Annotated in this window: 59 protein-coding genes (1 of these 59 running past the window's edge); 25 read left to right on the plus strand and 34 right to left on the minus strand. The window is 69.0% G+C overall.

Going from position 1 to position 55,070, the window contains the following annotated elements:
* Positions 1-39: 39 nt before the first annotated feature.
* Complete coding sequence (locus tag ACWGCN_RS29745) at positions 40-375, minus strand: RNA polymerase-binding protein RbpA (protein WP_067453486.1); 336 nt, start codon at positions 373-375, stop codon at positions 40-42.
* Positions 376-581: 206 nt separating this feature from the next.
* Here ACWGCN_RS29745 and ACWGCN_RS29750 point away from each other — a divergent pair, with 206 nt between their 5' ends.
* The gene (locus ACWGCN_RS29750; RefSeq protein ID WP_378627566.1) at positions 582-908 is read left to right on the plus strand and encodes a hypothetical protein; all 327 of its coding nucleotides are present in this window, start codon (positions 582-584) and stop codon (positions 906-908) included.
* Between the two features lie 73 nt (positions 909-981).
* On the opposite strand, the gene ACWGCN_RS29755 is transcribed toward ACWGCN_RS29750, so the two are convergent.
* On the minus strand, positions 982-1,992 hold the full coding sequence (locus ACWGCN_RS29755; RefSeq protein ID WP_452459113.1) for a hypothetical protein: 1,011 nt from the start codon (positions 1,990-1,992) through the stop codon (positions 982-984).
* Positions 1,993-2,096: 104 nt separating this feature from the next.
* Positions 2,097-2,948: an SDR family oxidoreductase gene (locus ACWGCN_RS29760; protein ID WP_452459114.1), complete on the minus strand. Its 852-nt coding sequence runs from the start codon at positions 2,946-2,948 to the stop codon at positions 2,097-2,099.
* Positions 2,949-3,062: 114 nt separating this feature from the next.
* Here ACWGCN_RS29760 and ACWGCN_RS29765 point away from each other — a divergent pair, with 114 nt between their 5' ends.
* A complete protein-coding gene (locus tag ACWGCN_RS29765) occupies positions 3,063-3,665 on the plus strand; it encodes a TetR/AcrR family transcriptional regulator (protein WP_452459115.1) in 603 nt (200 codons plus the stop codon).
* Between the two features lie 51 nt (positions 3,666-3,716).
* On the opposite strand, the gene mqo is transcribed toward ACWGCN_RS29765, so the two are convergent.
* Positions 3,717-5,159 (minus strand): malate dehydrogenase (quinone), encoded by a 1,443-nt coding sequence (mqo, locus tag ACWGCN_RS29770; protein ID WP_452459116.1) that lies wholly within the window; start codon positions 5,157-5,159, stop codon positions 3,717-3,719.
* 90 nt (positions 5,160-5,249) lie between these two features.
* Between mqo and ACWGCN_RS29775 the strand changes: the two genes are divergently transcribed.
* A complete protein-coding gene (locus tag ACWGCN_RS29775) occupies positions 5,250-6,152 on the plus strand; it encodes a LysR family transcriptional regulator (protein ID WP_379314752.1) in 903 nt (300 codons plus the stop codon).
* Between the two features lie 6 nt (positions 6,153-6,158).
* On the opposite strand, the gene ACWGCN_RS29780 is transcribed toward ACWGCN_RS29775, so the two are convergent.
* A complete protein-coding gene (locus tag ACWGCN_RS29780) occupies positions 6,159-6,920 on the minus strand; it encodes a M23 family metallopeptidase (RefSeq protein WP_387443402.1) in 762 nt (253 codons plus the stop codon).
* A gap of 184 nt (positions 6,921-7,104) precedes the next feature.
* Between ACWGCN_RS29780 and ACWGCN_RS29785 the strand changes: the two genes are divergently transcribed.
* Positions 7,105-7,443 (plus strand): ArsR/SmtB family transcription factor, encoded by a 339-nt coding sequence (locus tag ACWGCN_RS29785; RefSeq protein WP_378987898.1) that lies wholly within the window; start codon positions 7,105-7,107, stop codon positions 7,441-7,443.
* Here ACWGCN_RS29785 and ACWGCN_RS29790 read toward each other — a convergent pair.
* Positions 7,425-8,399: a glycosyltransferase family 9 protein gene (locus ACWGCN_RS29790; RefSeq protein WP_378988464.1), complete on the minus strand. Its 975-nt coding sequence runs from the start codon at positions 8,397-8,399 to the stop codon at positions 7,425-7,427. The two genes, ACWGCN_RS29785 and ACWGCN_RS29790, sit on opposite strands and share 19 nt — an antisense overlap.
* 161 nt (positions 8,400-8,560) lie before the next feature.
* Between ACWGCN_RS29790 and ACWGCN_RS29795 the strand changes: the two genes are divergently transcribed.
* The 3 genes from ACWGCN_RS29795 (at position 8,561) to gloA2 (ending at position 10,061) form a co-directional block, all read left to right on the plus strand.
* A complete protein-coding gene (locus ACWGCN_RS29795; protein WP_378987895.1) occupies positions 8,561-9,145 on the plus strand; it encodes an HdeD family acid-resistance protein in 585 nt (194 codons plus the stop codon).
* Between the two features lie 98 nt (positions 9,146-9,243).
* Positions 9,244-9,594, plus strand: a complete 351-nt coding sequence (locus ACWGCN_RS29800; RefSeq protein ID WP_378987892.1) for a hypothetical protein — start codon at positions 9,244-9,246, stop codon at positions 9,592-9,594.
* A gap of 80 nt (positions 9,595-9,674) precedes the next feature.
* Positions 9,675-10,061 (plus strand): SMU1112c/YaeR family gloxylase I-like metalloprotein, encoded by a 387-nt coding sequence (gene gloA2, locus ACWGCN_RS29805; RefSeq protein ID WP_452459909.1) that lies wholly within the window; start codon positions 9,675-9,677, stop codon positions 10,059-10,061.
* Here the strand turns inward: gloA2 and ACWGCN_RS29810 are convergent, their stop codons facing one another.
* The 3 genes from ACWGCN_RS29810 to ACWGCN_RS29820 all read right to left on the minus strand — a co-directional run bounded on the left by ACWGCN_RS29810 (position 10,062) and on the right by ACWGCN_RS29820 (position 13,047).
* A complete protein-coding gene (locus ACWGCN_RS29810) occupies positions 10,062-10,862 on the minus strand; it encodes a HugZ family pyridoxamine 5'-phosphate oxidase (RefSeq protein ID WP_379315108.1) in 801 nt (266 codons plus the stop codon). It lies immediately after the preceding gene.
* Entirely contained in the window at positions 10,859-12,115 is a 1,257-nt protein-coding gene (locus tag ACWGCN_RS29815) for a lipase family alpha/beta hydrolase (RefSeq protein ID WP_379315107.1), read from the minus strand. Before ACWGCN_RS29815 ends, ACWGCN_RS29810 begins: the two co-directional genes overlap by 4 nt.
* Before the next feature lie 215 nt (positions 12,116-12,330).
* Positions 12,331-13,047 carry a metal-dependent hydrolase gene (locus tag ACWGCN_RS29820; protein WP_378987879.1) on the minus strand — a complete coding sequence of 239 codons (717 nt, stop codon included), beginning with the start codon at positions 13,045-13,047 and terminating at the stop codon, positions 12,331-12,333.
* A gap of 113 nt (positions 13,048-13,160) precedes the next feature.
* Here ACWGCN_RS29820 and ACWGCN_RS29825 point away from each other — a divergent pair, with 113 nt between their 5' ends.
* Both ACWGCN_RS29825 and ACWGCN_RS29830 read left to right on the plus strand, forming a co-directional pair.
* Complete coding sequence (locus ACWGCN_RS29825; protein ID WP_378627590.1) at positions 13,161-13,571, plus strand: nitroreductase family deazaflavin-dependent oxidoreductase; 411 nt, start codon at positions 13,161-13,163, stop codon at positions 13,569-13,571.
* Between the two features lie 57 nt (positions 13,572-13,628).
* Entirely contained in the window at positions 13,629-14,084 is a 456-nt protein-coding gene (locus tag ACWGCN_RS29830; RefSeq protein WP_387443410.1) for an SRPBCC family protein, read from the plus strand.
* A 57-nt stretch (positions 14,085-14,141) separates the two neighbouring features.
* On the opposite strand, the gene katG is transcribed toward ACWGCN_RS29830, so the two are convergent.
* A complete protein-coding gene (gene katG / locus ACWGCN_RS29835; RefSeq protein ID WP_452459910.1) occupies positions 14,142-16,370 on the minus strand; it encodes a catalase/peroxidase HPI in 2,229 nt (742 codons plus the stop codon).
* 11 nt (positions 16,371-16,381) lie between these two features.
* Positions 16,382-16,816 (minus strand): Fur family transcriptional regulator, encoded by a 435-nt coding sequence (locus ACWGCN_RS29840; protein ID WP_056809750.1) that lies wholly within the window; start codon positions 16,814-16,816, stop codon positions 16,382-16,384.
* Between the two features lie 139 nt (positions 16,817-16,955).
* On the opposite strand from ACWGCN_RS29840, the gene ACWGCN_RS29845 reads away from it, so the two are divergent.
* A complete protein-coding gene (locus ACWGCN_RS29845) occupies positions 16,956-17,474 on the plus strand; it encodes a hypothetical protein (protein WP_378987873.1) in 519 nt (172 codons plus the stop codon).
* 107 nt (positions 17,475-17,581) lie between these two features.
* A complete protein-coding gene (locus ACWGCN_RS29850) occupies positions 17,582-18,628 on the plus strand; it encodes a fused (3R)-hydroxyacyl-ACP dehydratase subunits HadA/HadB (protein ID WP_379314354.1) in 1,047 nt (348 codons plus the stop codon).
* Between the two features lie 34 nt (positions 18,629-18,662).
* Here the strand turns inward: ACWGCN_RS29850 and ACWGCN_RS29855 are convergent, their stop codons facing one another.
* Positions 18,663-20,858, minus strand: a complete 2,196-nt coding sequence (locus ACWGCN_RS29855; protein ID WP_452459908.1) for a molybdopterin oxidoreductase family protein — start codon at positions 20,856-20,858, stop codon at positions 18,663-18,665.
* Between the two features lie 161 nt (positions 20,859-21,019).
* Between ACWGCN_RS29855 and ACWGCN_RS29860 the strand changes: the two genes are divergently transcribed.
* Positions 21,020-21,364: a hypothetical protein gene (locus ACWGCN_RS29860; protein ID WP_387443415.1), complete on the plus strand. Its 345-nt coding sequence runs from the start codon at positions 21,020-21,022 to the stop codon at positions 21,362-21,364.
* Positions 21,365-21,414: 50 nt separating this feature from the next.
* On the opposite strand, the gene ACWGCN_RS29865 is transcribed toward ACWGCN_RS29860, so the two are convergent.
* Positions 21,415-22,866 (minus strand): MFS transporter, encoded by a 1,452-nt coding sequence (locus ACWGCN_RS29865; RefSeq protein WP_452459907.1) that lies wholly within the window; start codon positions 22,864-22,866, stop codon positions 21,415-21,417.
* A gap of 14 nt (positions 22,867-22,880) precedes the next feature.
* Positions 22,881-23,684 (minus strand): thioesterase family protein, encoded by an 804-nt coding sequence (locus tag ACWGCN_RS29870; RefSeq protein ID WP_378987857.1) that lies wholly within the window; start codon positions 23,682-23,684, stop codon positions 22,881-22,883.
* A gap of 53 nt (positions 23,685-23,737) precedes the next feature.
* Here ACWGCN_RS29870 and ACWGCN_RS29875 point away from each other — a divergent pair, with 53 nt between their 5' ends.
* On the plus strand, positions 23,738-24,220 hold the full coding sequence (locus tag ACWGCN_RS29875) for a winged helix-turn-helix transcriptional regulator (RefSeq protein WP_449965324.1): 483 nt from the start codon (positions 23,738-23,740) through the stop codon (positions 24,218-24,220).
* 103 nt (positions 24,221-24,323) lie between these two features.
* Here the strand turns inward: ACWGCN_RS29875 and ACWGCN_RS29880 are convergent, their stop codons facing one another.
* Positions 24,324-24,932, minus strand: a complete 609-nt coding sequence (locus ACWGCN_RS29880; RefSeq protein WP_452459906.1) for a TetR/AcrR family transcriptional regulator — start codon at positions 24,930-24,932, stop codon at positions 24,324-24,326.
* A 117-nt stretch (positions 24,933-25,049) separates the two neighbouring features.
* Between ACWGCN_RS29880 and ACWGCN_RS29885 the strand changes: the two genes are divergently transcribed.
* Positions 25,050-25,910: an SDR family NAD(P)-dependent oxidoreductase gene (locus ACWGCN_RS29885; protein ID WP_387443424.1), complete on the plus strand. Its 861-nt coding sequence runs from the start codon at positions 25,050-25,052 to the stop codon at positions 25,908-25,910.
* Positions 25,911-25,912: 2 nt separating this feature from the next.
* Here the strand turns inward: ACWGCN_RS29885 and ACWGCN_RS29890 are convergent, their stop codons facing one another.
* The 11 genes from ACWGCN_RS29890 to ACWGCN_RS29940 form a co-directional block, all read right to left on the minus strand.
* Positions 25,913-26,518, minus strand: coding sequence for a GTP-binding protein (locus ACWGCN_RS29890; protein WP_101467406.1), 606 nt, complete (start codon positions 26,516-26,518; stop codon positions 25,913-25,915).
* Complete coding sequence (locus ACWGCN_RS29895) at positions 26,499-26,873, minus strand: DUF742 domain-containing protein (protein WP_387443427.1); 375 nt, start codon at positions 26,871-26,873, stop codon at positions 26,499-26,501. Before ACWGCN_RS29895 ends, ACWGCN_RS29890 begins: the two co-directional genes overlap by 20 nt.
* Before the next feature lie 12 nt (positions 26,874-26,885).
* Positions 26,886-27,290 (minus strand): roadblock/LC7 domain-containing protein, encoded by a 405-nt coding sequence (locus ACWGCN_RS29900; protein ID WP_067453425.1) that lies wholly within the window; start codon positions 27,288-27,290, stop codon positions 26,886-26,888.
* Position 27,291: 1 nt separating this feature from the next.
* The gene (locus tag ACWGCN_RS29905) at positions 27,292-29,637 is read right to left on the minus strand and encodes a sensor histidine kinase (protein ID WP_452459905.1); all 2,346 of its coding nucleotides are present in this window, start codon (positions 29,635-29,637) and stop codon (positions 27,292-27,294) included.
* Between the two features lie 221 nt (positions 29,638-29,858).
* Positions 29,859-30,266 carry a DUF779 domain-containing protein gene (locus ACWGCN_RS29910; RefSeq protein WP_378987837.1) on the minus strand — a complete coding sequence of 136 codons (408 nt, stop codon included), beginning with the start codon at positions 30,264-30,266 and terminating at the stop codon, positions 29,859-29,861.
* On the minus strand, positions 30,266-31,783 hold the full coding sequence (exaC, locus tag ACWGCN_RS29915) for an acetaldehyde dehydrogenase ExaC (protein ID WP_387443432.1): 1,518 nt from the start codon (positions 31,781-31,783) through the stop codon (positions 30,266-30,268). Before exaC ends, ACWGCN_RS29910 begins: the two co-directional genes overlap by 1 nt.
* A gap of 87 nt (positions 31,784-31,870) precedes the next feature.
* A complete protein-coding gene (locus ACWGCN_RS29920) occupies positions 31,871-33,142 on the minus strand; it encodes a transcriptional regulator (protein WP_378987832.1) in 1,272 nt (423 codons plus the stop codon).
* A 154-nt stretch (positions 33,143-33,296) separates the two neighbouring features.
* Positions 33,297-33,617, minus strand: a complete 321-nt coding sequence (locus ACWGCN_RS29925) for a hypothetical protein (protein WP_378627619.1) — start codon at positions 33,615-33,617, stop codon at positions 33,297-33,299.
* A 63-nt stretch (positions 33,618-33,680) separates the two neighbouring features.
* The gene (locus ACWGCN_RS29930; protein WP_452459315.1) at positions 33,681-34,829 is read right to left on the minus strand and encodes an alkaline phosphatase family protein; all 1,149 of its coding nucleotides are present in this window, start codon (positions 34,827-34,829) and stop codon (positions 33,681-33,683) included.
* Entirely contained in the window at positions 34,826-35,146 is a 321-nt protein-coding gene (locus ACWGCN_RS29935) for a nuclear transport factor 2 family protein (RefSeq protein WP_301900910.1), read from the minus strand. Before ACWGCN_RS29935 ends, ACWGCN_RS29930 begins: the two co-directional genes overlap by 4 nt.
* Before the next feature lie 96 nt (positions 35,147-35,242).
* Positions 35,243-35,866 carry a TetR/AcrR family transcriptional regulator gene (locus ACWGCN_RS29940; protein WP_378987823.1) on the minus strand — a complete coding sequence of 208 codons (624 nt, stop codon included), beginning with the start codon at positions 35,864-35,866 and terminating at the stop codon, positions 35,243-35,245.
* Between the two features lie 114 nt (positions 35,867-35,980).
* On the opposite strand from ACWGCN_RS29940, the gene ACWGCN_RS29945 reads away from it, so the two are divergent.
* Positions 35,981-37,057, plus strand: a complete 1,077-nt coding sequence (locus tag ACWGCN_RS29945) for an NAD-dependent epimerase/dehydratase family protein (protein ID WP_452459314.1) — start codon at positions 35,981-35,983, stop codon at positions 37,055-37,057.
* A 16-nt stretch (positions 37,058-37,073) separates the two neighbouring features.
* Positions 37,074-37,316, plus strand: a complete 243-nt coding sequence (locus tag ACWGCN_RS29950) for a hypothetical protein (protein WP_452459313.1) — start codon at positions 37,074-37,076, stop codon at positions 37,314-37,316.
* Between the two features lie 2 nt (positions 37,317-37,318).
* Here ACWGCN_RS29950 and ACWGCN_RS29955 read toward each other — a convergent pair whose 3' ends face one another.
* The 4 genes from ACWGCN_RS29955 to ACWGCN_RS29970 all read right to left on the minus strand — a co-directional run bounded on the left by ACWGCN_RS29955 (position 37,319) and on the right by ACWGCN_RS29970 (position 40,848).
* The gene (locus ACWGCN_RS29955) at positions 37,319-38,848 is read right to left on the minus strand and encodes a polyamine aminopropyltransferase (protein ID WP_452459312.1); all 1,530 of its coding nucleotides are present in this window, start codon (positions 38,846-38,848) and stop codon (positions 37,319-37,321) included.
* Positions 38,848-39,273 carry a DUF350 domain-containing protein gene (locus ACWGCN_RS29960; protein WP_378914280.1) on the minus strand — a complete coding sequence of 142 codons (426 nt, stop codon included), beginning with the start codon at positions 39,271-39,273 and terminating at the stop codon, positions 38,848-38,850. The genes ACWGCN_RS29955 and ACWGCN_RS29960 overlap by 1 nt, the downstream gene beginning before the upstream one ends.
* 41 nt (positions 39,274-39,314) lie before the next feature.
* Positions 39,315-39,752: a DUF4247 domain-containing protein gene (locus ACWGCN_RS29965; RefSeq protein ID WP_378987811.1), complete on the minus strand. Its 438-nt coding sequence runs from the start codon at positions 39,750-39,752 to the stop codon at positions 39,315-39,317.
* Between the two features lie 160 nt (positions 39,753-39,912).
* Positions 39,913-40,848: a LysR family transcriptional regulator gene (locus ACWGCN_RS29970; protein ID WP_449965292.1), complete on the minus strand. Its 936-nt coding sequence runs from the start codon at positions 40,846-40,848 to the stop codon at positions 39,913-39,915.
* A 171-nt stretch (positions 40,849-41,019) separates the two neighbouring features.
* On the opposite strand from ACWGCN_RS29970, the gene ACWGCN_RS29975 reads away from it, so the two are divergent.
* Genes ACWGCN_RS29975 through ACWGCN_RS29985 form a run of 3 tightly spaced genes read left to right on the plus strand, consistent with a single transcriptional unit; the run spans position 41,020 to position 43,735 of the window.
* Positions 41,020-41,943, plus strand: coding sequence for a zinc-binding dehydrogenase (locus ACWGCN_RS29975; protein WP_452459311.1), 924 nt, complete (start codon positions 41,020-41,022; stop codon positions 41,941-41,943).
* A complete protein-coding gene (locus tag ACWGCN_RS29980) occupies positions 41,940-42,995 on the plus strand; it encodes an alpha/beta hydrolase family protein (RefSeq protein ID WP_452459310.1) in 1,056 nt (351 codons plus the stop codon). The genes ACWGCN_RS29975 and ACWGCN_RS29980 overlap by 4 nt, the downstream gene beginning before the upstream one ends.
* Entirely contained in the window at positions 42,992-43,735 is a 744-nt protein-coding gene (locus tag ACWGCN_RS29985) for an SDR family NAD(P)-dependent oxidoreductase (protein ID WP_378987800.1), read from the plus strand. Before ACWGCN_RS29980 ends, ACWGCN_RS29985 begins: the two co-directional genes overlap by 4 nt.
* A 4-nt stretch (positions 43,736-43,739) precedes the next feature.
* Here the strand turns inward: ACWGCN_RS29985 and ACWGCN_RS29990 are convergent, their stop codons facing one another.
* The 3 genes from ACWGCN_RS29990 to ACWGCN_RS30000 all read right to left on the minus strand — a co-directional run bounded on the left by ACWGCN_RS29990 (position 43,740) and on the right by ACWGCN_RS30000 (position 46,480).
* The gene (locus tag ACWGCN_RS29990) at positions 43,740-44,321 is read right to left on the minus strand and encodes a class I SAM-dependent methyltransferase (protein WP_452459309.1); all 582 of its coding nucleotides are present in this window, start codon (positions 44,319-44,321) and stop codon (positions 43,740-43,742) included.
* 67 nt (positions 44,322-44,388) lie between these two features.
* The gene (locus ACWGCN_RS29995; RefSeq protein ID WP_452459308.1) at positions 44,389-45,000 is read right to left on the minus strand and encodes an HAD family hydrolase; all 612 of its coding nucleotides are present in this window, start codon (positions 44,998-45,000) and stop codon (positions 44,389-44,391) included.
* Positions 45,001-45,325: 325 nt separating this feature from the next.
* Positions 45,326-46,480, minus strand: coding sequence for an LLM class flavin-dependent oxidoreductase (locus ACWGCN_RS30000; protein WP_378987791.1), 1,155 nt, complete (start codon positions 46,478-46,480; stop codon positions 45,326-45,328).
* Positions 46,481-46,659: 179 nt separating this feature from the next.
* Here ACWGCN_RS30000 and ACWGCN_RS30005 point away from each other — a divergent pair, with 179 nt between their 5' ends.
* Positions 46,660-48,159, plus strand: a complete 1,500-nt coding sequence (locus ACWGCN_RS30005) for a flavin-containing monooxygenase (RefSeq protein ID WP_378987788.1) — start codon at positions 46,660-46,662, stop codon at positions 48,157-48,159.
* Positions 48,160-48,205: 46 nt separating this feature from the next.
* Here the strand turns inward: ACWGCN_RS30005 and ACWGCN_RS30010 are convergent, their stop codons facing one another.
* On the minus strand, positions 48,206-48,706 hold the full coding sequence (locus ACWGCN_RS30010) for a hypothetical protein (RefSeq protein WP_379314038.1): 501 nt from the start codon (positions 48,704-48,706) through the stop codon (positions 48,206-48,208).
* Positions 48,707-48,981: 275 nt separating this feature from the next.
* Here ACWGCN_RS30010 and ACWGCN_RS30015 point away from each other — a divergent pair, with 275 nt between their 5' ends.
* The 5 genes in view from ACWGCN_RS30015 to ACWGCN_RS30035 are tightly spaced (each overlapping or abutting the next) and all read left to right on the plus strand, a layout consistent with a single transcriptional unit that may run on beyond the window.
* On the plus strand, positions 48,982-50,253 hold the full coding sequence (locus ACWGCN_RS30015; RefSeq protein ID WP_452459307.1) for a hypothetical protein: 1,272 nt from the start codon (positions 48,982-48,984) through the stop codon (positions 50,251-50,253).
* Positions 50,250-51,215: a glutamate ABC transporter substrate-binding protein gene (locus tag ACWGCN_RS30020; RefSeq protein WP_378987779.1), complete on the plus strand. Its 966-nt coding sequence runs from the start codon at positions 50,250-50,252 to the stop codon at positions 51,213-51,215. The genes ACWGCN_RS30015 and ACWGCN_RS30020 overlap by 4 nt, the downstream gene beginning before the upstream one ends.
* Entirely contained in the window at positions 51,212-52,384 is a 1,173-nt protein-coding gene (locus ACWGCN_RS30025; protein ID WP_452459306.1) for a hypothetical protein, read from the plus strand. Before ACWGCN_RS30020 ends, ACWGCN_RS30025 begins: the two co-directional genes overlap by 4 nt.
* Complete coding sequence (locus ACWGCN_RS30030) at positions 52,381-54,816, plus strand: tetratricopeptide repeat protein (RefSeq protein WP_452459305.1); 2,436 nt, start codon at positions 52,381-52,383, stop codon at positions 54,814-54,816. Before ACWGCN_RS30025 ends, ACWGCN_RS30030 begins: the two co-directional genes overlap by 4 nt.
* Positions 54,813-55,070 carry the beginning of a PP2C family protein-serine/threonine phosphatase gene (locus tag ACWGCN_RS30035; RefSeq protein WP_379314033.1) on the plus strand. 753 nt of this gene lie beyond the right edge of the window, so the window shows 258 of its 1,011 coding nt (coding positions 1-258); its start codon is at positions 54,813-54,815; its stop codon lies off the right edge, out of view. The genes ACWGCN_RS30030 and ACWGCN_RS30035 overlap by 4 nt, the downstream gene beginning before the upstream one ends.

Genomic DNA, 55,070 nt, shown 5'->3' on the forward strand with positions numbered 1-55,070 from the left:
CCGAGGGGGAGGCGGCCTTCGGCGTTCACATCTTCTGTGTTATCCGCGGCGACGGGTCTTCAGGAGGTCGAGGCGCTCCTTGAGCAGCTCCTCGAGCTCCTCCTTGCTGCGACGTTCCAGCAGCATGTCCCAGTGGGTGCGCGGCGGCTTGACCTTCTTGGTCTCCACGGAGGTGCCCTCCATGAGCTGACCCTCCTGGCCGTTGCGGCACAGCCAGGTGGGCGGGATCTCCGCGTCGTCGGCGAACGGGACGTCGAATTCCTCACCGTTGTCGGTGCGGTAGCGGGCGATCCGGCGCGGGGCCAGGTCGTGGTCGCGATCGGTCTCGTAGCTCACCGCTCCGAGCCGGCTGCCCCGGAGTACGCGATCTGCCATGTGTGCTCCTGTAATTTCGGCGGCTGGTGCCGCAACTCGTACTACCTCAACGCACGGGAAGTCTGAACTGTTCCATTGTAGTCGCCCGGCCACTTCAGCCGAGCGACCCCCGAATCGGCGTCGACGGTAGGTCGGTATCGGGAGGGTGCCCGCTCAGCGAGACCTGAACCGGCGAAGTGTGTCGCGGGCCGATAGGGTTTCCGATCATGTCGCGCAGTCGCCTGCTGTCCTGCCTGTGGTGCGGGCGGGAGATCGTGGATTCGGAGTCGGGTCGGCGTCGCCGCTATTGCCGCCAGTCGTGTCGCCAACGTGCCTATGAGCACCGGAGCAGCCTCAAGGGGACCGGAATTCCCGAGGACGCGGTGGTGCTGACCGCGCAGGAGGCCGCCGATCTCGCCGATCGGTGGTTCGCCGCGCGGTGTGCGGCCGAGGACGTGGCGACGGCCGTGGGGGAGGGAGCTTCTCCGGCGGAGCTGGCAGAACTGAGCGCGACGTTGCTGCAGCTGGCCCGGGAAGCGGAACGACTCCGCTGACGATGCGAAAACCCGTGTACCCCATCGTAAGCCGATGGGGTACACGCAGCGGCACCGATGGGCGACTACCGCGCTAGCTCGACAGTGACTCCCGGGCACGCAGGTACACGGCGGTGACGCCCCCCGCGACGAACAGCGCGAGGGCCGCGGCGGCACCGGCTGTCGCGAGGTCGGGACTGGTGAGCGACTGACCGCGCAGCGCCTGCCAGACCACCAGCGTGAGCAGTCCGAAGTAGCCGAGGACGGCGACCACGAGCAGCGCCGCACGGGTCGTTTCGGTGCGCAACCAGCGGTAGCGAGGCGCGAGTGCTACCAGGGCGAAGGCGATCAGCAGCAGCACCTGGATGCCGTGCAGCCCGACGAAGTGCGGGATGCGCAGGTCGCCGCCGATGGTGCTCCAGTGGGTGATCGGCATGCCCGCGGCAGCGTCACGTGCTGTATCGCCGGGCCGCACGGTGTGCCCGGCCATCAACCCCACGACGGTGCCGTCGGCCGTGCGGACGAGCTGCGGCCCGGTGAAACCCATCAGATACCCGAGCGCCATCCCGGTCACCGCCAGCCACAGCCCGGCCTTCAACGCGATTCTGGTCGGCAGGTCGGCCAGTTTCTGCCGGGAGATGATCACCGCCAGGACGAGATTGGCGAGGAACAACCCGGGCACGCCGGACGCGAACACCTGCTGCCCGATCTCGTTGACCGGGTCGGTGGCGTCGTTGAAGTGGCTGAACGTCCCGCGTGCCGCCTGGACCGCGATGAATCCCACATCGGCGACCCCGGTGATCGCGAAGACAGTGCCCAGCCACCAGGTAGCACGCCGTCCGCGATGCGGCAGCCGCAGTATCCAGGCCAGGGTCACGCCGTAGAGGGCGAAGGCGAGCCCGAACTTGGCCGGTTTGAGCCACACCGACTCGCCGAGCAGCAGTCGGTCGTCGACCACCATCCCGACCATCGACACCACCACCAGTGCGGTCATGAGCGCGGAATTCACCAGCAGCGGGCCGTGCCAGGGGGCGCGGTCGGCGCCGTCGCGTGCGGTGGGGGATGTGATGCGGGACAGCGTGTGGGTGAGGTCGATCGTCGCCATGTACCGAAGGTAGAAATCCGGTGCGCCACACCACGTCCCGCTGTGGAACGGTTCGGCTCCGATACCCGGGTACGGGTCGGGCTACGCGAGTTCTAGGGGTTGTCTCAGATTCCCATGCGCCAGATCGCGGCGTCGACCGCGCGGGGTGAGACGAGTGCGAGGGCCTGGAGTACGCGAGTGTAGGTCGGGTACAGCTCGACCGGGCGGGTCCGGATCGCGGTGGTGATCCAGTCGGCGGCTTCCTCGGCCGACAGTGCCGCCGCGTCGGCGTACTTGCCGGTGGGCGCGATCATCTCGGTGCGCACCAGCGGATAGCCGATGGTGGTGACGTGCACGCCACGGCGCCGGGTCTCCGCGCCGAGACTGCGCCCGAACGCGCCGAGCGCCGCCTTCGACGCGTGGTAAGCGGTGAACAGCGGCATCGATCCCGCCGCCACACCCCAGGTCGCGACATTGACGACGTGGCCGGTGCCCGCGTCGAGCATCGACGGCAGCAGTCCCATCGTGAGCCGGGTCGCTCCGAAGTAGTTCAGCGCCATGGTGCGTTCGTAGTCGTGGAACCGGTCGGTGGTGTCGGCGGCGCCGCGGCGGATCGAACGGCCCGCGTTGTTCACCAGCACGTCGACCGTCCCGAACTGCTCGAGCAGGGTCTTCGCCAGCGCGTCGGTCTGCTCGGCGTCGGCGAGGTCGCAGGTGATCATCTCGGCATCCCCGCCCTCGACGCGAACCGCGTCGCGCACCTCGGCCAGCGGCTCGGCATTCCTGGCGACGAGCACCACCCGCGCCCCTTCCCGGCCGAGCGCGTGTGCCGCGGCTTTGCCGACGCCCGACGAGGCGCCCGTCAGCACGACCGTCTTCCCGGCGATCTCGTGTTGCTCACCACGGACCAGCCGCGCGAGCACGCGGGGGAGTGCGGGCGGGTTGAGCAGTACCGATTGTGCGACTTCGGCGAACACGGAGACTCCTGTCGAGGCGTACAGCGGGGGCGAACAGGTAATTTACTTAATGGTAAATTACAAAGGGACCAATTGGGTGTCAACCGGCACGGAGGTCGATGGTTGGATGGAACGGTGAGCACAGCCGGTACCAAAGGTGTCCCCCGCCCCGAGCGCGAACAGCAGATCCTCGACGCCGCCGTCGCCGAAATCGGTCGTGTGGGTTACGCGGGGCTGTCCCTGGCCGATGTCGCGCAGCGCGCGGGCGTGTCCAAGCCGCTGGTCTACACCTACTTCCAGTCCAAGGACGGGCTCTACATCACCTGCGTGGACCGGGCGGCCACCGTCCTGTTCGACGCGATCGAATCCGCTATCGCCGGGGCCGGTGGTCTCAGCAAGGCGGAACGGACGCTCGACGCGATCTTCGTCGCGCTGGAACCGCGCCCACACGACTGGACCGTGCTCTTCGACCGCTCCCACCCCGACGACGGCCCCGCCGCCGACGCCGTCCGCGTCGCCCGCCGCCGCATCGCCGCCCAGGCCGCGCGCGGTGTCGCCGATGCCATCGGTGCTGTCGAGCTCACCGACCCCACCGACCTCTCGGCGCTGACCGACGTCTGGATGGGCGCGGTGACCTCGCTGGTCCTGTGGTGGTTGCGTCATCCCGACCAGACCGCCGCCCAGATGTCGGCCCGCAGCCACCGCCTGATCGGCGCACTCGTCACCGCCCCGCGGTGAACGACATCCGCACCCCGGCCGGGGTGCGGGTGTGCTTGTCCGACAGGTGTTCTACGACGTGACGTCGGTGGTCGATCGGACAGGCGGCAGCAATTCGGCGAGCAGTGTGGCCCACTCGTATCGGCGTTCGGGGAAGCAGCGCTCGAGCAGGTCGCTCATGATCGACGGCGCGATGGAGGCACCGGGGGAGGCACCGAGAAGGCCGGCGATGGTGCCGTCCGCGCCGGTGACCAGTTCGGTGCCGAATTCGAGGACGCCGCCGCGCTCGCGATCGGGTTTGACCAGTTGGGCGCGTTGCCCGGCTTGGACCAGGGTCCAATCAGCGGCGTCGGCGGTGGGGTAGAAGCGTTGCAGCTGGGCGAACTTGCGCCGGGGTGAGGCCAGTAGCTCGGTGACGAGGTAGCGGACCAGATCGAAATTCCGCAGACCGACCGAGACCAGCGGGACGATATTGTGCGGGCGCAGCGTGGTGAACAGATCGGTGAGCTTGCCGTGGCGCAACAGGCGGGTGCTGAAGGTGGCGTAGGGGCCGAACAGCAGTGCGCCGGTGCCGTCGACCTCGCGGCGATCCAGATGCGGGACCGACATCGGCGGTGCGCCCAGCGCGGCCTGACTGTAGACCTTGGCGTGATGCTCGGCGACGACCTCGGGGTTGTCGGTGCGCAGGAACTGCGCGCCCAGTGGGAACACCCCGTATCCACGCACCTCGGGGAGACCGGCCCGCTGCAACAGCCGCAACGCGTACCCGCCCGCACCGACGAACACGAACCGCGCCCTGACCTGGAACCGCCGCCCACTGTCGAGATCGCGGCCGCGCACGGTCCACAGCCCGTCAGCGCTGCGGGTGAGCCCGGTGATCTCACGATGCATCCGGACCGCGTTGCCCGCCGCGCTCATCGTCGACAACAACGACCTGGTCAGCGCCCCGAAGTCGACATCGGTGCCCGCGGTGTGCCGGGTGGCGGCCATCGCCTCGCCGTCGGCCCGGCCGCGCACGAGCAGCGGCGCCCAGCCGGCGATCACCGCACGATCCTCGGTGTACTCCATCTCCGCGAACGCGGGCAGCGTGCGCAGCGTGGCGTACCGCCGGCGCAGGTAGGCGATGTCTCGCTCGCCGAAGACCGCCGTGACATGCGGTGTCGAGGTGAGGAACGTGTCGGGCGCGAGCTCACCACGGTGGGCCAGCGCCGACCAGAACCGGCGCGAGAGCGCGAACTGATCGGCGATCCCGGCCGCCTTGGCGCCGTCGCCCGCGTCGGGCATGTAGTTGAGCTCGCACAACCCGGAGTGCCCGGTGCCCGCGTTGTTCCACGGATGGCTGCTCTCGGCCGCCGGTTCGCCGAGCCGTTCGAACAGTGCGATCGACCAGTCGGGCGCGAGGGTGCTCAGCAGGGCGCCGAGCGTGGCCGACATGATGCCGCCGCCGATGAGTACCGCGTCGAGAATGTCGTCGCCGCTGCCGGTGCTGGGCCGTGTGGGTGTGGTGTCGTTCATGGTCGAACCTCCCGTGAGCTGTGTACCGCCATCCTCACGCCGGAAACAGCGATCCGTCCAATACGGAATCGCCGAGGATATGATCCGGATATGGATGATTCAGCGGAGGCGGGAGCGCAGGCACTGGCTCCGCTGCTGACCGCCTTCGACGCGGCGGCCGAAGAAGGCCACTTCACGCGCGCGGCCCAGCGACTCGGCGTGCCGCAGTCCTCGCTCAGCCGCCGGATCAGAACGATGGAGCAGCTCCTCGGCGTGGCGTTGTTCCAGCCGGTCGGGCGCGGGGTCACCCTCACCCCGCAGGGGCGTGATCTCTACGCACACACCCGGGGACTGGTGCGCGCACTCGACGACGCGGTGCGGCAGGTGCGCGCCGACGCCGACCCCGACAGCGGGCTGGTGCGGTTCGGATTCCCGCTCACGCTCGGCCCGGTCAGCATTCCGTCGTTGCTCGCGCAGTTCCACACCCGCGCGCCTCGGATCCGGTTGCATCTGGTGCAGGCGCACGGCGAGGCGCTGGCCGAGCAGGTGCGCGAGGGCAGGCTCGACCTCGCGGTGATGATCCCGCCCCCGGCCGACCTGCCGACCGTCGATCTCGGCCGTCAGCGCATCGACCTGCACGTGTCGCGCACGCATCCGCTGGCCCGGCGCGCCCGCGTCGACCTCGCCGAACTGGCCGATGAGGCGTTCATCGCGAACCCGCCCAGCTACCAGCTGCGCACCCTGCTCGACAGCTGGTGTGCCGCAGCGGGTTTCACACCGCGAGTGGTCTTCGAGATCACCGAGTTCGAAACCCTGCGCGCACTGGTCGCACTCGGGCAGGGCGTCGCGCTACTGCCCGCCGCCGAGGTCGCGAACCCCGACCTGGCGGTGATACCCATCGATGGCGAACGCGACCGCGAGGTCGGCCTGGTCTCGGGAGACCATGACTCGACGCTCGCGGTCGCGCGGCTTCGGGAATTCCTGATCGCGCGCCGGGCGGCGATCAGTGGGTGAGCGGTATCAGTCCTGGGCGACGCCGGCATCGACGCCACGCGCGGCGAGCCACGGGTGCGGGTCGATCGGGGCGCCGTAGAGCGAGCCGTCGGGCACATGCACCTCGTAGTGCAGGTGGGGGCCGGTGGAGTTGCCACGGTTACCGACGGTGGCGATGGTGTCACCGGCGTTGACGTGCTGACCGACCTCGACCAGGATGTCGTTCACGTGGCCGAACACACCGATGGTGCCGTCATCCTGCTGGACGCGGACCCACAGGCCGAAGCCCGACGCCGGACCGGCCTCGATCACGGTACCGTCGGTGACGGAGAAGATCGGCGCGCCGATCGGGTCACCGAAGTCGATGCCGTTGTGCGCGGTGCCCCAGCGGGCGCCGTAGTAGGAGGTCAGCCTGCCGCTGACCGGGCGAACGGTCTGCGGGCGCGGCGGCGGCGGGGGAGCGATGAACGGCAGCGGCGGCAGTTCCAGGCCGACGGCTTCGCGGTGCTCCTCCCACGGGATCGGGGCGGACGCGGGGGTCGCGCCCTGCGGGCCCTGGGCCTCGGCGGGGGTGTACGCGGTGAAGCGGTACGGCGACTGGCCGGCGTTGATGGCCTCGGTGGCGTCCGCGGCGATCGTAGTAGTGGGAACAGGGCTCTCGGGCTCACTGAAAGTGGCGACGGAGGTACCCACGAGTGCGGACAAAGCCACCGCACCCGCGACCACGCCTCCCCAACGACCTGCGAAGGCGTCGGAGACTCGAGCAGATAACGGGTTGGTCACGAACATGGTTATGAACGTAGCTAAACCGTAACCTTCGCGGCCAATCCTGTGGCTGCGATCACGAAGCGCTATAACCCCAGTTGATCTATAACGATACTCTAACGAATAGCCAACATCCTGTTACTCACCGGGTGAAATTGCCCTGGTCAAGATCGTTGCCGAGATTCCGCATCCCAGGGACACTGATTCAGTGGACGCTAACGGAGTCCGTGCCATCACGGCGTTGTCCGACCCCACCCGGCGCGCGATCTTCGAATTGCTGCCGCAGGGTCCCCGCTCGGTGGCCGACCTCGCCGCCGCCACCGGGATCACCAGTTCAGCCGCGTCGCAGCACCTGCGCGTCCTGCGCGAGGCCCACCTGGTCCGCATGCGCCGCGACGGGAACAGGCACCTCTACTCCCTCGATCCCCGCGGCCTCAACGACGCGCGCGACTACCTCGACAAGTACTGGCCCAGCGCGCTGGCCGCCCATGCCGCCGCTCTGCGCGAGGCGGCCGACGCCGACCCGGCTCAGCCCACCCGGCGGTAACGTGACCGGCCGGATTCGGCCCACGCCTGCTTGTCCAGCTGCATATCGACCGCCGCGATCACCTCGGGCACGCCGATCCGCAGCAGACCGGGGTCGGTGCTCAGGCCGTCCGGATCGCCGACCTGTCCGGCCCAGAGCACCGCGTGCCTGCCCAGCAGATGCGCGGGCGGGCCGCCGCGGCGCGGTGGCGTGGGGCCGAACAGCAGGACCGTGCGGGTGCCGAACGCTGTCGCCAGGTGTGCGACACCGGTATCGCCGCTGATCACGAGGGCGGCCTCGGCCACCGTCGCCGCGAGGTCGGTGAGGTTCTGCCGACCGGCGAGGACCCGGTCGTCGGGCAAGCCGGCCTGCGCGGCCACCTGTCGAGCGATGTCGTGCTCGAACGGGTCGCCGGTGAGCACCACGTCGCGGCCCAGTACCAGCAGGTGGCGCACCACCGCGGCGAACCGCTCCGGCGGCCACCGCCGGGCGGGCGCGCCCGCGCCGATATGGACGACGATGCAATCGCGCCGGCTGATCGAGGCCACCGGCGGCACCAATCCGAGGTTTCGCCGATCCGCGTCGATGCCCTCGCCCTCGAGCAGGCGGCACCACCGGTCGACGACATGCGCGTCGGGATCCCAGCGCGGACCGGCGAGCTTGGGCAGCGCGGGCGTGCGATGACCGATGATCCGCGCGGCGCCGGTATCGGCCAGTGCTCGGGCGCTGGCGCCGTCGGGGCCGTGCAGGTTCACCGCTAATTCGGGCGCGGGTCCATCCCAGATCAGGGCGGCCGGGTCGGCGGTGGCGACGAGTTCATCGACCGAGGAGATCAGGTCGACGATCTGTTCCAACCGATGCGGCGCCGCCAGGACGATCCGGCTCTGTGGTTCGGCCCGGCGCAGGGCACGCAGAGCCGGGACCGCGGAGAGAAGCTCACCGAGGCCCCGAGCTTGCAGCACGAGTACAACCGACACATTCTTCATCTACCCGAGACTGTCGGCGACCAAACTTTCGCGAGGGCAACGATGTGACGGCTCGCCTGTGGGCCCGCTCACGGCGCCGCGCGCGATCGCGACACGATGACAGCTCCAGCTAATTTCCGGAAAACCAGAGCGAGCGGGCATAACATCTCGTCATGACGACAAATACCGTGATTGGGAGCCCGTTCACGGCTCTTGCCAAGAAAACCTGGCAAACAGTTCTGGTCACCGGCCTCCTCGCGGTGGTCCTCGGCATCATCGTGCTGGTGTGGCCCGGTCCGTCGCTGCTCGTGGCGGGCATTCTGTTCGGTATCTACATGGTTGTCAGCGGTATCTTCCAGCTGATCGCCGCCTTCACCCACCTGCCGAGCACCAGCTTTCGGGTGCTGTCGTTCATCAGTGGTGTGCTGTCGCTGATCATCGGTGTGTTCTGCTTCCGCGACGACCTCACCTCGATTGTGTTGCTCGGCTTGTTCATCGGCATCAGCTGGCTGTTCCGTGGCGTCGCCGTCCTGTTCGCCGCCATCTCGGAGTCGGGCGTGCCCGGCCGGGGCTGGCAGATCTTCTACGGCATCATCAGCGCGCTGGCCGGTGTCGTCCTGATCGTGTGGCCGATCAGCTCCCTCACCACGCTGGTCTGGGTCGTCGGCATCTTCTTGATCGTCATCGGTGTCATGGAAGTCATCACCGCCTTCGGCATCCGCAAGGACGCGCATCTGCTGGACGAGCAGCTGGGCTGATCCTGGCCACGGAATAGTTCGTCTGAACCGGCCGGTGCCTTCGGGCACCGGCCGCTTTCGTCTGAACCACGCTGCCGTCTGAACTACGCTTCGCACCCATGGAATTCGTTTATGACCTGGTGGTTGTCACCCACCTGCTCGGCATGGCCGCGGTGGTCGGTGGGTACGTCGCCTCGCGTCCGGTGGTGTCCGAGCTGATGGTGTGGGGCGCGCGCGCCCAGCTGATCACCGGGGTGATCCTGGCGGGGCTGGCTTCGGCGGTCGACTCGCTCGACAAGGATCCGGATACGACGAAGCTGGCGGTGAAGCTGGTTGTCGCGGTCGCGGTGGCGGCGTTCGCCGAAATGGGCCGCGGTGACGCGAAGCGCGGCAAGCAGATCGACTGGATGACCGACGCCGCCGGTGGGCTCGCGATCGTGAACGTGCTGGTCGCGGTGCTCTGGAGCTGAGTGCGCGCCCGATACCGAGGAAGGTCGCGCCGGTCGCGTCCGTGCGGGATCCGCCGGCGGGCATCCGCTAGCGTTGCGGCGTGCAATTTCTCGGCATCCACCACATCGCGATCATCGCGATGGACTACGCCCGCTCCAAGAGTTTCTATATCGAGACTCTCGGGGGGACCGTCCTCGACGAGAACTACCGGGCCGATCGCGATTCGTGGAAGCTCGACATCGAGTTGCCCGGCGGGGTTCGCATCGAACTGTTCTCGTTTCCCGACCCGCCCGCACGCCCGAGCAGACCGGAAGCGGCGGGGTTGCGGCATCTGGCTCTGGCGGTCGCGAGCGTGCCCGCCGCCCTCGATGAGCTGCGGGCACGGGGCGTCCGGACCGAGGAACTGCGCACCGATGAGCACACCGGCAAGCAGATGGCCTTCTTCTTCGATCCGGACGACCTGCCGCTCGAGCTGTACGAGGCGTGATCAGGGCGTCGCGCGGGCCCGGCGCGCGAGTTCCACTGTCGCCGCACGCAATTCGCTGATCTCGGACAGGGGGCTGGCGTAGCCGACTCGGGTGAGCGCCACGCCGCGTGGTGATTCCACCCGCAGGTCGAGGCCGTAGCGGTCGGCCTTCTCGCAGGTGGCGGCGATGGCGTCGGGGAATCCGCCCAGCTGCTGGGCCATCGCCAGCAGCGCTTCGGCATGGTCGGCGTTGAGGTGCGCGACACCGGGCGCGGCGTGTGCGACGATCGGGTCCGGCTGTGCGGCAAGGTATTCCGCGGCCGAGGCCGAATCCATCCGGCCGTAGCCGCCGACCCAGCGTACCCGCTCGACGCGCAGCACCCACAGCGTGAAATCGCTGTAGTCGATGTAGTACTTGGCCGCCGGGATCGCCGCCAGGTGGGCCGCGCGGGCCGCTTCCGCCTCGGCGCCGGTCGGGCGTTCCACGAAACCGGCGAGGGTGATCCGGGTGCCCGCCAGCGGGTCGGCCGGGATGTCGGGGGTGACGATCGCGATGCTGGCGCGCGGGTCGGCGGCCAGGTTGCGGCCGTGTTCGGCCAGGCGCGACACGCTCAGTACCGGTGCGCCGTCGAGCAATCCGTAGGTGATGAACGACGCCCACGGCGCGCCGTCGGCGGTGAGGCTGGCCAGCGTGCCGGTATTGGTGCCCGCCGCGATCGTTCTGGCTTCTTCGGCCGGCGAGGGGCGGGCCTCGTTGGCCAGGGGGGCGGTCGGCAGCGGAATGGCAGGTGCGTCGCCCGGGTCGCCGTGGTCGAGAGTCATGGCCACAGCGTATCCACCTGACGCGCGCGGCGGGGTGCGCTCGTCAACCAGCCGTGCAGCGCTTCGTAGACAGCGTCGTGATTGAGCAGGCTGAAATGGTTCGCCGCGGGGATGTGCAGGCTGTTGACCGCGTCGAAATCGAGGCGCCGGGTCCGGCCGCGCCCCGACCCGCTGCCGGTGAGAACCATGCCGTCGCCGATGATAACGCCGAGCGGATGTTTCGGGCTGTGGGTGATGGTGGTGGTGACGAAGTAGTGATCGACGCCGGGCAGCAGCGGCACTTCCTTCACCGCTCGTGCGCGCAGGGTGTCCACGTCGAGGTCGCGCCAGTCCTCGTCGACCAGCGAGCCCTGCCGTAGGTCGCGGATGCCCGCGCTGCGCCTGCGCAGCAGTGTGCTCAGCGGCCGGGTCTCGGGCAGCAGATCGAGCGCGGCCGACGCGTAGTGCACGAGCTGTTCGAGCGGCGCACCGAGGTGTGGTGAACCCAGGCACACCACCTGCCGCACCGATCGCACCCACTGCTGGCCCGACTCCTCGGCCTGATGGCAGGCGCTGCGCATGACCAGTCCGCCCATCGAGTGCCCGATCAGGCAGATCTCGTGCACCGGCATCGGCCAGCTGTCGACCAGGCGGGTCAGCAGGGCGCTGAGCTGGGCGGCGTTCTCGGAGATGTGCAGACCGGTATTGAAGCGGACGAAGAGCGGGGTGTAGCCGAGATCGTCTTCGAGGCGCTCGCCGTAGGTGGGACGATTGCCGAGCCGCCAGGAGTGTTCGGTCTCCACGAGTCCGTGCAGGAGCACGACCAGCCGGGTCGTCGGCACCGGGACGTGGGCGGCGAACTCCTCGGGTGGGACGGGGACGCCGTCGACGCGAAAGGTCATGGGGGAGGAGAGGATCGGGGTCTCGTCCTCGAGCGTGTCACCGATCAGCCCCTGGATCGCGGCGAGAATGCCCGCACCCCACACGGTGCGCGAGGGGGCGGTGACACCGGGCAGCTGGACCGCGCTCGCGACCTCGCCGACGACGAAGCCGGTGCCGCTGACGGCGGCGTACACGCCATCGGTGATGGCGTCGTGGACGATTTTCACCGGCGCCGCCGCGGGACCGACGCCCAGCCGCACCGCCGCGAATACCCGGTCGGAGAGGGCTCGGTGGATGGCCGCGATCCCATCGACCGCCCCGGCGAACTCGTCACCGGCGAGCCGTGTGAGCGCCTGTACTTCGGCCTGGGCTTGGGGGAGCTGCTCCGTCACAGAGTTGAGAGTACAACTGTGCACTGAATGATGGTGGGGTTGGGGCGGCTTCGAGATTTGCGACGATGCCCTGAGTGTCAGAGTTGGGAGGCCTCACAAAAATCATTCTGATACTGCGATATGCGCATCTAAACATGTGATCCGATCGGGGCAATCAGCGAAGAACCGGCTACGCCGGTCGGCTCGGGACGGCGGGAACCCCGCCGTCCCAGCGATCACGGCCGGTGGACGATCGCGTACCAGAGCGCGCCCATCGTGCCGAGCACGAACAGGGGAGAGATGACCCAGGTCTCGACCCGGTTCCCGGTCCGCTCGATCAGCGGCACCCGGGTGCGCAACGGAAACGGCCACAGCAACCGGCAGCCCCGATCGGTGAGGCAGTCGCCGAGCAGGTGGGCCAGACAGCCGAGACCCACGCAGATCGGCAGCCATGCCGGTCGATCGACGATCCACTGGTCGACCGCGAAGGTGCCCGCCGTCGCGAGCACGATCACCGTTCCGTAGGTCCGGACGCTCTTTCCCGGCGGGCACAGGTGCAGCGATCGCACCGCGAGGGCGAGCAGGAAGAACACGAGGCCGAGGGTGAACGGTCGGCCGAGGTAGTGCTCCCCGGCCCAGGTGGCCGCGACCGCGGCGACGACGAACAGCAGTGAATGCGTGCCGTGACGATGTCCGCCCGACGCCCAGGAGATCAACCGGCACAGGTGATGTGACACCGGCCCGAGGACGTGGGAGATGGTGCCGCTGGGATGATCCGCGTCCGGCAGCAGCGCCGCACCGGCGGTGAGCAGCGTGCCCATGATGAGTTCGGCGATGCCGAATCGCGTTGTGTCGCTGTCGAACAGGGGGAAAGCGGCGACTGTGAGCGGTAACGCGGCGGCCGTACCGGCCCAGGCCAGCGCCCCACTGGTCGCATGAGAATGTCCTAGCACCCCGCAACGTTAGAGTAAGTCACTACTTCGGCGCATATGCCGTGGACAGCGCCGGAATGCGGGGCGCGCCTGGATCGTTGGGGCAGGGGGAGTTACCCGACGAAAGGACCACGATGAATGCTTTCAACGACCAGGTGATCGCCGAGTTCCGCGCCAACGGCGGCCGCGTCGGTGGCATGTTCGAAGGCAACGACGCCATGGTGATCATCACCACCACCGGCGCGAAGTCCGGGCGCGCGATCACCAATCCGCTGGTGTTCCTGCCCGACGGCGACCGGATCGTGCTGATCGCCTCCAACGGTGGCGCCGACAAACACCCGGCCTGGTATCACAACCTCCTCGCCGACCCGGAACTCACCGTGGAGGTCGGGACCGAAACATACCGGGGCAAGGCGGAACTCGTCGCCGATCCCGAGCGCACCGCCCTCTACGACCGGATGGTCGAGCGGCTGCCGGGCTTCGCCGAGTACCGCGACAAGACCGATCGGGAGATCCCGGTGTTCGCGGTGTATCGAACGAGTTAGTCGCGTGCTCGAGCGGAATGGTTGCCGGGGTGGGTGAGCTGCTGGTTCTATCGCCCGGTGACCGAAACCATCGACGTGCCACGCATCGTCCACGCCTCCCGCGACATCGCGGCGCCCACCGCCGCGATCTTCGACCTGATCGCCGATCCCGCGCAGCAGCCGCGCTGGGACGGCAACGACAACCTCGCGCAGGCCGTCGAAGGCCAGCGGGTCCGCGCGGTCGGTGACGTGTTCACCACGACGCTGACCAACGGCGCCGACCGCGACAACCACATCGTCGAGTTCGAGGAGGGGCGCCGTATCGCGTGGAACCCGTCGGAGCGGGACAAGACCCCGCCGGGACACCTGTGGCGCTGGGAGCTCGAGCCGATCGACGACACCCACACCCGGGTGACCCACACCTATGACTGGACCGAACTGCACGACGAGTTGCGTCAGGTGCGGGCCAAGGCCACCACCGCCGACAAGCTGCAGGCATCGGTGGACCGGCTGGCCGCCCTCGCCGAGTCCTAGCCACCAACGCAACACCCTGCGACTCGAGCTGAGCCGCAGGGTGTTGCGTTGTTCGGATCAGGCGGTGACGTCGAACCGGTCCAGGTTGCTGACCTTGGTCCACGCGGCGACGAAGTCGTGCACGAACTTCTCCTTCGCATCGTCGGTCGCGTAGGCCTCGGCCACGGCCCGCAGCTGCGAGTTGGAGCCGAACACCAGGTCGACGCGGCTGCCGGTCCACGTGACCGCACCGGAGGAGCGGTCACGGCCTTCGTAGCTGTTCTCGTCGGCGGCCGAGGGCGCCCACTCGGTACCCATGTCGAGGAGGTTGACGAAGAAGTCGTTCGTCAGCGCACCCGGGGTATCGGTGAACACGCCCAGCGGCGAGGACTGGTAGTTCGCGCCGAGCACGCGCAGACCGCCGATCAGCACGGTCATCTCCGGCGCACTGAGCGTGAGCAGGTTCGCCTTGTCGATCAGCAGGAACTCCGCGGGGATCTGCGCGTCCTTGGACACGTAGTTACGGAACCCGTCGGCCGGGGTCTCGAGCGCGTCGAACGACTCGACGTCGGTCTGGGCCTGGGTCGCGTCGGTACGACCCGGCGTGAACGGCACCGTCACCGGGAAACCGGCAGCCTGGGCGGCCTGTTCCACACCGACCGCGCCGCCGAGGACGACCAGGTCGGCGAACGACACCTGCGTGCCGCCGCCGGCGTTGAACGTGTCCTGGATGCCCTCGTAGACGCGCACCACCTGGGCGAGCTCGTCGGGCTGGTTGACCGCCCAGCCCGCCTGCGGCTGCAGCCGGATCCGGCCGCCGTTGGCGCCGCCGCGCTTGTCGCTGCCGCGGAACGACGAGGCCGCCGCCCACGCCGTCGTCACCAGCTGGGCGATGGACAGGCCGGCGGCCTGGATCTGACCCTTGAGCGCGGCGATCTCGGAATCACCGATCACGGGGCCGTTCTGGGCGGGCACCGGGTCCTGCCACAGCAGTTCCTCGGACGGAACCAGCGGGCCCAGGTAGCGGGCGATCGGACCCATGTCGCGGTGGGTGAGCTTGTACCAGGCGCGGGCGAACGCGTCGGCGAACTCCGCGGGGTTCTCCAGCCAGCGGCGGGTGATCGGGCCGTAGATCGGGTCGAACCGCAGCGACAGGTCGGTGGTGAGCATGATCGGTGCGCGCTTCTTGCCGGTGATGAACGGGTCGGGCACAGTGTCGGCGCCCGCGCCGTCCTTCGGAATCCACTGGTGCGCGCCCGCCGGACTCTTGGTCAGCTCCCATTCGTACCCGTAGAGGGTTTCGAGGAAGTTGTTGTCCCAGGTGATGGGGGTGCTGTTCCAGATGCCTTCCAGGCCGCTGGTGATCGCGTCCTCGCCGACTCCGGTGCCGAAGCTGCTCTTCCAGCCCAGCCCTTGCTGTTCCAGCGGTGCGGCTTCCGGTTCGACGCCGACCAGATCGGCGTCGCCCGCACCGTGGGTCTTGCCGAAGGTGTGGCCGCCGGCGATCAACGCGGCGGTCTCCTCGTCGTTCATCGCCATCCGCGCGAAGGTCTCGCGGATGTCCACGGCGGCGGCGATGGGATCCGGATTGCCGTTGGGGCCTTCGGGATTGACGTAGATCAGGCCCATCTGGACCGCGGCGAGCGGACGCTCGAGGTTACGGTCACCGGTGTAGCGTTCGTCGCCGAGCCAGGTGCGCTCGGGGCCCCAGAACACGTCTTCCTCGGGCTCCCACGCGTCGACGCGGCCGCCACCGAAACCGAACGTCTCGAAGCCCATCGACTCGAGCGCGACGTTGCCGGTGTAGACGATGAGGTCGGCCCACGACAGCTTGCGGCCGTACTTCTTCTTCACCGGCCACAGCAGCCGGCGCGCCTTGTCCAGGCTGGCGTTGTCGGGCCAGCTGTTGAGCGGGGCGAAGCGCTGCAGGCCCGCGCCCGCGCCGCCGCGGCCGTCGCCGACCCGGTAGGTGCCCGCGGAGTGCCAGGCCATCCGGATGAAGAACGGGCCGTAGTGGCCGAAGTCGGCGGGCCACCAGGACTGCGAGGTCGTCATGACCTGCTCGATGTCGGCCTTCACCGCGGCCAGGTCGAGGGTGGCGAATTCGGCCGCGTAGTCGAAGTGTTCGCCCATCGGGTTCACCGAGGGCGGATTCTTCTGCAGCAGTGTGAGATTGAGCTGGTTCGGCCACCACTCGGCGTTCGCTCCGCGCGCGTCGGTGGAGGCGAACGGACGATGCATGACGGGGCAACCACTGTCACCGGCTTCCGTGTTGGCTTCCGCGATAGGTGGGTGTTCCTCGGGCACGGTGAATCCTTTCAGGAGAGTGATGGTGATGTCGTGCAGTCGGGGCACCTGCCCCAGTAGATGACTTCTGCCTCGTCGACGACGAAACCGCGGTCGTCGAGGGGAGTCAGACAGGGTGCGTCGCCGACGGCGCACTCGACATCGACGATCACCCCACAGGATCGGCACACCAGGTGATGATGGTTGTCACCGACGCGGGTCTCATAGCGCGCGACGGTGCCCATCGGCTGGATCCGCCGGAGCAGTCCGGCGCTGGTGAGTGCCCGCAGTACGTCGTAGACGGCCTGCTGGCTGACGGCCCCGAGGGTGGCTCTGACTCGGCTCAGAATGGTGTCCGTATCGGCATGCGGATGCTGGTGCACTGCGGTGAGCACCGCCAGACGTGGCGCGGTGACGCGCAGGGAGGCTGCGCGCAGCATCTGTTCGAAGTCCGATGTGGTGGACACATTCCAGATCATGACTCATTCCAGATGATGTGGGGGCGGGTTTCCAGGATGAGTTGTGATGACATACCGGGCAATTCGCGCAATACTGGCGAGGAAGACCGGATCGGGGAGTCCGGTCCATGAGCATGGGGTGGGAACGATGTCGAATCGTCAGTGGTATGCCGTGTCCGCGATCGCGGTGGCCCTTCTGGTAGCGGGATGCGAGTCGGGACAGTCCGTCGACGCCGCGCCGGCGAGCAGTTCGTCGAAGGCGACCACGACCGTGCGCGCGACCACTCCCGCGGCGCCGGTGCTGAACCGTCGTGGCGAGAACGGAGCGGTGGTCCAGCAGGACGGGCTGGTCGGTGCGGGCAAGCTCGACATCGTCAACGGCAACAGCGACGACTTCGCGGTCGTGGTGACCAACGGTGATCCCAAGAAGCCGCAGGCCACCATCTACGTGCAGGGCAATTCCAACGCCACCCTCACCGGGATCGACGGCACGTACTACGTCTATCTGAAGACCGGCAAGGATTGGGACGAGGCGACGCTGGCCTTCACCCGCGAGCGTGAGTTCCAGAAGTTCGACGACCCGTTCGACGGTGACTCCGATTGGGAGATCACGCTGCAGCCTTCGATCGGTGGCAACGCCAGCACCAGCGACGTACCCTCGTTCTGACCGCGGTGGAAGAGCGCAGAACTGTGAACTGTGCCAAGGAATGCCCGGTCCGCCTGCGCGTCGACTAGCCTGCCGGGTGTCCGTTCCCCGAACGAAGGTGATTCATAGTGACTTCCGTAGTCGATGCCCCGCCCATCGATGGCCCTGACACCGCGTCGAAGGTAGGGCACTACTACCGGGTCGAGGGCGTCTACGAGGTCGGTCGCGAGAAGATCCGCGAATACGCGCGCGCCGTCCAGGACTTCCATCCTGCCCACTGGGAGGACGAGGCCGCCGCCGCGCTCGGCTACCCGGGTCTGGTCGCGCCGCTGACGTTCGTCTCCATCCCGGCTATGGCGGCGAACAAATTGTTGTTCGAAACGGTGGTCGTCGGCTACGACATGTTCGTGCAGACCGAGCAGGTCTTCGAACAGCACAAGCCGATCGTGGCCGGTGACCGACTCGTGGTCGATGTCGAGCTGACCTCGGTGCGCACGATCGCGGGCAAGGACCTGATCACTGTCACCAACACCTTCGTCGACGAGCTCGGCGAGACCGTGCACATCATGCACACCACGGTCGTCGGTATCACCGGGGACGACGGCGTGGATCCTGCGATCACCGCCGCGGTGGAGAACATCATGCTGCACGGCGTGAGCATCTACAGCGCCGACAAGAACGCCGTGGTGGAGACCACCCTGCGTCCCGAGGGCGAAGTTGTGCTGTCGGTCGAGGGCGCCGCCCGCGTCCCCAGCACCACGCTGTCGTTCGACGAACTCACCGTCGGCGACGAACTCCCGCTCCGCGACGCCCGCGTCTCGCGCGGTGATCTCGTCAACTACGCCGGCGTCTCCGGCGACGGCAACCCCATCCACTGGGACGAGAAGATCGCCGAGCTGGCGGGCCTGCCCGACATCATCGCCCACGGCATGCTCACCATGGGTCTGGGTGCGGGCTTCCTGTCCACGTGGTCCGGCGACCCCGGCGCCGTCACCCGCTACGGCGTTCGGCTGTCGACCTACACCATCGTCGGCCGGGAGGGCGGCCAGGTCGAGTACACCGGCCGCGTGAAGTCCCTCGACCCGGAGACCCGCAGCGCGGTGATCGCCATCGTCGCCAAGTCCGGCGGCCGCAAGATCTTCGGTCTCGCCACCGCGAACCTGCGCTTTCGCTGACCCCGGCGCGGTGGACCCGACCTCGTAGCCGGGTTCACCGCGGCGCGGCCACGACCTCGGATCGTGGTGTGGCGTCCGGGGTTTCGGACGCCACCGGGTTCACCCGCACCCATGTGCTGTTGACCGCCGACGTGCCGGAGAGCAGGTCGGTGCGGGCCGGGTCGTGCAGCAGGTTGACATTGGCGCCCGGCAGGCCCGCCGCGACCGACCAGCCGACCCCGGGTTCGCGATGGCCCCATCCGTGGGGGATCGCCACCACCCCGGCGCGAATATCGCCACTGATCTCCACCGGAACCACGATCGAACCGACGGGGGATTCGATCGTGGCCGGATCACCGTCGGCGAGACCACGGGCGGCGGCGTCGTCGGGATGGATGAGCACAGTGCAGCGGTCGCGGCCCTTCACCATCGACGGGATGTTGTGCAGCCAGGAGTTGTTGCTGCGCAGGTGCCGCCGTCCGATGAGCTGGAGGTCGTAGCCCGGCTCGGCCGTCCCGGTCGCGTCGTCGAGGACCGTGCGCACCGCCGCCAGGAAGTCCGCGGGTGCCAAGTGTGTCTTGCGGTCGCCGGTGCCGATCAGTTCGGGCAGCCGTGGTTGCAGCGGTCCGAGGTCGACACCGCCCGCCGTGTCCCGAATCTTCTTCAGCGTCAACCCGTTCCGTCCACGACGCAGGATTCCGTAGGGGCCCGTCGCGACGGCCGCCGCGGACAGTCGCAAGGGGCTGAACTGTTCGAACGCGGCATTGAGCACGCGTGCGGTGAGCCGTCGGGCCGGTAGCGGGACCATTTCGGTCACCAGTCGTGCCAGGATCTGCCAGTCGTCCAATCCGTCGGCCGGCGGCTCGAACACCCTGGCGTCGTAGCGGGCGTTGTTGCGAACGCTGAAGATCGGGAACAGCAGGCTCAGTTCCTCGCGTTCCAGCGCGGAGACGGGCGGCAGGATGAAGTCGGCGTGCCGGGTCGTCTCGGTGATGTACATGTCGACGGCCACATAGCAATCCAAAGATTCCAGCGCGGCATCGAGCTTGTCCGCCTGCGGGGTCGAGAGCACCGGATTGCCCGCGTAGGTGATCATCGCTTTGATCTGGCCCGGTCCTTCGGTGCGGATCTCCTCGGCGAGGACCGCGACCGGCAGTTCGCTGCGGAACGACTTGTGCGCGCCGGAGCGGTCGGTCCACGCGCCGTGTCCCACGGGCAGGTACTTCGCGTAGCGGGCGGCGTCGACGACGGGGGTCGCGAACATCTGACCGCCCGCGCGATCGAGATTGCCGGTGACCGCGTTGATCGTGTTGACCAGCCAGTGGGTGAGTGTGCCCGTCACCTGCTGGCACACCCCGATTCGCGCGTACAACACTGCCGAGGGTGCCGCCGCGTGGTCACGGGCCAGCCGTCTGATGGTGTCCGCGTCGACGCCTGCCAGTGGCGCCATGCGTTCCACGGTGGTGTCGGCGACCAGTGCGGCCAGCTCGTCCCAGCCGGTGCACAGCGCGCGGACCGCCCGTTCGTCGCACAGTTCCTCGGTGACCAGCACATGCAGCATCGCGAGCAGCAGGTACACATCGCCGCCGGGACGGACCGCCACGTGTTCGTCTGCCAGCCGGGCGGTTTCGGTGCGGCGCGGGTCGATCACGACGACGGTGCCGCCCCGGGCGCGGACCGCTTTGATGCGCGATTTGGCGCCGGGCATGGTGGTGATCGATCCGTTGGACACCGCCGGATTGGCGCCGAGCACCACCAGCCGGTCGGTGCGATCTATATCGGTGATCGGCATGAGAACGTTCGAGCCGAACATCCGCCACGCGACGAACTCCTGCGGGAACTGATCGATCGAGGACGCGGAGAAGAAGTTCCGGGTCAGCAGGACGGCCCGTAGCAGCGCTGCGTACATCACCGAGGAGCTGTGCGCGGCCGGGTTGCCGATGTACATCCCGATGGCGCTGGGACCGTGCGCGGACCGCACCGCGCGCAAACGCTGACCGATCTCGCGGAAGGCCTCGTCCCAGCCGACCGGTTCGAAACTGTCGCCGACGCGGCGCATCGGTGTCCGCAGCCGGTCGGGGTCGTGGTGCAGACCGCCCATGGCTGTCGCCTTCGGGCAGATGTAGCCCTTCGACAGCACGTCGTCCGGGTTGCCTTCGACGCGGGTGACCCGCGAATCCTCGACCGTGACCAGAATCCCGCAGTGCGCTTCACACAATGTGCACTGCCGGGCAATCGTCGTGCTGTCCACAGCTTTCCTACCCTCCGCCGAACCGCTCCTGCCACGGTAGCGCGACCGAACGGCTCGGCAGATCCGTCTGAGGTCTGATTTTCGTGCCGATCGACGACCGGGCGTAATATCGTTCGCGATACGAAGAGCCTTCATTTCCGCTCAGGTCAGGAGCAGATTCGATGCGTTGCACCGTTCGTCTCGGCCTCGCGGTCGCCGCTGTCACCGTCGCCGGGATCGCCGGACAGGCCACCGCCGCCGCCCAGCCCAGCTATTACGACCCCGTCATCACGCCGTGCAGTCACCTGTTCCGCACCCCGCTCGAGATGCCACGTCCTGGCACGGATGTGTACTGGAGTCCGTTCGGGACGTCGAACATCGTCTGCTACGACGACGGCACCGGGATGGAGAACTACTACCAGCGCGACCCCTGGGGCCGCTGGCACGACATGAACGAGCTGACTCCCGGTCACTTCTTCTACGTGATCGTCGATTCCTCGGTCCCCGATCAGGCGACCTGGGGCTGAGCGGACCGGAGGACGCGGCCGGCGACATCGTGGTCGCCGACCGCTCGGGGTCACGCCGACACTGCCGCGCCCCCGGATCTTTCGGTCGCCTCCGGAGTGTGGCCGGGCGATTCGATCGGTGGTCCGGCCTGCGCTGGGGTCCGCACGGCGAAGCCGATGAGTCCGGCGAGGACCGCGACCGCGGCGGTCACGTACCAGGCGCGCTGGAAGGCGTCGAGCGTGGCAGCGGGGGTGCTGGGCGTACCGAGCAGCGCGACGAGAAGTGCGACGCCGAGGGCGAGGCCGAGTTGGCGGGCCATGCTCAGGACGCCCGATCCGGTCGCGAAGCGTTGCGGGGGCAGGGTTCCCGCGCCGACGGCGAACGCGGTCGGCAGGGTGAGCCCCACGCCGAGACCGGTCAGCAGCATGCCGCCGAGCAGGCCACCGACATAGTCCGGTGACAGTTCGGCTGCGCGCGCCCACCACAGGAGTCCACCGCCGAAGGCGAGTCCGCCTGCCGCGATCACCGGTCCCGCACCGATTCGCGCGATGAGTTTGCCCGCGGCGATGGCGACGAACGGCACGACCAGGGGGCCGGGCGCGATCGCGAGTCCGGCCTGCAAGGCCGACCACCCCCACACGTTCTGCGCCCAGAGCGTGACCGAGAGCAGCATGCCCGCGAACGCGATCTGGAACACCAGCGAATTCGCACCCGCGAGTACGAAATTCGGGACCCGGAGCAGGGCGGGGTCGACGATCGGGCTGTGATGACGAGCCGAGCTCACGGCGAAGACGACCCCGAGCACGATCGCGATACCGAACGCGGCGAGGACTCCGGTGGAGGTCCAGCCCCAGTCGGGACCCTGGACGACGGCCAGGATCAGCGACCCGACCGCCCCGATCAGCGCGCCCGCACCCAGCAGATCGGGCAGCGGGCCGCCCGCGGCGGGCGGGCACGGCAGCTTACGGACACCGATCGCGAACGCCGCCAACCCGATCGGCACGTTCACGAGAAACACCCAGCGCCAATCGATTTCGACCAGCAAGCCGCCGAGCACCGGGCCCAGCGCGGCGCCGAGACCACCGAACGCGACCCACAGCCGCACCGCACCCGCGCGCCGCTGCGGCGGTGTCGCGGCGAGTACCAGTGCGAGGGAGGACGGGGTGAGCAGGGCGCATCCCACCGCCTGCAGAACACGGAAGGCGATGAGCGACTCCACGTTCCAGGCCGCCGAGCACAGTGCCGACCCGATCACGAAGATCGCCAGGCCGGTGAGAAAGGTGGCGCGGTTGCCGCCGCGGTCGCCGAGGCGACCGGCCGGAACGAGCAGGGCGGCGAAGACGATGGCGTAGAGGTTGAGCACCCAGGACAGTTCGGTCAGGCCGGCGCCGAAGTCGTCTGCCATGGCGGGCATGGCGACATTGACGATGAACAGGTCCAGGCTCGACAACAGCACGCCGATGGAGACGATGGCGAGCACCAACCGGGGATTGGTCTCCCGGAGTGGGGTAGTGGATGGCATGTTCCAGCTCTCGTTCAGCCGAGGACGCGGCGGGTTTGACGGGCGGTGGCGAGCAGCACGCCGTCGCCGTCCCAGATATCGGTGTCGTCGACCGACCAGCCGTCACCGGAGCTGACGTTCGTGGCGCGGACCAGCACGGGCGTGTCGCCGAGGTGGGTGAGATCGGCGTGCAGTTGCAGCGACAGGGTGACGGTGGGGACGGCGACCGGCGCGGTGAGCAGCGGGAACAGTCCCGGTGGCAGCGCGTCGGCGAGGACGGCCAGGCTCGGCGCGTCGAGGGGCAGCGCGGGGTCGAGTGCGATCCAGGCGCACATCATCGCCTCGTCCGCGCCGCTGAGGGGCAACGGGCCCGCGGCGGGACGGATGACGAAATGCGCGCCGACGGGCACGATCTCCGGCGGCAGCCGGAACAGCGCGCAGTCCGGTGCGGCCGCGACGACGGGTGCGGGTCTGGCGCTGTGGGCGGGGATCGCGGTCGCGCCGGGCGCGCCCAGGGTGACGGTGGCCGCGGCGACCCGCGCACCGTCCTGTTCGGCGACCACGTCCAGCATCGTCGTGCTGCGCCCGACCGGGTGTTCGGTGGCGTGCAGGGTGAACGCGCCGGTCGCCGGTCGGCCGAGGAACCGGACATCGGCGGCGCGTACGGGGTGCTCGCGCGAGCTCGCCTGCTGGGCGACGTCGATCAGGAGCCCGGCGAGCGTGCCGCCGTGTGGGCCGGTCCAGCCGCGCCACGAGTCGTCGACCACGGCATGCCACCGCCCGGAGTCCGTGGCGGTGAGGGCGAATCGCGCGCCGAACCGCCCAGTGAGTTTCATCATGCAACTCACCGTAGATGGGTGAGTTCTTTCATGCAACCGACTAGACTCGGGACATGCGGCGCACCAGCTTCGAAGACATGAACTGCTCCCTGGCCCAGTGCCTGGAAGTGGTCGGGGAGTGGTGGACCTTGTTGATCGTGCGTGACGCCCTCTTCGGCGTGACCCGTTTCGACGAGTTCCGCGACCGCCTCGGCATCGCCCGCAACGTTCTCACCCAACGCCTCGAAGGCCTGGTCGAACACGAGATCATGACGAGAGAGCCCTACCAGGACAACCCCGTCCGCTACGACTACCGCCTGACCGCCAAGGGCCGCTCCCTGTGGCAGGTGATCACCGCGATGCGCCAGTGGGGCGACGAATGGGCCGCCCCGAACGGGCCCCCGGTAGAGGTCCTGCACCGCACCTGCGCCCACCTCACCACCATCGAACCCACCTGCTCGCACTGCGGCGAGCGAGTCCACGGCCGCGACCTGAGGCTGATGGACGGCCCCGGCGCGGGTGATCGTTCTCCGCTACCCGAGTCGCTACGCGGGTGAAGTCGCCCCGGCGTCATCGTCGCGCGCGCCGGTTATGGGGGCGCCGGCACGACACTTGCGCGGTGCGGGCCGAATGTCGTTGATAGGACGTGCTTTCGGTCAGTCAGCCGCGTAGTCCGCGCAGCGCGGTCTCCACGACGCGATCGGCGAATTCGGTGGTGAGGGTGCCGGTGCGCAGGAGCCAGCGGTCCATCAGTGGGCCCCAGATCAGCGCGATGGCCACGTCGAGGTCGATATCGGGGGCGATCTGGCCCGCGGTTTGCGCGGCGGCGAGTCTGCGACGTTTCAGGTCGTCCACGGGGCTCTGTAGGCGTTCGACGTAGGTGGCGGCCAGGGCGGTGTCGTGCATGATGGCGCTGGTCAGGCCGCGCAGGGGGAGGTCGAAGCGGGGGTCGGCGAGTTCGGCGACGGTCGCGCGCAGGACCAGTTTCAGGTCGGCTTCCAGGTCGCCGGTGTCGGGCAGGCCCGGTGTCGCGTCGTCGCCGGTCTCGCTGAGCATCAGGAAGGCGTCGAGCAGGACGGCGCCCTTGGACGGCCACCACCGGTAGATCGTCTGCTTGCCGACACCTGCCCTGGCGGCGATCGCCTCGATGGTCAGCTTGTCGTAGCCGATCTCGCCCGCCAGCTCGAAGGCGGCGGACAGGATAGCGCGCCGAGATCCTTCGTTGCGCCGGGTCGCGTCGGCCGACGGCCGGGGGTTCTGCTGACTCATGCCGCCATCCTAGCAATCGAGGAGACGAGACGTTGCGTCTTGACAGGGCGGTGAACCGCTGGCATCCTCGGATCATCAGACGAGACGCAACGTCTTGTCTAGTCAAGGAGGAACGCCATGACCACCGCCGCTACCACCGCATCCCGCGTCTGGTTCATCACCGGAGCGAGCCGCGGTCTCGGTCGCGCCTTCGCCGAAGCGGCGCTGGCGGCGGGGGACCGGGTCGCCGCCGCCGCGCGCACCGGATCCGCCCTCGACGAACTCGCCGCGGCCCACCCCGGCCGGGTACTGCCGTTGACCGTCGATGTCACCGATCGCGCCGCGGTGCACGCGGCGGTCGATGCCGCTGTCGCCCACTTCGGCCGCCTCGACATCGTGGTCAACAACGCGGGCACGCTTTCGATGGGCATGATCGAGGAGTTCAGCGAAGCCGAGGCTCGCGCGCAGATGGAGGTCAACTTCTTCGGCGCGCTCTGGGTGAGTCAGGCCGTGCTCCCGCATCTGCGCGCGCAGCGCAGCGGGCACATCGTGCAGGTGTCGAGCATCGGCGGACTCGCCGGGTTCCCGCTGTCGGGAATGTATGCCGCGAGCAAGTTCGCGCTCGAGGGCATGAGCGAGGCCCTGGCGATGGAAGCCGCGGAATTCGGTGTGCGCGTGAGTATTCTGCAGCCGGGCGGGTACTGGACCGACCTGTATTCGGCGATGGTGAACACCACCCCGATCCAGGCCTACGCCCCGCTGCGTGCCCAGCTCGAGGCCCAGTGGGCCGAGGGATCGGTCGACAGCGAGCCCGCCCTCGCCGCCGAGGCGCTGCTCACACTCGTCGGCGCCGGGGAACCGCCGCTGCGCCTGCTGCTCGGAAACATGGTGTACGACTTGGCCTTCGACCTCGCGCGCGCCAAGATGGCCACCTGGTCGGCCTGGGAGCAGACCAGCCGAGCCGCGGAACGGGCAGTCCCCGCGCCGGGCTCGGCATAGTCTCAGGTGGTGACGGGAGTTCGTGCGGCGCGATCGATCAGGTACTCGACCAGGTGGGTCAGCACCGCCTTGGCCGAGGGCCGATCGCGCGCGTCGCACAGGATCACCGGCGTGTTCGGATCCAGGTCCAGGGCATCACGCACCTCGTCGACCGTGTAGCGCGGCGCGCCGTCGAAGCAGTTCACCGCGATCAGGAACGGCAAGCCGCGCCGCTCGAAGAAGTCCACCGCCGCGAACGAATTGCTCAATCGCCGGGTGTCGGCCAGCACGATCGCGCCGAGGGCGCCACGGCACAGCTCGTCCCACAGGAACCAGAAGCGGTCCTGTCCGGGCGTGCCGAACAGATACAGCACCAGATCCCGGTCGATGGTGATGCGACCGAAGTCCAGCGCGACGGTGGTCGTGTGCTTCTGCTCCACCCCCGACAGGTCGTCGACACCGGTGCTGACCTCGGTGATCAGCTCTTCGGTCCGCAGCGGCGCGATCTCGCTGATCGCACCGACCATGGTGGTCTTGCCGACGCCGAAGCCGCCGGCGATGAGGATTTTGACCGAGGCGGCCATGTGCTGGTCGCCTGCGGACATCGGGTCAAAGTTTTCGGATGCCATCCAGAACCGCTCGCAATATGTTGAGGTCACCGGCACCGGCCTCGGCCGCTACCGGAGCCCGGAAGATGAGGTGGCCCTCGGCGATGAGATCACCGACGAGGATCTTGGTTACCGCCAGAGGCAGTTTCAGCACGGCCGAGACCTCGGCCACCGACTGCGGACGCTTGCACATCTGTGCGATCGTCGCGTACTCGGGTTCTGGTTTGCGCAGGGTGGGGGCGGGGTATACCGCCACCACCACTGTGAGCATGTCCAGGTCGTGCGCCGCGCCCATGGTGCGGCCGCGGGTCACCGCGTACGGCCTGACCAGGGGTCCGGCCGCGTCGTCGAACCACGGATCGCCGAGTCGAGTCATTGTCGAGACTTTCTATAGCTGCGCATGCCCGTGCCGCGGCTCCGTAGACAGATAGCTGCCGACCCGCTGCACGGTGAGATTCATTTCGTAGGCGACCATGCCGAGATTGGCCGATTCGTTGGCTTGCAGTGCCAGACAAGCGTTGTCACCGGCCGAGGTCACGAAGAGCACGGCCCGATCGAGCTCGATCACCGCTTGGCGCACGCCGCCGCCGTCGAACCGGCTGCCCGCGCTGCGGGCGAGACCGTAGAGGGTCGAGGACATGGCGGCGAAGTGTTCGGCGTCTTCACGCTTCATCTGCGAGGAGCGTCCGAGCAGCAGTCCGTCGGTGGACAGCACGACCGCGTAGCGGACCCCTGCCAGCCGGTCGACGAGATCGTCGAGTAGCCAGTTGAGATCACCGGGGGAAGAGTTCACCTCAGCCTTCCTGTTCGTCCTGGTTCGATGTGGTCTGTTGTTTGCGACCCTGGCGGGTGCCGTTCTCGATCGCGGACATGATGTCGCGCGCCTGTTCTGCGGAGCGGGGGCGCTCGGGTGCGCGCGGCGCCTCGGCGGCGGGCTCGGCGAGCTCGGGCGCCAGATTGGTCTGTCTGCTGCGACGCGGCAGCGCGGGTCGTTCGTCGGAGCCGGTGTCGTAGCGCGGGGTCTGCGCGGGGGGCGCCTCGGGGGCCGGTGCCATCGGGCGCGGGGTCGGCGGGTCGGCGACCAGGGTCGCGACCGGCGCGGGCGCGGATTCGAGAGCGGCGATCGGTCCCGGATCCTGCGGTGCGGGCAGCCCACGGCGCAGCGGGCCGGTCATCGTGGGCGGCGTGCCCGCGAGGTCGGCCTCACCGGCCAGCAACTGCTGGGGGATCAGCACGATGGCGCGGATGCCGCCGTAATCGGATTCGCTCAGCCGCACCGACACACCGTGCGCGAGGGCCAGCCGGGCGACCACGAACAGGCCCAGGCGCGAGTCCGAGGACAGCGTGCCGACACCGAAATCCGGCGGATCGGCCAGCATGGTGTTGTAGCGGACCAGGTCGTCGGCGCTCATGCCCATGCCCTGATCGGTGATCTCGACGACCACGCCCTTGCCGACGACATTGCCGCTCGCCTCGACCCGCGACTGCGGCGGGGAGAACGCGGTGGCGTTGTCGACGAGCTCGGCGAGCAGGTGCACGAGGTCGGCCACGACGGTGCCGACGACGCTGACCTCGGGCAGCTTGGTGACCCGCACGCGCGCGTAGTCGAGCGTTTCGCCGATGGCGCTGCGCACCACGTCCATCACCGGCACCGGCTGACGCCACTGCCGTCCCGGGCGACCGCCGCCGAGAATGATCAGGTTCTCGGCGTTGCGACGTTCACGGGTGGCGAGGTGATCGAGCCGGAACAGCGTCTCGAGCAGTGCCGGATCCTCTTGGCGGCGTTCGGCTTCGTCGAGGATCTCGAGCTGGCGGTGCACCACGATCTGGCTGCGGTGGGCGATGTTGAGGAACACCGCGCGCACGCCCTCGCGAGTACGGGCCTCGTCGACCGCGGCACCGATCGCCGCGGCGGCGGCGTGTTCGAAGGCCTTGGCGACCTGACCGATCTCGTCGTGCCCGAAGTCCAGGGTGGGCGCGGTGTCGGCCGGGTCGACCTCGCCACCGTCGCGCAGGGTGCGCATGGTGGCGGGCAGCTGCTCGTCGGCGAGTTGCAGTGTCGCGGTGCGCAGCCGGCGCAGCCGGCGAATGATCCGGTTCGCCAGGACGATCGCGATGAGGAAGACGAGCGCACTGAGCGCGAGCACGCCGCCGCCCGCCAGCGCGGCATTGGTCTCGGCCTTGCGCGAGGAATCCTCGGCAAGCTTCTGCACGTGGTCGTTGTAGCTGGTGTAGGAGTCGAGCAGGCTCCGGTTGACCTCGGCCGCGGCGTTCTGCCATTCGGGAATCGGCATCGGCAGTGCGACGGGGGTGGGAGCCTTGCTGGTCGAGGTACTCGCCTGGGCGGCCGCCGACACCGCGAAACGCTGCACGAGAGCGGATTCCATCGCGCTCAGCCGCTGCCAGTGCCCGGTGGCCGTCAACGCGACGACGGCGCCGCGCTCGGGTTCGTCGAGTCCGGCGGCCAGGTTGGCGATTTCGCCGTGGTAGAGGCCGCTCTGGTTGGTGAACTCGTCGAGCGGGATGGTGGAGGCGCCGTCCGAGGCCACCATCGCGGCGGCGACCGCGTTGCTGCGCGACATCGCCTCGGCGGCACCGAGCAAGCGAAGCCCCTCGGACACACCGGTCGCGACGACCGCGTCGGGTGCCGCGCGCTCGGCGACCTTGGTGCCCTGGATGATCACGTTGAGCAGCGAGTTGTAGAACAGGTAGGCGTCCGCGATCGGCAGCATCCGGGCGTCGGCGCCCTTGCGCACGCCGTCCAGATGCGTGCCGAGAGTGGCGAAGCCGGCCTTGTCGTTGCCGATGTTGGAGTCATCGATCGCGCGCAGGTTCTCACCAGCGGCGATCAGGCCACGAAAGGCGCCGTCCATGCGCGTGCGCGCGGCGGCCAGGCCGAGTGCGGCGGTCTCGTCGCCCGCGATGTGGGCCAGGGTCAGGTGTCGCTCGGATTGGACCGCCTCGATCAGCTCACGGGCCGGTACGGCGGCATCCTGCAACTGCACGGCCCACGACTTGGCTTTGTTGCTCTGCTCGACCAGGTAGCCCGCCGTACCGACGCCGACCACCACCAGAGTCAAACTCGGGATGAGAGCAATCGCCAGAATCCGGGTGCGCACACCGAGTCTCGCTAAGAACATCGCCATAACGTAACGGAATCGTTGCACTGTTGTCGCCTGTGTCTCGCTGAGCGAGACGCGATTTGGTTTGCGCGGGAACACATTTGCTATATGGGGGTGAAAACGAAAAAACGGCGAGCTCACCCCGCCGGCTGAGCCGCGATGGCCCAGTCGGCGGGGGCTCGCCGCGACCTGGCAGCGCCGGGAAAGATGCTGCCAGGTCAGGTTTTCGGCGGGCGCCGCTACAGTGTGCGGTCGGCGCCCGTGCGTGGTGGCGGCCCGGCCGCCAGTGCCGCGTGCTCCGCCTCGGTCAGCAGCCTGGCACGCAACACGAATCGCATGCCCTGGCCTGCCTCGAGCGAATCCTCGGCAGCCTCACCGCGCGTCACGTCGACGGTGAGGTGGGTATCTTTCCAGCATTCGAATTGCGCCGCGCTGATCCAGAATTCGGTGTGCCAGCTGAGCCGGCCGAGCAGGATGTCGGCCTTCTCGATCGGGAACTGCTTGGCCGACAGGCACACCGGTGCGGCGTCGTCGTCGCAGCCCTCGCCGGCCTGGCGGAACAGCACCGGGCCGTTGTCCTCGATGAGGCGGCGGAGCAGGGTCTGAGCGCGCTCGGTGATCTCCACACGGTGGATTCGATTCTGCATCAGAACATCCCGAGTTTCGTCGTCGAATAACTGACCAGCAGGTTCTTGGTCTGCTGGTAGTGCCCGAGCATCATCGCGTGGTTCTCCCTGCCGAACCCCGACTTCTTGTAGCCGCCGAACGCGGCATGGGCGGGGTAGGCGTGGTAGCAGTTGGTCCAGACCCGGCCTGCCTTGATGCCGCGGCCGAGTCGGTGGGCGGTGTTCATGTCGCGGGTCCACACGCCCGCACCGAGACCGTAGAGGGTGTCGTTGGCGATGCGGATCGCTTCGTCGACGGTATCGAAGCGGGTGACCGCGACGACCGGGCCGAAGATCTCCTCCTGGAAGATCCGCATCGTATTGTCACCGGAGAAGACCGTGGGTTCGATGTAGTACCCACCCGGTAGACCGTCGACCTTGCGTGCTTCCCCTCCAGTGAGCACGCGGGCGCCTTCGGCTCTGCCGATGTCGAAATAGGACAGAATCTTCTCGTACTGGTCGTTGCCGGCCTGTGCGCCGATCATCGTCTCGGTGTCGAGTGGATGACCGGACACGATGGCCTCGGTGCGGGCGATGGCGCGGGCGAGGAACTCGTCGTAGATCGACGAGTGGATCAGCGCCCGCGACGGGCACGTGCACACCTCGCCCTGGTTCAGGGCGAACATGACGAACCCCTCGACGGCCTTGTCGAGGTAATCGTCGTCGGCGGCCAGCACATCGGGCAGGAAGATGTTGGGGCTCTTGCCGCCGAGTTCGAGAGTGACCGGAATGATGTTCTCGCTGGCGTACTGCATGATCAGCCGCCCGGTGGTGGTCTCGCCGGTGAAGGCGAGCTTGGCCACCCGTGGGCTCTGTGCCAGCGGTTTGCCCGCCTCGACACCGAAACCGTTGACCACGTTGAGAACTCCGTCGGGTAACAGATCCGCGATGAGTTCGACGACGAGCAGCAGCGACGCCGGTGTCTGTTCGGCCGGTTTGATGACCACGCAGTTGCCCGCCGCCAGCGCGGGTGCGAGTTTCCAGGCGGCCATCAGGATCGGGAAGTTCCACGGAATGATCTGGCCGACCACGCCGAGCGGTTCGTGGAAGTGATAGGCGACCGTGTCGGCGTCGATCTGGGACAGCGAGCCCTCCTGGGCGCGAAGCACACCCGCGAAGTACCGGAAGTGATCGATGGCCAGCGGGAGGTCCGCCGCCAGGGTTTCGCGCACCGGTTTGCCGTTGTCCCAGGTCTCGGCCACGGCCAGCGGTTCGAGACTGTTCTCGATCCGGTCGGCGATCTTGAGCAGGATGTCGGCCCGCTCGGTGACCGAGGTCGCGGCCCATCGCTCGGTGGCGCGGTGTGCCGCCTCGAGCGCCATGTCGATGTCGGCGGCGCTGGAACGGGCCACCGCGCAGAAGATCTCACCGTCGACCGGTGAGGTGTTGTCGAAATAACGGCCTTCGACAGGGGGCGACCAGTCACCTCCGATGAAGTTGTCGTATCGGGCGGCATAGCTGACTATGCCGGTATCCGATCCGGGTTTGCCGTAGATCATTCGCCTCGCTCCTCGCGACCTCTGCGTGGTGCCCCACACTATGGTCGGCGAAGGTTGGTACGAGGTTGGTGACGGCGTCTGCGCAGGTCAGCCCTGGCGTGCGGTGAAAAGCCGGGCCGTCACGACGGCGCGGCGGACATCATCGCGAGGCAGTAGCCGCAGGGCGTGCTCGTGCACGGCGACATCGCCGGGGCAGCGCTGCCCGAACGCGACCGCGTGCTCGGGCCGGTCGCTGCCCAGCACGGCGTTGCGGATGCCGACATCGAGGTGGGCGCGCCACTGTTCGACGCCCGGCAGATCCGATCCGGGCAGTAGTGGTCCGCGATACAGCCACAGCGCCGAGGTGAGGTCGCCGCCCTCGATGGCGGCCAGTAGGTCCACCGCGTCGCAGGAGACCTGGCCGGTGAGCATGTAGCGCCGGTTGGTGATCTCGCCGCGGGTGGCGCGGCGCAGGTGCGACACATCGGCTTTGAGCGTGTTCAGCGATACCGGCCGCTCACCGTAGACCGCGGCGTGCAATTGCTCGGGGGTGTAGCCGTCGGGCTCGAGCGCCAGCAGCGCGAGGATCTCGAGTTGGCGCGGCGGCAGCGGCACCGGCCTGCCGTCGCGCAAAAGCCGTGCGGCGCCGAGGCATTCGAGTCGAACACCCGGTGCCGGGGTGGGCGCCTCGGCCCGCAGCATGGTCTCCACGGCGGTGACCAATGCGCGGACCGAGGTCATCACCATCGGATGCGAACGTTCCCACGTCGAGGACAGATCGAGCACACCCACCGTGCGGCCGTCGGGGCCGTGGATCGGCGCGGAGTAGCAGACCCAGCCGTGCAGCGCGGCGACGAGATGCTCGGCGGAGAACACGGTGACGGCCCTGTCGTCGTGCAGGGCCAGAGATAACCCGTTGGTGCCCATGTGGCTTTCGTCCCAGACCCCGCCCGGCGCGAAGTTCACCGCTTCCCCTTGGCGGCGCAGCGTGCGATCGCCCGCGGTCCACAAGATGGTGCCCGATTCGTCACTGACGACGGCGAGATAGCCCGACTCCTCGGCCATTCCGCGCAGCTGACCCGCGAGTTCGGTGACCGGTCTGCGCAGCGGGGATTCCGACCAGCGGTCACTGATGTCGTTGAATCCGGGAGCGACTTCGGTGGCGGGGTCGACGGTGTGCAGGGAGCGCTGCCAGGATTTGGCGACATCGTTGCGCACGGCCCCGGTGTCGCGGGGCAGGGTCAGCGGGCGCGAGGGCGCGGCGAGGCGGTTCCACTGCTTCTCGAGTTCGACCCGGTAGTCCGAGAGTCGTTCGGGCCGGTGCGGTCCGGCGATCGGGTCGTCGTGGGCGCCTGGTGCCCTGCCCAGTTCCTCGCCCACGTTCACTCCCTGCTCGTCGGTGACGCACCGTTCCAGCGACGAGAACGGGTGTGGCGCTTACTGTCTATCAGCTGTGCCACCGCCGTGGGAACGTTTGTGCCGAGGACGACCGGTCACCGGTCGCCGGGCTGTCGCGTTGCCTTGACGCCGGTGACTACTTGTTCAGGAAGATCCCGGCGATATCGGCGTTCTTGATCGGGGTGTCGACATTGCGCTGAGTCGCGCACAGCAGATCGACCTGCACGATCATCGAGTCGACCACGGTGCCCGCCGGTTCGTTGTCGTTGCCGGTCTGCTGCTTGATCGCCTTGGTGATGGTGATCCGCTTGGTGTTCGCGTCCTGGTTGACGTAGTCGCGACAGCTCGTGTCACCGCCCTGGTTGAGCACTCGCTCGACCTCGGCGCATCCGGTGGCCAATGCCGCCAGCACCGCGACGCCCACCGCGACGGCGCCGGTTCGGGTGTTGGCGTGCATGATTCCTCCTGGAATGGTTCGCTGCGCGCGGTCGCGCGTCGACGCCAGCTTATGCGGTGGTGCTCAGGCGCGGTGGATTCGCAGGGGAACCCGCAGCTCGGCGGCGGTGAGCGAGCCGTGGTGGCCGATCATCATCGATTGCAGCGGTTCGGCGCCCGACCGCACGACACCGCCGTCGCCGCTCGCGACCACGACGAGATCGCCGATCCGCGCGGCGGCGTCGCGGGTGACGACCGGGCCGAACCAGCCTGCCTCGATCGCCTCGTCTCGGGTGCGCACCAAGAATCCGCTCCCGAGAACGCCGCGCCAGGTGTCGGCGACCGCGGCGGGGTTGTCGGTGTAGACGTGGCGGGCGCGTGGTTCACCGCCGAGTGCCGCGACATCGTCCGACAGGTGCGGGTGGGTGTCGAAGTCGACGCGCTCGCGCAGTTCGATCATGCCGTGATCGGCGGTGACGATCAGCGCCGAGCGAGCGGGCAGGCGCGCGGCGATCTCAGCGGCGATCCGGTCGACATTGGCGAGTTCGAACCGCCATGCGCGGCTGGCGGGCCCGCGAGCGTGGCCGGTGGTGTCGAGTTCCGAATGATAGGTGTAGACCAGGGTTTTCGGTGCCGAGGTGAGGGCGTTGAGAACTCCGTCGACGAGATCGCCGACCGAGTAGGCGGTGCGGAATTCGCCGCCGCGCCAGCCGGCCGAGGTCAGGCCGGAACCGTCCTGGTAGCTCGGTGCGACCTGTACCGCCGCGATGCCCGCCGCGGTGGCGCGCTCGAAGACGGTGCGATGCGGCTGGATCCGGTCTGGTGGGAGCGTGGCGCGTGCGTCGGCCTTCGGTCCGTCGCCCATGAGTTGCCACCTGAGCGAGTTGAACAGGCGTTCCTCGCCGGGCAGGCGCATGCAGTAGCCGACGATGCCGTGCTCGCCGGCGGGCAGGCCGGTGCCGAGGGTGGTCAGACTCGTCGCCGTGGTGCTCGGGAACCCGGCGTCGATGCTCGCCTCGGGCAGGCTCGTCAGGAACGGCGCCGCAGCGGACTCGGCCGCCAGGGCTTGTGCGCCGAGTCCGTCCACGAGTAATACGCAGACACGGTCGACATCGAGATCGAGGCCGAGTCGGTCGGTGTCGCCGGGGACACCGAGGCAGCTCAGTACCGACGGGAGGAGATCGGCGAGTGTGGCTGTGCCGTAACGCGGGGTGAGAAGAAGATCGTCGGTCACGCCTGTCCTGTTTCGAATCGGCTGATCAGCCCGTCGCGCAGGACGAACTGCCAGGTGGTGCGCATCGAACCCCACCGGCTGTTGGTGTAGTCGGCGGTGAGGGCGAGGCCGTCGTCGGAGTCGACCGTGTCCACGACCAGATGTCCGTTGCTGCTGAAGATCTCGGCCTCGGTCCACTGGGCGAGATTGCGTTCGACACCGTCATCGGACATCGTCGCGTCCTCGGTGAGCACACCGTAGAACTGGTCGGTGTCCTGCGCGTTGAGCGCGTCGACGAACGCTTCGACCACGGGATCGAGTTTCGCGGTGCCGGACATCGGGCCTCCTGCTCGAAGCGGGTACGCACGGACAAAGACGGTGTTACTCACTCTAGGTGAGTGCACGTGCCGGGTCGCCGGAATTTGGGCGGCGCGTCAGGCGGTCGCCGATCCCGGCGCGATCAGCGCGGTGAAGGTGCGCATGATCGTGTCGACGAGTTCGGGGGCGTGCGTGCCCATCTGTTCACTGCGCTTTTCGAGATGTCCGTCGAGCCACAGCGATGCCAGCCCGTGTGCCAGTCCCCACCAGGCGACGGCCAGGGTCTCGGCGCGATCGGCGGGCAGCGCCCCGACGGCGACACAGTCGGCGACCGTCCGGACCAGGACGTCGAAGGCGGCGTCGCCGGCGGCGTGGGCGTCGGGGTGCTTTTCCGGCTGGGACAGTTCGGGCCGGAACATGAGCCGGAACTGGGCCGGGTGTTCGCGGGAGAACCGCACGTAGGCATCGCCGAGTTCGGTGAGGGCCGCCAGCGGGTCGGTGGTCGTGGCCCTGGCGGCGGTCAGATAGGCCGCCAACTGCTGGAAGCCGTCGATCGACAGGGCGGAGAGCAGCGCGGCGCGGTCGGCGAAATGGTGATAGGGCGCGCCGCTGCTGACCCCGGCCTCCCTGGCGACCCGGCGCAGGCTCACCGCGGCCAGGCCCTCGCTCTCGATCAGGCGCAGGCAGGCGTCCATCAGCGTGGCGCGCAGATCGCCGTGGTGGTAACTGGTGCGCTTCACCCTCCGAGCGTATGCGAGACCTCCGCCGGAATTGGCACTGGACAGGAAATCTATGCAGTGTTTAGATTAATTGAGCATCGCTTAGATGCGTGCTCCACCGAATCGACGGAATGGATGACCACCATGACCACCCGGGTACTCGTCACCGGCGCGACAGGTTTCGTCGCCGGCCACTGCATCGCCGAACTCCTCGACCACGGCTATGCCGTCCGCGCCACCGTGCGCGACCTCGCCGCGCACGCCACCCGCGCCCACCTGGCCGAACTCGCCCGCCGCACCGGGGGCGAGCTGGAATTCGTCGCCGCCTCCCTCGACGACGACGCGGGCTGGGCCGCGGCGGTCACCGGCTGCGACACCGTGCTGCACGTCGCCTCGCCGTTCCCCGCGGCACCGCCGGAGGACGAGCAGGACCTCATCGAGCCCGCGGTGCAGGGCACCCTGCGCGTGCTGCGCGCCGCAGCGGCCGCCGGTGTCCGCCGCGTCGTGCTGACCTCCTCGGTCGCCGCCGTCGCCTACGGCCACGACACCGACGAGGTACGGACCGAGGACGACTGGTCGGTGGTCGAGCGCATCCCCGCGTATCAGAAGAGCAAGACCCTCGCCGAGCGCGCGGCCTGGGACTTCGTCGAATCCCTGCCCGCCGCCTCGGATCTGGAACTGGTGGTGGTCAATCCCGGCATGATCCTGGGCCCGCTGCTCGAAGCCAGGACCAGTACCTCCCACGAGCCGGTCCGCCGACTGCTGGCCCGCGACGTCCCCGGTTCGGTGAAAACCGGCTGGACCCCCGTCGACGTGCGCGACCTCGCCGTGGCGCACCGGCTGGCGATGGAAGTCCCCGAGGCCGCGGGCAATCGATACATCTGCGCGGCCGATCCGCTCTGGATGGGGGAGCTGGCCGGCCTGCTGGCCCGCGACTACGCCGCCGAGGGCTTCCGTGTCCCCACCCGGGTCCTGCCGAACTGGGTGATCCGCGTGGTCGCCGTCTTCGACAAAGGTGTGCGCCTGACCGTGCCGGTGCTGGGCCGCACCGAACACGTCAGCGCCGACAAGGCCCGCCGCGAACTGGGCTGGACCATGCGTCCGATCGAGGACACCGTGCGCGACACCGCCGACAGCCTGATCGCGTTCGGCATCGTCACCGCTCCCGGACGGCCCGCGAACTCATCGCGTGCTGTTGTCGGAACCCGTTGAGCGGGAAGGAAAGACGATGTTGATCACCGCGCTCGTCCTCACTCTGCTCGGCGTCGTCCGCCGCAAGTTCCGCGGGCGCGCGGACGGCGAGCCCACCGGGCGTCCGGCCCTCGCGAGCCGGCTGGAGCGGGCAGGTGTCGCTGTGCGGCGCGGCGCGTCCCGGTTGGTGCGAGAACCGGCACCGGCGTTGTCGGCGGTGGTCGCCGTCCTCGGGCTCGTCGTCGTCGGTATGCACCTGGCCTGTTCGGGTCAGGTCTGACGTCAACGCCATTCTTGGCGTTGCAGATCCAGGATCACCGGACGCATCAATGTCGAGACCTCGGGGTCGACCGCTCGGCGGTCCGGTGGGAAGACGGTGGCCGCGGTGAGGGTGGTCTCGTCAAGGGAACGCAGGGGCCCGGGGCTGCGCAGGGACGGCGTCGGCGCCGCGCCCGCCGACGCCAGCACGAAGCCCCAGTCGCCGAAGCTCGGGACGTCCACGTGATATGGGGTGGTGTGCAGACCCGCCGAGCGCACGGTGGCGTCGATGGTCCAGAAGGAGCGCGGGGCGAAGAAGGGCGAGCCCGATTGGACGACCATGCGGGCGCCGGGGGCCAGCACGTTGGCGGTCATCGCGTAGAACTCCTGCGAGTACAGCTTGGCCACCGAGGTCTGGTCGGGGTCGGGCAGATCGACGATCACCGCGTCGAAAAGCCCTGGAGCACTGCGTAACCAGGTGAAGGCGTCGGCCTCGACCACGGTGACCCGTCGATCGTCGAACGCGCGGCGGTTGAGATCGGTGAGCCGGTCGTCGGTGCGGGCCAGCTCGATCATCGCCGGATCGAGTTCGACCAGGGTCACCTCGGCGATGTCGCGATAGCGCAGGATCTCGCGCAGCGCGAGGCCGTCGCCGCCGCCCAGCACCAGCACCGAACGGTGCGGGCCCGCCAGCACCGGGTGCACCAGCGCCTCGTGATAGCGGTATTCGTCGACCGAGGAGAACTGGAGTCCGCCGTTGAGATAGAGCCGGGTATCGGTGGTGGCGAACGGGGAGAACGACTCGGTGAGCACGATCTGCTGATAGGGCGTACGCGTCTGCCACACGATCGGGTGGGCGAACAGCGCCTGCTGCGCGGTCGCCTCGAAACGGTCGGCGTAGAGGTAACTACCGGTCAGCCCGCAGGCCACCACGACGGTCGCGGCGATCAGGGCGTGGCGAGCGCCGCGCGTCATCTTGTCGCGAAAGAAGAAGAACGCCAACGCGAGTCCGGCGATCGCGTTCACGACCCCGACCACCAGGCTGCCGCGGATCTGCCCGAACACCGGCAGCAGCAGGAACGGAAACGCCAGGCCACCCAGCAGCGCACCCACGTAGTCGGCCGCGAACAGGTCGGCGACCGCGCTGCTGGCCTCCTGCTCGCGGATGTCCTGGAGCAACTCCATCAGCAACGGGATCTCCGCACCGACGAGCATCCCGATCACCGCCGCCGCCAGCACCAGCGTGCCGGTATAGAGATTGAGCCACGCGTAACTGGCGTACAGGGCAGCCACGGAGAGCCCGCCGACGACGGCCAATGCCAGTTCCACGGCCACGAAAGCCGCGGCGGCACGCGACCGGAGCGGTTTCGCCAGCAGCGCGCCGACACCCATCGAACAGACCATCACGCTCAACGTGATCGACGCCTGCGCGGCGGTGTCACCGATCAGATAGCTGCCGAGGGTGACCAGCGACAGCTCGTACACCAAACCGCATGCCGCGCAGACGAACACGGTCGCCAGCAGTGCCGCCCTGGCCAGGCGGTGCCGGGGCATCAGGTCAGGCCCGCGGCCACCACCAGCGCCACCGCGACATGCGCCGACGCCGTGACCCACACCGCCGGATGCGGTTCGGCGTCGGCGACGACGGCCCGGAAGTCGCCGGGGGTGAGCGCGTCGAGCAGCACGAACGCCACCGCCATCGCGGCCAGCCCGATCACCCCGTAGATCGCGCTGGACAGCAGCGCCTCGGCGATCTTGCCTTCCGAGGTCCAGATGGCCACGGCCACGATGATCCCGACCCCGAACAGGTTCGAGGCGAGCAGGATCGCGGCATTGCGGTTGCGTTCGATCCAGATCTGGGCGCGCAGGTCGCCCGGGGTGAGCAGGTCGACGACGCCGAAACCGACGGCCATCAACACGATTCCCACCGCGGAATAGGCGAGCGCTGCGCCCGCGTCCGCCGCCAGGTCGGCGAGCATGAGTGTCCTCCTGTGCTGTGCGGGCGAGATGCCCGAATGAACTACTTGCCGCCGTTGTCGCTGCCGCCGCCGCGGTAGTCGCCCGCCGCGGAGCCGCTGGTCCAGCCGTAACCGCTGGTGTGGGCGTGATGGCGGCGCGTGCCGTTGGCGTAGCTGTCGACGAGGATCAGGGAGCCACCGGCATGCGGTGACACCGCGAGGAGGTCGTGGTCAAAGCGTAGGTAGTGGTTGTCGCCGGTATTGCGCCGGCCGCGCGGGTCGGTGGCTTTCGCGATCGTGGCGGCCACCACGGCCGGTGCGGCGGTGGCGAGGAACGCGAGGCCGTTGTTCGCCTGATCGAGTTGCTGCGCTCGCCGGTACTTCTCCGCGACGAATTCACGCGGATCCTCGTCGCGGGTGACCACCACGACGACGACCACCGCCACGACGACCGCGACCACCGCCACCAGGCTCGCGATGATCCACCTGGTGCGATTCATCGAGCCGACCCCCCCGAACCCGGTGCGCCACCCAACTGTCCGTGCTGCGTTGATGACTGACCCTCCCCATCGAAAAATCCTGCCGGACTGTATCACCGGGTGAGCGGACCTCCCGCATCGATTCGGACAATACGGACCGACAGTGTGGCTGTGCCCGTGATCAGGCGAGGGTGGGTTCCTGCGTCGGTAACCAGTCGCGGGCCGGGTCGTACTCCAGCCACCGATTCTCGCCTGCCGTCCGGACCAGGGCGGTCACCAGCGCTTCGAGCAGTGGCGGTTCGGCGCCGGTACGCCAGATCAACGACCAGGCGTAGAGGGGAGTCGGGTCCACCAGCGGTATCGCGGTGACCCCTGGCGCCTCGGGGAACTCGACGTCGGCGGGCAGGAGGGCGAAGCCACGCGGATCGGCGGCCAGCGTCGAAAGCATCGGTGCGAGACCGAGATTCGGGGTGGTCAGGTGCTCGCTGATACCGAAACGTTCGGCGAACCGGGCAAGAAAGTCCAGGCGGCCGAGATCGGCCGGTGCGTGCAGGACGCTGTCGCGCAGTTGGTCGGGGCGCAGCGAGGTGGCCCCGGCGAGCCGATGATCGGTGCTCACGACCACATCGACCGGCTCGAGGCGGACGAGACGATGGGTCAACCCGTCCGGTAAGGGCGGGTGGACCCGGCCGAATCCGGCGTCGATCTCACCGTGGACGACGGCCGCGGCGACGGTGGGCAGGTCGCGTCCGTGGCCCGGTCGTAGAGGCGGTGCTCCCGGTGCGGTCGCGACCTGGGCGACCGTGCGCAGCGGAGCGAACAGGTGTCCCCACACGTCGATGTGCAGGGGACCGTGCTCGCCGACGAGGGCGGCCACCGCCCGATCACCCGCGCGCAGGGTCTCCTCGGCGCCCGGCAGAAACCGCGCGCCGGCCTCGGTGAGTCGTACCCCGTGCTGGTCGCGGTCGAGTAGGCGGACACCGAGGCTGGATTCCAGTCGGGCCACTCGCTTGGACAGCGCCTGCTGAGTGATCCCGAGGTTCGCGGCGGCACGGCCGAAATGCCGTTCGTGCGCCGTGCGCACGAACGCGCGCACGGTTGCCAGGTCCAGGTCCACGTTCGCACCATAGCGCTCCTCTCGGCCGCCCTGACACGGAGTTCCACCGACTGCGGCGAAACCGTCGGCGGTCGGCGTCCAGGTATGACACGCAGCGGCGACAACCGTGCGTTGTCACCATCGCGGCCCAGTTGTTGGCCCGGGCCGACGGTACGGCGGTTACATCACGGCATGCGACGTTTGATTCCGACCGGCGACCCGAAGCAGCCGGTCACCATGACCGAAGCGGCCGAACCCGTGCCCCGCGCCGACGAGGCACTCGTCCGCGTCGAGGCTTTCGCGCCCAACCGTGGCGAGACCTTCCTGTTGGCGGATCCGCGCCCGGATCTGTTGCCGGGCAAAGACATCGCCGGACTGGTCGTGCAGGCCGCGGCCGACGGATCCGGCCCATCGGTCGGAACCCGGGTCGTCGGTCATCCGCCGCTGGGTGGCTGGGCGGAATACGCGGCGGTGCCGACAAACGCACTGGTTCCCCTGCCCGACGGGGTGGACGCGGTCCGTGCGGCCGCCCTTCCGCTGGCCGGCATCACCGCCCTGCGATTGATGCGTGTGGCGGGGCCGGTAGCGGGGACTCGGATCCTGCTCACCGGGGCATCGGGCGGCGTCGGGCACTACGTGACCGAACTCGCGGCGGCAGCCGGCGCCTCGGTCACCGCCGTCACGGCGTCGCCCGAACGCGGACAGCGGCTCTCGGCCCTGGGCGCCACCCAGGTGGTGCACGACCTCGACGCGGCCTCCGGGCCCTTCGACCTCGTCCTCGAGTCGACCGGCGGCCCCGCACTGGCACTGTGCCTGGCAAAGCTCGTTCCCGGTGGCACGGCGGTCTGGTTCGGGCAGGCGAGCCGAACACCGGCGACGCTCGATTTCTTCGACTTCTTCACCGGCCCGGAGAACGCGACGCTCCGGCACTTCCACTACGCGGGCGCGCCCTACGATCGCGACCTCGCCACGCTCGTGCGGCTCGTCGCCGAGAACAGGCTGCATCCGGAGATCGGCCGGGTCGCCGACTGGTCCGAGACCGCTGAAGTGCTGGTAGATCTGCGGGATCGGCGCATTCGAGGCAAGGCCGTCCTGACCACGGGTGCGGCGCGATGAACGCCGAACTGGTCGAGTCGATGTTCAGTCGCGCCACGGGCGCGGGAATCGACCCACACGCCTATCGCCGGGCCTGTGCCGCTGTCGCGACACCCGCCGACTGGGCGCCCGCGTGCGCGGCCGCGGCCCTGCGGTTCCGGGTCGCGGCCGAGCAGCACCGGGGGGTTACGCAACCGCACCCCGGGCCTGACCGGGCGGACCGTGGGTCGGCGGCCGCGCGATATCCAACAGCGCCGCCGTCGACGGTCACCCGAGGCGAGAATCTCCTGATGGCGGCGCGATGGGCGCACTTGGCCACGCTCATCCCCGACAGCGATCACCACGTGCACGCGGCGGCGGCCGACTCCGCCGCCGAAGCGGGCTTCTCGCTCCTGGAACCGGATTCGCGGCGGATCACCGGTCGCGATTTCACCGGCATCCGGCGCGGCCCCGCTGACGCGGCACGCACTGTGATCGTGGTGCCGGGACTGGACTCGAGCAAGGACGAGTTCCATGTGCTCGCCGACGCACTCGTCCGTCGAGGCGCGGCCGTGTTCGCCATGGACGGACCCGGGCAGGGCGCGCTCGCCGCGACCTCGACCGTGACCACCGACTATCCCGTCGTGATCGGCGGGGTGATCGACGCGCTCGGTGTCGCGGAGGTGGGCATCGTCGGGCTCAGCCTCGGCGGGTACTACGCGGCAGCCGCCGCGGCACTCGACCCGCGAATCACCGTGGCCGCCACGGTGAGTGGACCGTTCCGACTCGACTGGCCGGCACTGCCCGACCCCGTCGGTGACCTCATCACCCGCCGAGCAGGGTCCCGCGAAGCCGCCGAAGCCTTCGCCTCCACAGTCGATCTGACACCCCTCGCCCCGGCCCTGCACTGCCCACTGCTGGTGGTCGACGGCGCGGACGACGCCATCCCCGGGGTCACCGACGGTGCACTGCTGGCGCGCACCGCACCCCGTGCCCACTACCTGCGCATCCCCGGCGGCGACCACCTCGTCGGGAACAACCGGCCGGCCTGGCTGCCCACCGTCGCCGACCACCTCACCGAAGGAATCTCATGAACCGTTACACCGACAAGATCGCGCTCGTCACCGGCGGCACCAGCGGAATGGGCCTGGCCACCGCACAGCGGTTGATCGACGAAGGCGCCCACGTCGTCATCACCGGCCGCACCGGCGAACGCGTCCGGGCCGCCGCCGCGCAGCTCGGCCCGCGCGCCACCGGTCTCGCCGCCGACACCGCCGACCTGAACGCCATCGACACGATGGTCGCCGCCGTCACCGCGCGATTCGGCCGCCTCGATCTGGTCTTCGCCAACGCGGGCACCGGCGCCTTCGCCGCGTTCTCCGACATCACCGAGGCCGACTTCGACCACACCGTCGACGTCAACCTCAAGGGCGTGTTCTTCACCGTCCAGAAGACGTTGCCGCTGCTCACCCCCGGCGCGGCCGTGGTCCTCAACGCGTCGTGGACCCTGCACCGCGCCGACAGCGCCCTGACCCTCTACGCCGCCACCAAGGCCGCGGTCCACAATCTCGCCCGCACCCTCGCCACCGAACTCGGCCCCCGCGGCATCCGGGTCAACTCCATCAGCCCCGGCTATATCGATACCCCCATGTCCGCCGGGGCGATGACCGAGGAGTTCGCCACCATGGCCGCGTCCCGCGTCGTGAGCGGACGATTCGGCAACACCGACGAGATCGCCGCCCTCGTCGCCTTTCTCGGCTCCGCCGAGGCGTCCTACATCAACGGTCAGGACATCATCGTGGACGGCGGACTGGTCGCCGCGTACCCGCGGTGACAACTCAGCGTGGGCGCTGCCAGCGCAGCGTGTAGCGCCACATCAGGCGGCGGTGGATCTCGGCACCGGGCAGGTGTTCGGCGGTGGCGGAACGGATTTCGGCGAGGGTTTCGCGTGGGTCGGCCAGCGCGACATCGGGGCCGCCGTGCGACCGGCGCCGCCACCGATCCAGGCCCCAGATCGCGGGGAGGAGGGGGAGGTAGTGGAAGTCGCTGACCGGGTGCATCTTCCAGAGGCCGACCACCGCGAGGGTGCCGCCGGGGGCGACGAGATGGCGCAGGGCGGTGACGCCCTCACGTACCGGGACATGGTGCAAGGTGGCGACGGCGGTGACCACGTCGAAGGTTTGGTCGAGGTCGCGGAAGTCGGCGTGTTCGAGGTGGACGTTGGGGGCGGCGGGCGCGTTGGCGATGACCCGGTCATCGATGTCCACGCCGAGCACCGCGTCACAGCGGGTCGCTAATTTGCGGGCGAGTAACCCGTCACCGCAGCCGATGTCCAATGCCGTGCGGGCAGTGTCGGGCACCTGATCGAGTACCCAGGGGTGGTAGTGCGTGTTGTGGTTCCAGTAGGGGTCGGTCGGCATGACCGGTGAACGCGCCGGGCCGCGGATGGGTTCCGGAACTGGTGTGCGTCACAAGCTGTTTCGAGGACTATCGCCCGGATGCGTGCTCGGACAGCCATTCGCCGAACCGGGTGAGATCGTCCAGGACCACATCGGCGCCCGCGGTCCACAATCCGTCGGCGTCGTAGGGTCCGGTCGTGACGCCGACGGCCACCACGCCCGCCGCCTTGGCGCCACGCATGTCGCCCGCGTGGTCGCCGACGAAGACGTGGGCCGACTCCTCGCGCAACACGTCGGCCTTTCCGGTCGCCCACAGGTCACCGGCGAGGCGATCGACCCGCCAGCCGAGATGGTCGACGTGCAGGCGCGCGTGCGGCTCGAATTTGCCGGTGACGACCAACGTCCGCCCACCGCCGGCCCGCACGGCGGCCAGTGCGTCGCCCGCGCCGGGGAGGGCGCCGATGTGGCCGATGACGTCCGGGTACAGCTCGCGGTACCGGGTGACCAGGTGGGGGATCAGATCGTCGGGCGCGCCCGCGTCGCCGAGCAGCGTGGCCAGTGGCGGGCCGAGGTGTTCGGCGAAGTGTGAACCGTCCATCGGGAGATCGAACTCGCGCGCGAGGGTGTCGATCGCCAGGGCGACGCCCGGACGTGAATCGATGAGCGTCATGTCCAGGTCGAAGCCGACGGTGAGAGTCACGTTGTCGAGCCTATCGCCGAGGGCCACCGGCCCTGTGGATCGCTGCCCGGACCTGTCCCGAACCGCACTGATTCACGTGGAACCCCGGCTGCACTCGATGCCGAAATCGGTTGGGGGAGTGCGGTGCAGCCAAGCACGCTGTGCGTCATGGCATTTGAGTCCTACCGCTGGGTAACCGGATAACCCGCAGGTCACACGCCCATCGAAAGATGTTGGGACAGCGTGCCACCCGGCAAACAGCAGTAAGGGCAATCGTGCAGTGACTGCCGTTCCAGGGTTTCGAACCCCGGGGCGCGACCCTGAACCGGGGGCGCGCCCGGAGTCGTCAGCTACTGGCGGCCGCGGTGAACGGCGCGACGGTGGGCACCGACACCGGCCGTGAGGGATGGGTCCACACGCCCTTGCGCTCCAGGATCGGCAGCACGCCCTCGCCGAACCAGTACGCCTCCTCCAGATGCGGATACCCGGACAGGATGAAGTGGTCGATCCCGATGGCGGCGTACTCGAGCAGTCGATCGGCCACCTCGGCGTGCGACCCGACCAGCGCCGTGCCCGCGCCACCGCGCACCAGGCCGACGCCCGCCCACAGATTCGGGGCGATCTCGAGCCCGTCGGTGCGCCCGTTGTGCAGACGCGCCATCCGGCGCTGCCCCTCGGAGTCGCTCTTGGCCAGGTTCGCCTGCACCCGTTCGATCTCACCGGGTGAGATGCCGTCGAGGAGCCGTTCGGCCTCGGTCCACGCCTCGGCGGCGGTGTCGCGGCTGATCACGTGGATGCGCAGGCCGAAGTCGACGGTGCGGCCCTCGATCGCGGCCAGTCCGCGGATCCAGTCCAGTTTCTTCGCGACCGCGTCCACCGGTTCGCCCCAGGTGAGGTAGGTGTCGGCGTAGCGGGCGGCGATCGGCCCGGCTGGCCCTGACGAACCGCCGAAGAACACCGGCGGAACCGGATCGGGACGGGCGCTGAGGATCGCGTCCTTCACCCGCAGGTGCTCGCCGGTGAAGCTGAACGGCTCGGTCGACGACCACAGCTCGCGCACGATGTGCAAGAACTCGCCGGTGCGCGCGTAGCGCTCGGCCTTGTCCAGGAAGTCGCCGTAGGCCTCCTGCTCGCGCTGCTCGCCACCGGTGACGACATTGAGCAGCAGCCGCCCGGCGGAATGCCGCTGGAACGTCGCCGCCATCTGGGCGGCCAGGGTGGGGCTGGTCAGGCCGGGACGCAGCGCGACCAGGAACTTCAGCGTCTCGCTGGTCTGCACGAGCATGGCGGTGGTCAGCCACGCGTCCTCGCACCAGGCGCCGGTCGGGGTCAGGACACCCTCGAAGCCGTTGTCCTCGGCCGCGGCGGTGAGCTGGTTGAGATAGCGCAGGGTCGCGGGGCGATCACCGGACATGAAGCTCCCGTGTCCGCCCGCCATCAGGCCGCGTGAGTCGCCGTAGGTGGGCAGGAACCAGTGAAACGACAGTCGGTGATCGGTCATCCCTCGATGCTGACCGGTGCGCTCGCCCCCGTCACGGATTCCGATCACCGTGCGCGCAACCCCCGACACGCCGCAGCGCGAGCATGCCGAACTAGACGTAACTAAGCGAAACACGTAACCTCGTGAAAAGCTCGGGCGACGGTGCTCGGGCCGGCGACCCTACGAAACGAGTTTCCTCAATGACGCGGCATGTCGACGTACTGATCATCGGCGCTGGCCTCTCCGGAATCGGTACGGCCTGTCACCTGACTCGCGAGCAGACCGGACGCACCTACGCGATCCTCGAGCGCCGCGAGAACATCGGTGGTACCTGGGACCTGTTCAAGTACCCCGGCATCCGCTCGGACTCGGACATGCTCACCTTCGGTTTCGGCTTCCGTCCCTGGATCGGCACCAAGGTGCTCGCCGACGGCGCCAGCATCCGGCAGTACGTCGAGGACACCGCCAAGGAATACGGCGTCACCGACCACATCACGTTCGGCCGCAAGGTCGTCACCGCCGATTTCGATCGTGGCACCGCGCTGTGGACCGTGCAGGCCGTGATCGAGGCGACCGGCGAGACCGAGACCTGGACCGCGAACTTCGTCGTCGGCGCCAGCGGCTACTACAACTACGACAAGGGCTACCAGCCCGAATTCCCCGGTCAGGACGACTTCAAGGGTCAGATCGTGCACCCGCAGCACTGGCCGGAGGATCTGGATTACGCAGGCAAGAAGGTCGTCGTCATCGGTTCCGGCGCCACCGCGATCACGCTGATCCCGTCGATGGCCGACACCGCCGCGCACGTCACCATGCTGCAGCGCTCGCCCACCTGGATCCAGGCGCTGCCGTCGGACGACCCGGTCGCGATCGGTTTCAAGAAGTCGCGCGTGCCCGACGCCGTCGCCTACAAGATCGGTCGCGCCCGCAACATCGCCCTGCAGCGCGCCAGCTTCCAGCTCTCGCGCACCAACCCCGAGCTGGCCAAGAAGCTCATGCTCGCGCAGGTGCGCCTGCAGCTCGGCAAGAAGGTCGACCTGCGCCACTTCACCCCCAGCTACAACCCGTGGGATCAGCGCCTGTGCGTGGTGCCCAACGGTGACCTGTTCAAGGTGCTCAAGAGCGGTAAGGCCGACATCGTCACCGACCGCATCGCGAAGTTCACCGAGAAGGGCATCCTGACCGAGTCGGGCCAGGAGCTCGAGGCCGACATCATCGTCACCGCCACCGGCCTGAACGTGCAGATGCTCGGCGGCATCACGCTCACCATCGACGGCGCTCCGGTGAAGTTCAACGAGACGGTCGCCTACAAGAGCGTCCTGTACTCCGACATCCCGAACTTCCTGATGATCATCGGCTACACCAACGCCTCCTGGACCCTGAAGGCCGACCTCGCCGCCGCGTACCTGTGCCGCGTGCTCAACATCATGCGCGACCGCGGCTACACCACCTTCGAGGTGCACGCCAACCCCGACGACATCGCCGACGAGTCGCTCATGGGTGGCGCCCTCACCTCGGGCTACATCCAGCGGGGCAACGACGCCATGCCCCGCCAGGGCGCGCGCGGTGCCTGGAAACTGGTCAACAACTACTACCGGGACCGCACCCTGATGCACAAGGCGCCGATCGAGGACGGCGTGCTCCAGTTCAGCAAGACCGGCACCAGCGTGGAGCCGGGCGCGGAGAGCATCGGCGCCTAGGCGCGCTACTGACGATCGCCGGTGGCAGCGCTAGCTCTCCTCGGAGCTAGCGCCCGTCCTTCGCGGCTTGGCGCCGTGCCCCCGCGGCGATGCTGGAGGCCTCGAACTTCTTTCGACCGGAGGACTCGCGGGTGGCGTCGGTGCGCGCTTTCCCCGCGGAGCGCACCTTCCCGTCACTGTCGCCGATATCGCTGAACGACGGCGCGTCCTTGCGGGCGCGGGCGAGCCTCTCGGCCTTCAACTTGCGGGCATTGCGTTTCGAGGCCGTGGCCAGCTGGCGGCTCACCCTGCTGAGCGCGCTTTCGAAGACTTCCGCTTTGCCGGCGTTGTGGGTATTCGCCGATTTTCCGGCGCCGCGCGCTCCCTTGGCTTCTACCTTGGCCGCGCCGGATCGGCGGTACACCTTGACGAATTTGTTGCGCGCCCGCCGCACGCGGGTATGCAGCCGGATCAGCGCCTCTTCGTCGAGGTCGGCCATCTGCGCTTTCTTTGTGCCGCGGATCAGGACGTACTCGTCTTCGGACAAGGAGTTCATCAACTTCGACATGTCGACTCCGATCTACCCGAGGGTCACCGTAGGAAAAGAGTGTAGTCCTACCCGTTAGGGGTCACTGTCGACGAACTTGTGCCACGAATTCGGGGGCTGTCGCGGTCAGGAATCGGCCGCAGTGGATTCTTGCGTGTCCGCACCGGGTCGCTGGGCCGCGTGGCGGGCCTGCTCGCTGTCGCGTTTCGGCCGATTTCCTTCACCCGGGCGAACTTTCAGCGGCTCCCGTACTATCGCGATCGAAGACACCGCCCGGGGAGATGAAGGAGGACGGTGTGGGATCTCGCCTACCGGCGACCATCCGTGACGCGGGGACGTGGCTGCGGCGATTCGCCGCGACGACACCAGGTGCGATCGGGGTGGTCCTCGTCGTGACCACGGTGGCCTGCCTGGTTGCCGGATCGACGGCGGGACGACAGCTCGACGCCAAGATCGTGCGCACCGAACAGGTGCTGGATCGGACCGAGCCGCTGGCCTTCGCCGCGCAGAGTCTGTATGTATCGCTCTCGGCCGCCGACGCGGGCGCCGCGACGGCCTTCCTGTCCGGTGGCATCGAATCGCCACAGGTGCGAGACACCCACGAGCAGGCGCTCGCCGAGGCCGCCGCCGCCCTGGCGGAGGCGACCGCCGGTGCCACCGACGCGCAGACCAGGGCGATCGTCGCCCGCATCGCCGCCGACCTGCCGACCTACACGGGCTTGGTGGAGACCGCGCGCGCCAACAATCGTCAGGGCTTCCCGGTGGGTTCGGCGTATCTGCGCCAGGCCTCGGATCTGATGCAGACATCGCTGCTGCCCAATGCCGAACAACTCAGCGAGGCCCGCTTCGCCGCGGTGCGGGAGGACCAGCAGCGCATCGGCGCGCTGCCGTTGACGAGCATCGTGCTCCTGCTGCTGGTCCTCGCGGTGTGCCTGGTCGGGTCGATCGTGTTGCTGCGCCGGACGAACCGCCTGGTGAACACCGGCCTGGCGATGGCGGCGCTGGCCGCTTTGGTGGCGCTGCTGTGGACCGCGGGCGCCACCTCGACCGCCGCGCAATTGCTCGAGGACGGAAGTTCCGGCGCCGGAGCGCGCGTGGAGAACCTGGCAGGGGCCCGCATCCTGGCCCAGCAGGCCCGCACCGACGAAACCCTGGCCCTGATCACCCGCGGCGACATCACCGCCACGGAGAAGGCCTTCCAAACCCACAGCGGCGACCTGCGCGGGCGCCTCACCGCGGCCGGTGGCGGCGACTCCGATGCCGAACGCGCGCTGACGAATTGGAACGCGGGGCACAATGCCCAGCGCACCGCCTACGAGAAGGCCGACTATCCCGGCGCGGTCACCCAGGCGATCGGCACCGGCCCCGACAGCTCGGCCACCAGCTTCGCCCGCCTCGACCAGGAACTGCGCGACGACCTCGCCCAGGCCCGCGACGACCTGCGCGACGGTGTCGCCGCCGCCGCAACATCGTTGACCCTCAGCCCCTTCGGCACCCTGCTCCTGCTGCTGGCCGCGGCCGGCGCGGTGATCTCCGGACTCTGGCCACGACTCAAGGAGTTCTTGTGAGGCGTCCACTGCTGGTCGCGCTCGCCGCGGCCGTCGCGCTGGTCGCGGGCTGTGCCGACGCCCCCGAACCGTCGACCATCGCCGCCACCGCCGTCGCCCCACCGCTGCCCGGCGCCGAGGCGATCACCTCGGCGCCGACCGCCGAGGGCACCGGAACCTGCGATACCGAAGCGACATTGGCGCCGACGACCCAGCCGCGACCGGGTGCGATGCCCGCGGGGTCGGCGATGGCCGCCATCATCGCCAACGGCAGGCTGCGGGTCGGCGTCGATCAGAACACCTACATGTTCGGCTTCCGCAACCCGTCGACCGGCAAACTCGAGGGTTTCGACATCGACCTGGCCAGGGAGATCGCGCGCGATCTGTTCGGTGACCCGGACAAGATCGAACTGCGTTCCGTCACCGCGGCCGACCGGATCCCGCTGTTGCAGGAGAAGAAGGTCGACATGATCGTGCGCACCTTCTCGGCGACCTGCGAACGCCGCCGTGAGGTCGACTTCTCCAGCGTGTACTACCGTGCGGCGCAGCGCATCGCGGCCCCGCACGGCGCGGGCATCACCAACGGCGCCGGGCTCGCGGGCAAGCGGGTCTGCGTCGCGAAGGGCACCACCGCCGCCGCGCCGCTGTTCACGCTGCCGACCCCACCCACCGTGCTCGGCGTGACCAATTGGACCGACTGCCTGGTGGCGCTGCAGCAGGGCACCGTCGACGCGATCAGCGGGGACGAGCCGATCCTGGCGGGGCTGGTCGCCCAGGACCACAATCTCGAGGTCGTCGGCGACCCGATCGGCGCGGGCGCTTACGCCGTCGGGGTGCCGCGCGGCAGCGACGAGCTGGTGCGTTTCGTCAACGGCGTCCTCGACCGCGCCCGTACCGACGGCACCTGGCAGCGGATCTACGCCCAGCACCTGTCGACTCTGGGCCCCTCGCAGGGGCCGCCGGTACCCCGGTACGTCGGATGAGCTGGCCGATGCTCGGCGTGCTCGAGATCGATCGTGAACTGGCGGGGCGCACAGCGGAATTGGCGACGGTGACCACGACCCTGCTGGAACTGGACCGCCACCCCGGCCTGGCCCTGGTCCGCCGCTATCCGCCGACGGGGGAGACCGCGCGTCGGTGGGCGCCGGTGGAGAAGGCACTGGGCGAACTCTGGGAGGACCTGGGGCGGGTGCGCGCCATCCTCGGCGAGGCGCAGGCGGTGCGGGCCGGTCGCGGCAGGGTCGACGACCGGTCGCGGGGGCGGCTCACCGAGCTGCTGCGCGGTCGCCCGCACGAGGTGGCGCGGATCCCGATCCCCTTGGCGCAGCGCGGCCTGACCGGTCCCAGTGAGACCGTCGTGACAGTCGGCATCGCCGATTGCCTGGACCGGATGCGCGCCGCGTTCGCCTTCGTCGCCCCGTTCGCCGACGAGGTCGCGGCGGTCGATGAACAGGTGCTCGGCGCACTCGCCCCGCTGCAACAGCGCGTCGAGCAAGCGCGTGGCGCGCTGGACGCGGCCACCGAACCACTGTCCACGCTCTTGGGTCGCGCGGGCACCGATCCGCTCGGTTTCGGGCCGGGTGAGATCGCCGGCGCCCTCGCCTCGCTCACGGCGCTGATCGATACCGAATCCGCCCGCCACAGCGACCATCTCGCCGTTGCCGCCGATCTGCCCGGCGCTGTCGCCGCCCTGCGCGCACAGTTGGCCGATCTCGGCGAACGGCAAGATCGCGCCGACGGCACCGTCACCCAGGCTCAGCACAAGGTCGCGACCGGCGAGCTACCCGACGGCGGCGAGCTGGCCACGAGATTGCGCACCGAACTCGACACTCTCGGCGGTACACCCGATCGGCCGACAGTGGAACATCTGCTCGCGCTGCGCGTGCGGGCAGGCGACGCTGCCGAAAAGGCCACACGGCGTGAGGAATTGGCGCGTGGTCTGCTCGATCGGCGCGCCGAACTGCGCGGCAGACTCACCGCCTACCGTGCGAAGGCCTCGCGGCTCGGAGTGAGCGAGGACCGGGATGTGCTCGCCGCCGACCGGATCGCGGCCGGTCTGCTCACCCGCACGCCGTGCGATCTGGCCGCGGTCACCCGGGCCGTCGCGGACTATCGTTCGATCATCGGGGAGAAAGCGGGGCGGACAGCATGAGGTGTAGTGAACCGGGGTGCGGCGGCACGATCGAGGACGGCTACTGCGCACTGTGCGGTACCGCGCCCGTCGCGAGCGCGCCACCGGTACCGCAGGCCGGCCTCGCGGGCAACGGCCGATCGGGGCGCACGACAGCGCAGCCGCGCAGGGCGAACCCGCAGCCGCCACCGATACTCGTGCCGGTTCCCGGCGCCTGTGGCGAACCCGAGTGCGACGGCACGATCGTCGACGGTTACTGCGACACCTGCGGTACCGCACCGGCCACGGTGACGGGTCCGATGCACAGTCCGTCCGCGTCGACGGTCAGCGCGAGCGGGCGCACCTCGAGCCGCTCGGTGCGAACCCGGTCCGGCTCGGCGCGTTCGGCCGCGCGCGGCAGGCTCGGCGCCGGGCTCGTCGAAGTGCCGCCGGTCCCGCGCGTCGACCCGGCCACGGCGGTGCTCACCGACCCCCAGGTGCCCGAATCCGACCGCTTCTGCGGCAAGTGTGACAAGCCTGTCGGGCGCGGCCAGGCCGGTGTTCCCGGCCGCACCGCCGGGTTCTGCCCGCACTGTGGCACCCGCTACTCCTTCGTGCCCCGGCTGCGGGCAGGCGATCTCGTCGGCGGCCAGTACGAAGTGGCGGGGGCGCTGGCCCACGGTGGTCTCGGCTGGATCTATCTGGCCACCGACCGCGCCGTCAACAAACGCTGGGTGGTCCTGAAAGGGCTCATCGACACCGGCGACGCCGACGCCCTGGCCGCGGCCCTGGCCGAACGGCGTTTCCTCGCCGAGGTCGACCACCCCAACATCGTCAAGATCCACAACTTCACCGAACACGCCGACGCCGACGGCGAACCCGTCGGCTACATCGTCATGGCTTATGTCGGCGGCACCTCGCTCAAGCAGATCCTGCGCGCCCACCGCGCCGAAACCCAGCGCTATCTGCCGCCCGCGCAGGCGATCGCCTATGTGCTGGAAATGCTGCCCGCCCTCGGCTATCTGCACGCTCGCGGCTGGGCCTACTGCGATTTCAAGCCCGACAATGTGATGCAGACCGAGGAACGCCTCGAGCTGATCGACCTCGGTGCGGTGATCGCGATGGACGACCGCACCAGCCCCATCTACGGCACCCTCGGCTACCAGGCACCCGAGATCGCCGAAACCGGGCCGACGGTGGCCACCGAGATCTACACCGCGGGCCGCACACTGGCCGTGCTGATGATGCGAGTGCCCTCCGTCGACGGCAAGCTCGGCCCGATCCCCGGTCCCGAGACCGAACCGGTACTGGCCGAACATGATTCGCTGTACCGATTCCTGCAGCGGTCCACCGACCCCGACCCACTGGCGCGTTTCGCCTCGACGAGCGAAATGGCCGACCAGCTCACCGGTGTGCTGCGCGAGGTGCTGGCGACCGGCGACGGCATCCCACGGCCCGGCATGTCGAGCCAGTTCGGTCCCGCCCGTGCCGTCTTCGGCATCGACAGTGTCACACCCGAACCGGGCGCCCTCATCGCCGGCCTGCCCGCCCCGCTGGTCGACCCCGGCGACAGTGGCGCCGCCCTGCTGGCGACCACCGATGCCGCGACCCCGGCCGAACTCGAGCGGGCACTCACCGCCGGACTGCGCGCGGTGGTGACCGGATCGGGCGAGTCGGTCGAGATCCCGCTGCGACTGGTGCGCGCCGAGCTCGAAGCGGGTGACGCGGCAGCGGCGCTGACCCGGCTGGCCGCCTTGGACGCCGAGCTCGAATTCGACTGGCGCCCCGTCTGGTATCGAGCCAAGGCCGCCCTGCTCACCGGCGACTATGCCGATGCGGTCGCCGATTTCGAGTCCGTCTACGCGGCACTGCCCGGTGAATCCGCTCCCAAACTCGCGCTGGCGGCCGCCCTGGAGCTCGGTGCAGGCGCCCGCGGCGAGCAGCCCGACACCGGAGCCTTCGAGCTCGGCCGCGCGCTGGCGCTCTACGAAACGGTCTGGCGCACCGACCACACCTATCTGTCGGCCGCCTTCGGCGCCGCGCGACTGCGCCGCGCCGACGGCGACCGCACGGGCGCGGTGGCGGTCCTCGATCAGGTCGACCGCACCTCCTCGATGTTCACCGAGGCCCGGCTCTCCGCCGTCGAAACGCTACTGACGCACCGGGATCCGGCCGACCTCGACGAGGACCTGCTCCGCCGGACCGGCGAGCGCGTCGACCACTTGCGCCTCGACTCGCGCACACGCACCGCGCAGGTGCGGATGGTCGTCCTCGAGGCGGCCCTGAACTGGATCCGGTCGGGACAGCAACCGAGGACACCAGGCAAGCTGTTGGACGTGGAATTCACCGAGCAGGGCGTGCGGACGGGATTGGAACGATGCTTGCGGACACTGGCGCGCGAGGCCGACGACATGTGGACCCGATTCGTCCTGGTGGACCAGGCGAACTCGGTGCGCCCCAGGACCACCCTGTGACGGCGCCGGGCTGTGCCGACTGCGCGGGCTCGGCGCGGGCGGGACACCGCTTCTGTGAAGGCTGCGGTCGCGAACTCGGCGTGCGCAAAGTCGCACTGCCCGTACATGATCCGGTCGCGGTGCCGCAGTGCTCGACCTGCGGTGAACGCCGCTACGAGGGCGGCTACTGCGTCAAATGCGGCAGCCCCAAGCCTGTCCCTGACCGTTTCGAGGAAGACCTCGGCGCGGTGTATGTCCTCACCGACCGCGGAATC

It is taken from the genome of Nocardia sp. NPDC055050, assembly GCF_053608345.1.

Excerpts from the sequence above, each read along its gene's own strand:
- ACWGCN_RS29980 (WP_452459310.1), top strand. The coding sequence starts at position 41,940 with ATGAACGCCGAACTGGTCGAGTCGATGTTCAGTCGCGCCACGGGCGCG.
- ACWGCN_RS30005 (WP_378987788.1), top strand. The coding sequence starts at position 46,660 with ATGACGCGGCATGTCGACGTACTGATCATCGGCGCTGGCCTCTCCGGA.
- ACWGCN_RS29775 (WP_379314752.1), top strand. The coding sequence starts at position 5,250 with ATGGATGATTCAGCGGAGGCGGGAGCGCAGGCACTGGCTCCGCTGCTG.
- ACWGCN_RS30000 (WP_378987791.1), bottom strand. The coding sequence starts at position 46,480 with ATGACCGATCACCGACTGTCGTTTCACTGGTTCCTGCCCACCTACGGC.
- ACWGCN_RS29990 (WP_452459309.1), bottom strand. The coding sequence starts at position 44,321 with ATGCCGACCGACCCCTACTGGAACCACAACACGCACTACCACCCCTGG.
- ACWGCN_RS29860 (WP_387443415.1), top strand. The coding sequence starts at position 21,020 with ATGCGTTGCACCGTTCGTCTCGGCCTCGCGGTCGCCGCTGTCACCGTC.
- ACWGCN_RS29905 (WP_452459905.1), bottom strand. The coding sequence starts at position 29,637 with ATGTTCTTAGCGAGACTCGGTGTGCGCACCCGGATTCTGGCGATTGCT.
- ACWGCN_RS29865 (WP_452459907.1), bottom strand. The coding sequence starts at position 22,866 with ATGCCATCCACTACCCCACTCCGGGAGACCAATCCCCGGTTGGTGCTC.
- ACWGCN_RS29910 (WP_378987837.1), bottom strand. The coding sequence starts at position 30,266 with ATGCAGAATCGAATCCACCGTGTGGAGATCACCGAGCGCGCTCAGACC.
- ACWGCN_RS29825 (WP_378627590.1), top strand. The coding sequence starts at position 13,161 with ATGAATGCTTTCAACGACCAGGTGATCGCCGAGTTCCGCGCCAACGGC.
- ACWGCN_RS29960 (WP_378914280.1), bottom strand. The coding sequence starts at position 39,273 with ATGCTCGCCGACCTGGCGGCGGACGCGGGCGCAGCGCTCGCCTATTCC.
- ACWGCN_RS29845 (WP_378987873.1), top strand. The coding sequence starts at position 16,956 with ATGTCGAATCGTCAGTGGTATGCCGTGTCCGCGATCGCGGTGGCCCTT.
- ACWGCN_RS29890 (WP_101467406.1), bottom strand. The coding sequence starts at position 26,518 with ATGGCATCCGAAAACTTTGACCCGATGTCCGCAGGCGACCAGCACATG.
- ACWGCN_RS29975 (WP_452459311.1), top strand. The coding sequence starts at position 41,020 with ATGCGACGTTTGATTCCGACCGGCGACCCGAAGCAGCCGGTCACCATG.
- ACWGCN_RS29750 (WP_378627566.1), top strand. The coding sequence starts at position 582 with ATGTCGCGCAGTCGCCTGCTGTCCTGCCTGTGGTGCGGGCGGGAGATC.
- mqo (WP_452459116.1), bottom strand. The coding sequence starts at position 5,159 with ATGAACGACACCACACCCACACGGCCCAGCACCGGCAGCGGCGACGAC.
- ACWGCN_RS29755 (WP_452459113.1), bottom strand. The coding sequence starts at position 1,992 with ATGGCGACGATCGACCTCACCCACACGCTGTCCCGCATCACATCCCCC.
- ACWGCN_RS30030 (WP_452459305.1), top strand. The coding sequence starts at position 52,381 with ATGAGGTGTAGTGAACCGGGGTGCGGCGGCACGATCGAGGACGGCTAC.
- ACWGCN_RS29950 (WP_452459313.1), top strand. The coding sequence starts at position 37,074 with ATGTTGATCACCGCGCTCGTCCTCACTCTGCTCGGCGTCGTCCGCCGC.
- ACWGCN_RS29870 (WP_378987857.1), bottom strand. The coding sequence starts at position 23,684 with ATGATGAAACTCACTGGGCGGTTCGGCGCGCGATTCGCCCTCACCGCC.
- ACWGCN_RS29795 (WP_378987895.1), top strand. The coding sequence starts at position 8,561 with ATGACGACAAATACCGTGATTGGGAGCCCGTTCACGGCTCTTGCCAAG.
- ACWGCN_RS29780 (WP_387443402.1), bottom strand. The coding sequence starts at position 6,920 with ATGTTCGTGACCAACCCGTTATCTGCTCGAGTCTCCGACGCCTTCGCA.
- ACWGCN_RS29955 (WP_452459312.1), bottom strand. The coding sequence starts at position 38,848 with ATGCCCCGGCACCGCCTGGCCAGGGCGGCACTGCTGGCGACCGTGTTC.
- ACWGCN_RS29810 (WP_379315108.1), bottom strand. The coding sequence starts at position 10,862 with ATGACTCTCGACCACGGCGACCCGGGCGACGCACCTGCCATTCCGCTG.
- ACWGCN_RS29965 (WP_378987811.1), bottom strand. The coding sequence starts at position 39,752 with ATGAATCGCACCAGGTGGATCATCGCGAGCCTGGTGGCGGTGGTCGCG.
- ACWGCN_RS29985 (WP_378987800.1), top strand. The coding sequence starts at position 42,992 with ATGAACCGTTACACCGACAAGATCGCGCTCGTCACCGGCGGCACCAGC.
- ACWGCN_RS29875 (WP_449965324.1), top strand. The coding sequence starts at position 23,738 with ATGCGGCGCACCAGCTTCGAAGACATGAACTGCTCCCTGGCCCAGTGC.
- ACWGCN_RS29895 (WP_387443427.1), bottom strand. The coding sequence starts at position 26,873 with ATGACTCGACTCGGCGATCCGTGGTTCGACGACGCGGCCGGACCCCTG.
- ACWGCN_RS30025 (WP_452459306.1), top strand. The coding sequence starts at position 51,212 with ATGAGCTGGCCGATGCTCGGCGTGCTCGAGATCGATCGTGAACTGGCG.
- ACWGCN_RS29945 (WP_452459314.1), top strand. The coding sequence starts at position 35,981 with ATGACCACCATGACCACCCGGGTACTCGTCACCGGCGCGACAGGTTTC.
- ACWGCN_RS29880 (WP_452459906.1), bottom strand. The coding sequence starts at position 24,932 with ATGAGTCAGCAGAACCCCCGGCCGTCGGCCGACGCGACCCGGCGCAAC.
- ACWGCN_RS29800 (WP_378987892.1), top strand. The coding sequence starts at position 9,244 with ATGGAATTCGTTTATGACCTGGTGGTTGTCACCCACCTGCTCGGCATG.
- ACWGCN_RS29925 (WP_378627619.1), bottom strand. The coding sequence starts at position 33,617 with ATGCACGCCAACACCCGAACCGGCGCCGTCGCGGTGGGCGTCGCGGTG.
- ACWGCN_RS29885 (WP_387443424.1), top strand. The coding sequence starts at position 25,050 with ATGACCACCGCCGCTACCACCGCATCCCGCGTCTGGTTCATCACCGGA.
- ACWGCN_RS29745 (WP_067453486.1), bottom strand. The coding sequence starts at position 375 with ATGGCAGATCGCGTACTCCGGGGCAGCCGGCTCGGAGCGGTGAGCTAC.
- exaC (WP_387443432.1), bottom strand. The coding sequence starts at position 31,783 with ATGATCTACGGCAAACCCGGATCGGATACCGGCATAGTCAGCTATGCC.
- ACWGCN_RS30010 (WP_379314038.1), bottom strand. The coding sequence starts at position 48,706 with ATGTCGAAGTTGATGAACTCCTTGTCCGAAGACGAGTACGTCCTGATC.
- ACWGCN_RS29935 (WP_301900910.1), bottom strand. The coding sequence starts at position 35,146 with ATGTCCGGCACCGCGAAACTCGATCCCGTGGTCGAAGCGTTCGTCGAC.